Source organism: Geobacillus jurassicus NBRC 107829, from assembly GCF_001544315.1.
In the GTDB taxonomy this organism is placed as follows: Bacteria; Bacillota; Bacilli; order Bacillales; family Anoxybacillaceae; genus Geobacillus; species Geobacillus jurassicus.
Genome location: NZ_BCQG01000032.1, coordinates 1 through 41,869, shown reverse-complemented (window position 1 = coordinate 41,869; position 41,869 = coordinate 1). Strand labels below are relative to the sequence as shown.

The window sequence follows — 41,869 nt, the reverse complement described above, 5'->3', positions numbered from 1 at the left end:
CGTTCACAATTTTTTCAAACCGGAATCATGGACGGTTGTGATATAATAGCAGAAGGGATTCGGTCAATAAGGGGGATGGATCGTGCAAATCGTAGTCGTTGGCGTCAACTATAAAACCGCCCCTGTAGAAATCCGCGAAAAGCTCGCATTTGCGGAAGCGGAGCTCGGTGCGGCGATGAAACAGCTCGCCAAGCAAAAAAGCGTGCTTGAAAACGTGATCGTCTCGACGTGCAACCGGACGGAAATTTATGCGGTTGTCGATCAACTGCATACCGGCCGTTACTATATTAAAGCGTTTTTAGCTGAATGGTTTGGCGTTGAAGTAGAAGCGATCTCCCCATATTTGCGCGTGATGGAAGGAGAGGCAGCCATCCGGCATTTGTTCCGTGTGGCAGCCGGCCTTGACTCGATGGTGCTCGGGGAAACGCAAATTTTAGGGCAAGTGAAAGACAGCTATTTGCTTGCTCAAGAGGTCGGGACGAGCGGCACCATTTTCAACCATCTGTTCAAACAGGCGGTGACTTTTGCGAAGCGCGCCCATTCAGAAACGGGCATCGGGGCGCACGCCGTATCGGTCAGCTATGCGGCGGTTGAGCTGGCGAAGAAAATTTTCGGCCGCCTGACCGGCAAGCACGTCTTGATCATCGGCGCCGGCAAAATGGGGGCGCTGGCGGCGCAAAACTTGTACGGCAGCGGCGTCGGCAAAGTGACGGTCGTCAATCGGACGCTTGAAAAAGCACAGCAGCTCGCAGCACAATTCGCCGGTGAGGCGAAGCCGCTCAGCGAGTTGTCATGCGCCTTGCTTGAGGCGGATATCGTCATCAGCTCGACGGGGGCAAAAGGCTATATTTTGACGAAAGAGATGGTGGCGCCGCTTGAGAAAATGCGCAAAGGACGCCCGCTCTTTATGGTCGACATCGCTGTGCCGCGCGATTTGGACCCGGCGCTGGCCGAACTGGAAACCGTCTTTTTGTACGACATCGACGATTTGCAAGATGTCGTGGCGGCCAACTTGGCGGAACGGCAAAAGGCAGCCGCCCGTATTGAAACGATGATCGAAGCGGAGCTTGTGGCGTTCAGCCAATGGCTGCAAACGCTCGGCGTTGTGCCGGTCATCGCCGCACTGCGTGAAAAGGCTCTTGCCATCCAGGCGGAAACGATGAAAAGTTTGGAACGGAAACTGCCGCATTTGTCAGAGCGCGACTGGAAAGTGTTGAACAAACATACAAAAAGCATCATTAACCAGCTGCTCCGCGACCCGATTTTGCAGGCGAAGGAACTTGCCTCCGGTCCGAACGCCGACGAGGCGCTTCGGCTGTTTATGAAAATCTTCAATATCGAAGATGCGGTGAAATCCGAGCGGCGCATGCAACAGGCGAAAGCGGAGCAGTGCGGCGAGCAGGGGGCGGAAGCAGCCCGCGCCGCCCGTCCATCATGGCAGCTGTAAGGTGGGATGGACGGTGGCGCTGTTGTATGAGCTGTCCATTTTGCTTTACATCGCTTCGATTCTTTTATACTTCATCGATTTTTTGCAGCAAAACCGGAAGGCGAACGAAACCGCCTTCTGGTTGCTTTCTATTGTATGGGTTTTGCAGACGGCGACGTTTGCCTTCCGCGTCCTCGAGACGAAGCGCTTCCCGATTTTAACGATGTCGGAAGGGCTTTATTTTTACGCCTGGCTGCTCATTACGCTGTCGCTCGTCATCAACCGGCTGCTGCGCGTCGACTTCATCGTCTTTTTTACGAACGTTCTTGCGTTTTTTATTTTGGCCATTCATACGTTTGCACCATCCTCGCAGTCGCCGGCTGTTGCGGAGCGGCTCGTTTCGGAGCTGCTTATCATCCACATTACCCTTGCGCTCGGGGCGTACGCGGCGTTTACGCTGTCATTTCTGTTTTCTGTGCTGTACATGCTGCAATACAGCTTGCTGAAAAAGAAAAAGTGGGGGGCGCGTCTTTGGCGCATGGCCGATTTGTCGCGGCTTGATTTTTTGTCGTATGTTTTAAATTTGCTCGGCTTGCCTATGTTGTTATTAGGGCTCATTCTTGGCGTGATTTGGGCGTACATTCAAATTGACCATTTCCATTGGTATGATGCGAAAGTGCTTGGGTCGTTTGTCGTTCTTCTCGTCTATGGCATCTATTTTTATAAGCGAGCCGTTCAGCAGATGCAAGGGAAGACGATCGCGCTATGGAACATCGGTTCGTTTTTGTTTTTGCTTGTCAACTTTTTCTTGTTTGGCAGTTTGTCAAAATTTCATTTTTGGTATTCGTAATCGAGGTGGAACGAGATGCGGAACATTGTCGTTGGCTCGCGGCGCAGCAAGCTCGCCTTGACCCAGACGAATTGGGTGATCAACGAATTGAAACAGCTCGGGGCGCCGTTTACGTTTGAAGTGAAAGAAATCGTCACGAAAGGAGACCGAGTGCTTGATGTCACACTCTCGAAAGTGGGGGGCAAAGGGCTGTTTGTGAAAGAGATCGAGCACGAATTGCTCGCCGGAGGCATCGATATGGCGGTCCATAGCATGAAAGATATGCCAGCCGTGTTGCCCGAAGGCTTGGCGATCGGGGCGGTGCCGCGCCGTGAAGATGCGCGCGATGTGCTCGTCAGCAAAGGCAACCGGGCGTTGCATGATTTGCCGGCGGGATCGGTCATTGGCACGAGCAGCCTGCGCCGCTCGGCGCAGCTGCTCGCTTATCGCCCGGATTTGACGATCAAATGGATTCGCGGCAATATTGATACGAGACTGGCGAAGCTCAACAATGAAGATTATGATGCGATCGTGCTGGCGGCGGCAGGTCTTGCGCGCATGGGTTGGGGAGATGACGTCATCAGCGACTATCTGCCTCTTGATGTCTGCGTTCCGGCGGTCGGCCAAGGGGCGCTTGCGGTTGAATGCCGGGAGGATGATGACGAATTGCGCGAATGGCTCAGTCGGTTGAACGACGAGCAAACCGAGCAGGCCGTTCGGGCGGAGCGCGCTTTTTTGCAGCAAATGGAGGGCGGCTGTCAAGTGCCGATCGCTGGCTACGCTGAAGCGGACGGCGGCATCGTGCGCCTTACCGCCCTTGTCGCCTCGCCGGATGGCAAAGAAGTGTATAAAGAAATCGTCACGGGCGCCGATCCGGAGGCCGTCGGCCGGCAGGCGGCAGCTGTCTTAATCGAACAAGGGGCGAAAGCGCTCATCGAGCGGGTGAAAAAGGAGTTGAGCTCCTAATGGCGGGGCGTCCGCTAGATGGCAAAACCGTGCTTGTGACGCGCGGCAAGGAGCAGGCGGCGCCGTTTTCTGCCCAGTTGCGCGCTGCCGGCGCTGTGCCGGTGGAAATCCCGCTCATTGCCATCCAGCCGGCGGCGCCGGAGGAAATCGCCGCTATAGCTGAGCGGATCAATGAATATCACTGGCTCATCTTCACGAGCGCCAACGCGGTCCGCTTCTTTTTCCCGCACGTTTTGTTGCCGCAGCCGCTGCCGAAGATGGCCGTTGTCGGGCGGAAAACAGCGGCGGCGCTCGCCGAGCGCGGTCTTTCCCCGGCGCTCGTGCCGGATGATTACACTGCTGAACGGCTGGCGGCCGCGCTCGTTCCGCATATCAAACGAGGCGATCGTGTACTGTTTGTGAAAGGCAATTTGGCCCGTCCGACGCTGCCCGAGTCGTTGCGAAACGCGGGGGCCGTCGTCGATGAGCTCACGGTGTACGAAACCGCACCGGATGAAAGCGGCCGGGAGCGGCTGTTGTCGCTGTTGCGCCGGCGGGAGCTTGACGCGGTCACTTTGATGAGCCCGTCGGCGGTCGACAGCTTTGTCCGCCTTCTCGGCAAAGAAGCAGTTTCTCTTCTTTTCGGTGTTGCGGTCGCCTGCATCGGGCCGGTGACGAAAGAAGCGGCCGAGCGGGCGGGCATTCCGGTGCATATTTGTGCGGCCGATTACACCGCTGATGGTATCATTAAAGCGATGGAACAATACTTTTCCATGGAGGGACAATGAATGGCACTGTCATTTGACCGCCATCGCCGCTTGCGGCAAACGGCTGCGATTCGGGCGATGGTGCGCGAGACGCATCTTCGCGTCGAGGATCTCATTTACCCGCTGTTTGTGGTCGAGGGCAGCGGCATTAAGCGGGAAGTGCCGTCGATGCCGGGAGTGTATCATTTGTCGCTTGACCGTTTGTCCGAGGAAATGGACGACATCGCCAACCTTGGCATTCCTGCCGTGATGGTGTTCGGCGTGCCGAATGAAAAAGATGAAGTCGGTTCGCAGGCGTATTGCGAAACGGGGATCGTCCAGCGGGCGATCCGGCAAATGAAGGCGGAGCACCCGGAGATCGTCGTCATCGCCGATACATGTTTATGTGAATATACGAGCCATGGCCATTGCGGCGTCGTCGAAAACGAGCGCGTGCTGAACGACCCGTCGCTTGATTTGCTCGTCAAAACAGCCGTCAGCCAGGCGCAAGCGGGCGCTGACATCATCGCGCCGTCAAACATGATGGACGGCTTTGTCGCCGCCATTCGCCAGGGGCTTGATGAAGCGGGATTCGAGTACGTGCCGATCATGTCGTATGCGGTCAAATACGCCTCGGCGTTTTACGGCCCGTTCCGTGACGCCGCCGACAGCGCGCCGCAGTTTGGCGACCGGAAGACGTACCAAATGGATCCGGCCAACCGCCTTGAGGCGTTCCGAGAAGCGGAGTCGGATGTCAAAGAAGGCGCTGATTTCTTGATGGTGAAGCCAGCGCTTGCGTACATGGACATTATCCGCGACATCAAAAACCGCTTTCCGCTGCCGCTTGTCGCCTATAATGTGAGCGGCGAGTATGCGATGATCAAGGCGGCGGCGCAAAACGGTTGGATCGATGAGAAGCCGGTCGTCATGGAAATGTTGACAGGGATGAAACGGGCCGGCGCGGATTTGATCATTACGTATTTTGCGAAAGATGTCGCCCGGTGGCTGACTGAATGAGGGGGAGAGCGAAATCATGCGAAGCTATGAACGATCGAAAGCGGCCTATGAAGAAGCGGTGAAGTTGATGCCGGGCGGGGTGAACAGCCCGGTGCGCGCCTTCAAGTCGGTCGGGATGACGCCGATTTTCATGGCGCGCGGCCAAGGGTCGAAAATTTACGATATTGACGGCAATGAATACATCGATTATGTGCTGTCATGGGGGCCGCTCATTTTAGGCCATGCCAACCCGCAAGTCGTTGAAGCGTTGAAGCGGGTGGCCGAACAAGGGACGAGCTTCGGGGCTCCGACATTGCTTGAAAACGAGCTCGCCAAGCTTGTGATCGAGCGGGTGCCGTCGGTCGAGATCGTGCGCATGGTCAACTCTGGCACCGAGGCGACGATGAGCGCCCTCCGCTTGGCGCGCGGCTACACGAAGCGCAACAAAATCATCAAGTTTGAAGGCAGTTACCACGGCCACGGCGATTCGTTGCTTATTAAAGCCGGCTCCGGCGTGGCGACGCTCGGCTTGCCGGACAGCCCGGGCGTGCCGGAATCGGTGGCGCAGCATACGATCACCGTTCCGTACAATGATCTGGACAGCGTCCGCTATGCGTTTGAGCGGTTTGGCGAAGATATCGCCGCAGTAATCGTCGAGCCGGTCGCCGGCAACATGGGCGTCGTTCCACCTGCTCCCGGATTTTTGGAAGGACTGCGCGAGGTGACAAAACAATATGGCGCCTTATTAATTTTTGACGAGGTGATGACGGGGTTTCGCGTCGATTATCATTGCGCCCAAGGGCATTACGGCATTGAGCCGGACTTGACGTGCCTTGGCAAAGTGATCGGCGGCGGTTTGCCGGTCGGGGCGTACGGCGGCAAAGCGGAGATCATGGAGCTTGTCGCGCCGAGCGGACCGGTGTACCAAGCCGGCACGCTCTCCGGCAATCCGCTCGCCATGACGGCTGGTTACGAAACGCTCCGCCAGCTGACGCCGGAAACGTATGAAGAGCTTGGCCGCAAAGCGGCGCGCCTGGCGGAGGGTCTTCACCAGGCGGCGGAGAAATACGGCATCCCGCATACGATCAACCGTGTCGGGTCGATGATCGGCTTTTTCTTCACGAACGAGCCAGTCATCAACTACGAGACCGCGAAGACGTCCGATTTGGAGCTGTTTGCCGCCTATTATCGGGAAATGGCGAATGAAGGCATTTTCCTGCCGCCGTCGCAATTTGAAGGGCTGTTCTTGTCGACGGCCCACAGTGATGACGATATTGAATATACGATTGCTGCTGCCGAGCGGGTGTTTGCCCGCCTGCGCGGATAGAGAGAACGGGCTGCCGACGACCGGCAGCCTCATTTTTTTATCATACCGCCTCTTTTCCGTTCATACAATGGATAATGTCATAGAAAATTTGGCGAAGGGACGGAAGGAGGAGGCCCGGTTGGAGCAATCGTATTTGCGTTTTTCGCTTGAAGAATCGGTCTGGTTTAAAAGAGGACAGGAAGTCGCCGAGTTTTTGTCCATTTCCCTTGACCCGGTCATTTCCGTCGATGAGTACGACCAATATATTACGATCCGCGGCGCGCTCAAGTTAAGCGGCGAATTTCGCCAAGCAGGCGAAGGGCAGGCGGAGGCGGATGACGACGTGTTTGAGATGGCCAGCTATCGGTATATTCAACACATTTCGCTGCGCGAAGACGGCACCAGCGAACTGTCGCACCGGTTTCCGATCGATATTACGATTCCGAAAAGCCGCATCCGTTCCCTTGAGGATGTGTACGTGACGGTCGAATCGTTTGATTATGAATTGGATGAAAACGGAAGATTGCTGATCACTGCCGACATTTCGATCAGCGGCATCAGCGAAGCGCCGCTTGACAATGAGTTGCTGGTCGATGAGGAAGATGATGGGGAGCCATTGTTCGCACCGTTTGAGTCGATCGCCCGCAAGGAAGTGGACGATGAGGAAGCAGAAACATTGGCATCCGGTTCGTTCGATGCGGCTGAAGAAAAACAGCTTGTCGCTCAGGAAAGCGGATTTTTCGCGCCGATTGGGGAAGCGGCGGCCGTTCGCCATGAAGAAACACCGTCATCTAGCGAAAAAGAGGAGGCGAAAGAGCCATTTTTGCCGCTTGAGACGGAAACGAAGGCTGTCAGCGCACAGGCGGAGGAAGACATCGCATCGCTGCTGCCGCCAACTGAGGCGAAAGTGTCGATCGGGGCGGCGAAAAAGGCGGCGGAAGAAGAAGAGGAAGAAGAAACGAAGGCGAAAAGCGAAAATGCGCTTTACTTAACGAAGCTGTTTGCGAAAAGCGGGGCGGAAGAGTTTACGAAAGTGAAAATTTGCATCGTCCAGCAAGGAGATTCATTGGACAAGATTGCTGAGCGGTATGACGTGACCGTTTCGCAGCTGTTGCGCGCCAACGATTTGGAAAGCCCGGACGACGTGCACGAAGGGCAATTGCTATATATTCCGGCCATGGCGGGAAGCCGTCCTTTCTCATGAAAGGAACGCTTTCCATTTCTTTTGCCGATAAGGGGGCGTCACGATGGCCGCACAGTTTGACCGGTATGATGCCGTGCTCGCCCAGTACGGGCTTCGGCCGGAGCGCATTGAAGAGCACGGCAAAGCCGCCAAAGTGTATACGAACCGCGGCGTTTTCGCTTTAAAGCCGCTTGAAAGCGAGCAAGAAGCCGCCGCTGTTTGGCAGTCGCTCCAGCACGATGGCCGCCGCTGCCTTCCGCTTTGCTTGACGCGTCAGCGGTCGTTGTTTGCGGCGGAAGGCAGCCGTCTTTATTATTTGCAAGCATGGCATGACGGCGAAGCGAAGGCGGAAGGGGACCCGGTCCGCGCCTTTTTTCGCGATCTCGCACGCCTCCATCGCTCTACGGTTCGCTCCATAAAAGTGAACGAAGAAGAGATCGAGGATTATCGAAAGCAAAAAAAAGACGAATGGCAGCGGGCCCGCGCCGTTTGGGAAGAGCGTGTCGAGCGGTATGAAGCGGCGTGGTACATGTCGCCGTTTCAGCTCCAGTGTTGCACATATTTTCACGAGGTGATGCGCGCGTACTCGTTTGCTGAGGAGCGGCTCGATGCTTGGGAAGAGATATTGAAGGAAACGAAGCAATGGCGGATCGCCTGGGTGCACGGCAAAGCACGCCTTCCCCACTATATCCCGCCGTATTGGATCAGCTGGGAGCGGGCGCATTGGAATTCGCTGCTCTTTGATGTGATCGCCGCGCTCCGTTTTCATGTGCGGACGATGCCGCCGCTCGGGCGCGAGTGGCTGGAAGGGGTCGAGGAGTACGAGAAGGAGCTGCCGTTATCCGACGGGGAGCGAGCGTTTTTGTACAGCCATTTGGCGGAGCCGCGCGGGTTTATCCGCTGTTTGGAGCGATATGAGGCCGCTTCGCGGAAGGAGCGGAACGAACGGGAACATGTCGCCGCGCTGCAGCGCTGTTATTTGGCGTTTAAAAACATGGAGGCGGTTGTCATGCACCTTGTCCAACGCGACGCCGCGCAGCAGCAGGAAGAAGCGGTGGACAATGAACCGCCGGCGGATGAAGAGGATAATGGGTAAGCCGATGACAAACAAAACGGCGTCTTCCTAAAAAAGATGGTGATGGAACAGAGAACGCGGTCCAACGGAAGTGTTTCTCCATTTAAAACAAGAAAAGCCGCTTTTCCTTTCATGTGAGAACCAGCGATTCCGCGAAAATGATTGTTTTTTCATCAGACCCTCTGAGAGGGCGGAGATTCATGGCTTTTCTCAAATTGATAAACCTCATAAACCTTGTTCTTTTCAACACTTGAGAACCGCCGTTTTAAGTAAAGAAAACGATCGTTTTTCCGGACTTCTAAATCCATTCCAAATGGAGCGCCACGGCAATGAGAACAAAGATCGCCAATAAAATGACATCAAACGTCGTCGGCAAAAAAATGGTGCGGATCGCTTGAAAGATCGTGAGCGGAATGATTACTTGGGCGCAGACGGCGCGCACTTGCCTGAGCCACGGGGGCCACGAATACGGGTTGAATCGCCGCATTGATATTCCCTCCTTCTCCGGTTTACTATACAATATGAATAGAAAAACCGTTTGTCACCAAACGGGTGGCAGTAGAATAAATAAATAAAAACTTGGCAAAGATGATGGACAATGGTAGTATAATAATCGAACAATGACGACAAAAGCGAAGACGGGGAGGAGTACAGCGGTCCGAGCCTGCAGAGAGGGAAATCAGAAGCTGCGAGATTTCCTAGGATGACGGCTGCTGGAAGGTCGCCCTTGAGCTGCTTCTTTGAACGGCGCTGTTGCCGAGTAGAGGAAGCCGGCCGTGTGCCGTTATGCCAATGAAGCGCTTAAGCCTCCAGGCTTAAGAAAAAAGGTGGTACCGCGAAAGCAGCTCCTTTCGTCCTTTTGGGATGAAAGGGGCTTTTTTGCTTGCCGGCTGCGCGGCTTTGCGCTGTCGGCCGCATTGTCCATCACGTTGTTAAGGAGGGAAATGACATGGCACAGCACGAAGTGTCGATGCCGCCGAAATACGACCACCGCGCGGTTGAAGCGGGGCGCTACGAATGGTGGCTGAAAGGGAAATTTTTTGAGGCGACCGGCGATCCGGCGAAAAAACCGTTTACGATCGTCATTCCACCGCCGAACGTCACTGGCAAACTGCATTTAGGGCATGCGTGGGATACGACGCTGCAAGACATCATTACGCGCATGAAACGGATGCAAGGGTATGACGTCCTGTGGCTTCCGGGAATGGATCACGCCGGCATCGCCACCCAGGCGAAAGTGGAAGAGAAGCTGCGCCAGCAAGGGCTGTCGCGCTACGATTTAGGACGGGAAAAGTTTTTAGAAGAAACATGGAAGTGGAAGGAAGAATACGCCGGCCATATTCGCAGCCAATGGGCGAAGTTAGGGCTTGGCCTCGATTACACGCGCGAGCGGTTCACGCTCGATGAAGGGCTCTCAAAAGCGGTGCGCGAAGTGTTCGTGTCGCTTTACCGAAAAGGGCTCATTTACCGCGGGGAGTACATCATCAACTGGGATCCGGTGACCAAAACCGCTTTGTCGGACATTGAGGTCGTTTATAAAGAAGTGAAAGGCGCACTTTACCATTTGCGCTATCCGCTCGCCGACGGCTCCGGCTATATTGAAGTGGCGACGACCCGTCCGGAAACGATGCTCGGCGATACGGCCGTTGCCGTGCACCCGGATGACGAGCGGTATAAGCATTTGATCGGCAAAATGGTGAAGCTGCCGATCGTCGGCCGCGAAATTCCGATCATCGCCGACGAGTATGTCGATATGGAGTTCGGCTCCGGGGCGGTGAAAATTACGCCGGCGCACGACCCGAACGACTTTGAAATCGGCAACCGCCATAACTTGCCGCGAATTCTTGTCATGAACGAAGACGGCACGATGAATGAAAACGCCTTGCAATACCAAGGGCTTGACCGGTTCGAGTGCCGGAAGCAAATCGTCCGCGATTTGCAAGAACAAGGCGTCCTCTTTAAAATCGAGGAGCACGTCCACTCGGTCGGCCATAGCGAACGGAGCGGCGCGGTCGTTGAACCGTATTTGTCGACGCAATGGTTTGTGAAAATGAAGCCGCTCGCCGAAGCGGCGATCAAGCTGCAGCAAACCGACGGGAAAGTGCAGTTTGTGCCGGAGCGGTTTGAAAAAACGTATTTGCATTGGCTTGAAAACATCCGCGACTGGTGCATTTCGCGCCAGCTTTGGTGGGGACATCGCATCCCGGCGTGGTATCATAAAGAAACGGGCGAAGTGTACGTCGACCATGAGCCGCCCAAAGACATCGAAAACTGGGAGCAAGACCCCGACGTGCTTGATACGTGGTTCAGCTCGGCGCTCTGGCCGTTCTCGACAATGGGATGGCCGGATACGAACTCGCCGGATTACAAGCGCTACTACCCGACCGATGTGCTTGTCACCGGCTATGACATCATTTTCTTCTGGGTGTCGCGCATGATTTTCCAAGGGCTCGAATTCACCGGGAAGCGCCCGTTCAAAGACGTGCTCATCCACGGTCTTGTCCGCGACGCCCAAGGGCGGAAAATGAGCAAATCGCTCGGCAACGGCGTCGATCCGATGGATGTGATCGACCAATACGGCGCTGACGCGCTCCGTTACTTCTTGGCGACCGGCAGCTCGCCGGGGCAAGACTTGCGCTTCAGCACCGAAAAAGTCGAAGCGACGTGGAATTTCGCCAACAAAATTTGGAACGCCTCGCGCTTTGCCTTGATGAACATGGGCGGCATGACGTATGAGGAGCTTGATTTGAGCGGCGAAAAAACGGTCGCCGACCATTGGATTTTAACGCGTCTCAACGAAACGATCGACACGGTGACGAAGCTTGCCGAGAAATATGAATTCGGCGAAGCGGGGCGCACGCTGTACAACTTTATTTGGGACGATTTGTGCGACTGGTACATTGAAATGGCGAAATTGCCGCTTTACGGTGACGACGAAGCGGTGAAAAAGACGACGCGCTCCGTATTGGCGTATGTGCTCGACAACACGATGCGCCTGCTTCACCCGTTCATGCCGTTCATTACCGAGGAAATTTGGCAAAACTTGCCGCATGAAGGCGAATCGATCACCGTTGCTCCGTGGCCGCAAGTGCGCCCTGAGCTGTCGAACGAAGAAGCGGCGGAAGAAATGCGGATGCTCGTCGACATCATCCGCGCCGTCCGCAACGTCCGCGCCGAAGTGAACACGCCGCCGAGCAAGCCGATTGCGCTCTATATTAAGGTGAAAGATGAACAAGTGCGGGCGGCGCTCATGAAAAACCGCGCCTATCTTGAGCGGTTCTGCAACCCGAGCGAGCTCTTGATCGATACAAACGTTCCCGCGCCGGACAAAGCGATGACGGCGGTCGTCACCGGCGCCGAGCTCATCATGCCGCTTGAAGGGTTGATCAATATCGAAGAAGAAATCAAGCGGCTCGAAAAAGAGCTCGACAAATGGAACAAAGAAGTCGAACGCGTCGAAAAGAAATTGGCGAACGAAGGCTTTTTGGCGAAAGCGCCGGCCCATGTCGTCGAAGAAGAGCGGCGCAAGCGGCAAGACTATATCGAAAAGCGCGAAGCCGTCAAGGCGCGCCTCGCCGAGCTGAAACGGTAGACAAACGATCTCGCCGTTGATTATGATGAAGACGAATCCGCATGGGCTGGATTCGTCTTTTTCTTATGAAACAAGGCGGAGTAGTCGGACGAACCGCCGGGTTTCGCCGGCGCGGACAAGCCGCCAGCTTATACAGTTTTTCGAAGGAGGGGTCAACCGTGGTGCGAACATATGATGAAGCGGTCGCTTGGATTCACGGGCGGCTGCGGCTTGGCATGAAACCGGGATTGAAACGGATGGAATGGATGATGGAGAAACTCGGGCATCCGGAACGCCGCGTCCGTGCCGTCCATATCGGGGGAACGAACGGCAAAGGGTCGACGGTCGCCTATTTGCGTTCGATCTTGCAGGCGGCAGGGTATTCGGTCGGGACGTTCACCTCGCCGTATGTTGAGCAGTTTAACGAACGGATCAGCATCAACGGCGAACCGATCAGCGATGAAGAGATTGTAGAGCTCGTGCAGACGATCAAACCGCTGGCGGATGAATTGGAACGAACAGAGCTCGGCGGGCCGACCGAATTTGAAGTGATCACAGCGATGATGCTTTATTATTTCGGCAAAAAACACATTCAAGACATCGTGCTCATTGAAGTCGGCCTCGGCGGACGCTTGGACTCGACGAACGTCATTTATCCGCTCGTTTCCGTCATTACGAACGTCAGCTACGACCATATGAACATCTTAGGCGATACACTCGCGCAAATCGCCGCGGAAAAAGCGGGGATCATTAAATCAGGGGTTCCGCTTGTGACAGCAGTGAACGAGCCTGAGGCGTGGGACGTGATCGCCAAGACGGCGGCGGAGCGGAAGGCGAAAACGTATCGGCTCGGCGTTGATTTTACCGTTTCTGACCGGCAGGCGACGGCCGAAGGGGAACAGTTTTCCGTCACGACTCCATTTGCCGAATATCGCGGTTTGCGCATTTCCATGCCGGGCGCCCATCAAGTCGAAAATGCCGCTGTGGCGGTGATGACGGCAGAACTATTGCGGCTTGGCTATTCATTTTTGATCGATCCGGAACATATTGGCGACGGGCTCGCAACGGCCACTTGGCCCGGCCGGTTTGAGCGGATGAGCGACAATCCTCTCATCATCCTTGATGGCGCCCATAACGAGGCCGGCATCCACGCGCTTGTGGAGACGGTGCGCACCCATTATCCCGACAAACGCGTCCATGTTTTGTTTGCCGCATTGGCGGACAAGCCGCTCGAGCGGATGATTCGGCTGCTTGATGATCTGGCGACAACGATGACGTTTACAACGTTCGATTTTCCGCGCGCGGCGTTGGCGGAAGCGCTTGCTGCCCTTTCGTCTCATCTGCATAAGGCGGCGACAGATGATTGGACAGGCTGGCTCATCGAGAAGAAAAAACGAATGGGAAACGACGAGCTGTTGCTTGTCACTGGATCGCTTTACTTTATATCTGAAGTGCGAAAACTTCTAAAAAAATAATGCCAAGTGATGAAAAGGATTGATATAATGGAAGAAAGATAGTCCTTTTGGCTCGGGAGGGGAGGCATATGCAACGGCGGCGCGGCTGGTTGTTATGGGGGATGTTGCTATGGCTGATGGTGAGTGTATGGCCGGTGAAGGCGGGTGTCGCTTACGCAGGCCAGCCGGAAGGGGCTATCACGTTTGTTTCCGATGAGAAAATTGAAGGATGGGCGACCGCACCAGGGGGCGGCAACGGGCAAGGGAACAGCATTCGCTACTTTATGATTCGCATTCAGCTGAAGGAACAAAACGGCACGGCAGTCAGCTACCGAGCCGAAGCGGTGGGAGCGCCGGCGGACAGAAACGGGGAGAAAAAGTATACGTTTTCACTCGACATGCGCGGCAAGTGGCCACCAGCTTCGGGAACGACGGCGACTTACCAAATCACCGTCGATGCTTATCGCGTGTTGGGAAATGGAAAAGAGGATGTGTATTTTTCATTCCCGGAACCGCCTTATCAATATGCGAAACGAAATGAGGCAAGCACCGCCAAATTGGATTTTTCCATCGCGTTCTCACAGCCGGAATACGCTAAGCCGCCTAACGGCGATGCCGAAGGACGGCTCGATGTGACGCTCATTCCCCAAGGGGCGGTTTCGTCGCTCATCCGTCCACCGATCGACGTCGTGTTTGTGTTTGATGTCTCCGGCTCGATGACATGGGCGAAGCTTGAAAGCGCCAAGGCAGCGCTTCGCTCGGCTGTCGATTACTTTAAAGCCCATTTGCATCCGAACGACCGATTTGCCCTCATTCCATTTTCCGACTCGGTGAGAAACATCGTTCCGTTTGGGGATCAGCCGAATGTCGCCGCCCAACTCGAGAAAATTCGGACGGTTGGCGACAGTTTGACGGCCGGAGGCGGCACGAACTATTCGGCGGCGCTGTCGCTTGCACAGTCGTATTTTAACGACCCGGCGCGCAAAAAGTACGTGATTTTCTTGACAGACGGGATGCCGACCACCCTTAACGCAACGGAAACGATCACTTACCGGGAAGTCCAGCGGATTCTTTGGTTCTACTACTACACAGGAGAAAAAGTCACGGCGTCGCTGCCGCTGACGTATGAACTGTATACAAACGGAACGGCCGGCATTCGTTTTACCGACAAGCGTGGCTTTTCCCGCCTGTTTACAAGCGACGGATGGGATTATGTAAACGACGCTGATGTCCCCTTAGGCCGGAGCGACTATCCATTTAGTTACGGCAGCATAGAGAAGAAAATTCGCGATCATGCCATCAACGTGGCTAAGACGCTCGGAATGAACAATATCACGCTTTATTCGATCGGTTTTGGCACAAACAGCGAGATTGATATGAACTATTTGCAAATGTTGTCAGCAACAGCTGGAGGCGAGGCGAAACAAGGAACGGCGCAAAACTTGACCGACCTGTTCCAACGTTTTTCCGCGCTGGCGACCACTCCGGCATTGACCGGGACGGTGAAAATCCCGCTCTCTTCCTTTGCCGGCAATGTGGAGATTAAGGAAAGCGGAAACGTATGGCTGGATGAAAATAAACAAAACGCCTATATTTCCTTTTCGATTCCATACGAGGTCGGGCAGTCGACGCCGTCCCGTATTACGATTCCGGTTTCCATCTCCTTTAAGCAAAAAGGGACGTATACGTTGACCGCAGAGTTGACATACCGCGATGTATATGGGCAACTGCAGCCGCCGATCGCAAAATCAGCCACGATCTCGATCACTGTTAAGGTTCATAGCTTGATGCTTGGTGATTACAAATCGACGATGAACGTCGGCGAAACGCAGACCATTCCTGTGACCATTTTTCCGAGCGACGCGACGAACCAAACGCTTGCGTGGACATCAAGTGACCCGAATGTCGCATCCGTAGACCAAAACGGCACGGTGACGGCCCACAAACCGGGCAGGGTGACAATCACCGTCCGAGCGGCCGATGGCAGCAATGCGCAGGCAACGGCGACGATTACGGTCATCGACCCGTACGTGGCGCTTGAACGGATGGAGTTTCGTCGCCCGATATTGTACATCAAAGTTGGCGAACGTCTTGAAGTGGCGCCGCAGCTTCGCTTTATACCGGACAATGCGACAGACCAAACCCTTCGTTCCGTTGAATCGTCTGCGCCAGAGTATGTCAATGTTGTCAATGAAAATGGTACATGGTATTTGGTCGCCGACGATGTCGGCTATGCAACGGTGACGGCGACTGCCAATGCGAAAACGCCGGATGGCAGGCCGGTTCAAGCCACGGTGTGGGTCTTTGTCCAACCGCGTGAAGATGAGGGGGGGAGCGGTAGCAGCGGCGGTCGTTGGTAAACCCACGAAAAAAAGCGGCTCTTCGATTCAGGAGGCCGCTTTTTTTGCTGAAAGGGATCAGCATCGCGGATGAGGCGATGCAAGCGGTCTTCGTTCACTTCACTTCCAGCCGATCGGCAACAAGCGAGATTCGATTGACAAACGGCAGTCCTGTTCCTTGTTCGACTAAAACCCGCGGATTGTATTTGATGATCAGACGGGATTTCTGCATGTCGGAACTTGGAATGAAGTTCCCAGGTTCACCGTCTTTCGGCTCGATCCGACCGCGAAAGGCGTTGATGACGAGGCCGCTTCGGTCGGCATCCGGCGCGAGCGTGCCGTTGCCGCGGGCGAACAACCCGCCTTCAATGTACAAATACGACCCGACCGCGTAAATCGTCGCGCTGCTGTCCGTATAAAAATACCCTTTTAAGTTCGGGCTTTCACTTGGGTTTTGAAATTCATTGATGCGGGCGATATCGAGCGTGCCTTTGGACAACAATACGAGTCCTTTACCATCCGTCCCGTCGATATGGCTGTTGTAAATGGCCGTCTTGCCGGTGACGTAAATGCTCGCATTCAATGCCAAGTTCCCAGTGAGCATCAAATCGCCGAACACAATCAAATTGCCGCGCACGGTTGCTGTCGACTTCATAGGGCCCTCAATGTGAAGATCGCCATTGACAATGAGCCATTGGTTTTGGCCGTTTTGCTGCACGTCAATGTCTCGATAAAGGGTGATCTCCTCCCCTTCTGCGTCCAACCAAAGCGGCTTGTCTTTTGGCATCTGATTGATGGATTGCTCATACGGCGTTTCGGCGTTCGTCTCGACCCGGGCCAATTTCCCTTCTTGATAAAGTTCACGCGCTAAATCGAGCGGCGGCTGGCGATCGTTTTCAATGCGCTCGATATACGATTGTTGGGTTTCAGGCGACAGCGGCGAAAGGCCGGCCGCCTGAAGCAATTTGTCTTTCAAAGTGCGGTCGAAATCGATGTCGATGAAATCGTCTGTCTCTTGTTGAATGAGCGGCCTGACGGCATTTGCCGGCCATCCTTCGTCGAAAAGACCGTCTTCCATTTGGAAGGCTCCGTTGCCAGCTTTCCAGCAGCTGCTCGTTTGCGTGCATGAAAACAGCAGCTTGTCATGGATGTGCCAAATCGAATCGTTTGTTGATGCAGGCAGTCCGGCATCGATGGGACCAACTGTTAATTCCCCGCCTTTTTTCACGTAGTTTGCCGCGTTGCTTATGTAAGCGCTTCGTCCAGCATATACGTTTCCTTGCTCCACGTAGACGCCGCCGTTTAAGACGAGCGTTTCTTTCGACCCCAGCGCATATTTAAGGAAGCTTGGCGCATTCGTCAAAAAGATGCGCCGCTTGACTGTCCGCTCGTGATGGCCATCGGTAAACGGTTTCGACAAATCGAGCGCGCGGAGAAACACGCTGTTCGTCGGGATGTTGTACAAACGATACGACACGTCTTCCATGTTCACGCCGTAGCGCGCTTTCAGCTTGCCGGCCATCGTATCCGGGCCGGGCGCGTCTTCGTTAATGCCGAGAAATGCATCCCATTGGCTTGGAGTGAAAATGCCATGGCTGACCAAAAACTGTTCGTCTGAAAGCTCGGCTTTGAGTTCGGCGGACGCCTCGTTGAGGGCGGTTTTCGCTTCATGGAACGATTCGACATTCTCGACGCGCACTGTAGTCAAGCGCGCTTGTTGAATGGCGACTGTTAAAGTGGTCAAGCCGAGCAAAAAAAAGATGGTGATGACGAGCATGGTCGTCACCAAGCTGTAGCCAGCAACGTTCAAGCGCAGGCGGTTCATCGCTCTCCCCCTTCGCAGATAAAGTTTCGAAACGCAATGCTTAAAAACCAAATTCCGTTGTTAATGTAAACGGCGGCACGTACAGCCAACCACTCGGGTCGGCGTGTCGACGGTCGGAGACAATGAGACGGATTGTCATGACGCCGCTGCGGCAAAGGTTGCCTTCTTTTCGCGCGCAGCGGAATGAAAACGATGAAGAGTCGCCCAGCAAAAAGCGGGAAGAGGTGATCGTTTCGCCATTGATCGCGAGCGCGCCGTCTTGGATGGACAGCGTCATCCGCTCGATGCTTTCCAGCTTTTTCTCTTCACGGGAGACAAGCCCGGTGTCCACATCGGCTTTGAATTCTTGGTTTTTCACAAAGGTGATGGTCGTTAACGGCTTGTTTTCTTCTTGACTTTCCATTCCATCCGGAGAGAGCGTGTACAGCTCGTTCATTATTCGGGCCATGGCGTAGTCCGCTTCGCTGCGCAAGTCGTTTTCGATGCCGATGCGCTCGTAGGCGCGAATGCCGGTTAAAAACACCGTGTAGATAGCGCCGATGATGAGCAAAGAAATGGAAACGGCGGCCAACAGCTCGATCATCGTCATGCCGGCTTCGCTTCTAGCGGATCGTTTCATCGGTGATCACCCCTTCGACCCACGCTGTTTCGTTCGCGCGCTCGCCCCAACGGACGGTGGTGTATAATTTGATCATGTAGCCGCCGGCGTTTGATTCGGCTGCTTTTTCCGTTTCAGCACGGATGCGCGCCTGCAGCGGCGCAGGCAAGGAAGTGAATTCCGACGATGAAGTGAATGCATCCCATGCCTCCTTGTCGTATCGGACAAGGTAAACGGAGGCTTCGTAGCGGACATCGTTGATTTTCGGGGCGAACTGCGCTTCGCATACCGTATGCAGTTGGCCAGACTCACCGGCAAAAAACAGCGCCGCCAACGATTCGTTGCCGCAATCGTCTTTTGTTAGCTCAAGAAACGGCGTTTGATGGTCTTCCATATACTCTTTTAGCCGGGAGAAATCCGCGTTTTTTTCAAAATAGACAGCGACGCCGCGGGCGACGTTGACGGCCACCGTCCGCCCTTGGTTGTAAGACGTATGCATCATCGCATTCGTGAAAAAGTAAAACAGCCCGATCACTGCGCTCGATAAAAGAGTGATGGCGAGCAACGTTTCTATCAACGTAAATCCTGCCTGACGACTAGGAAGAGAAAAATTGCTTCCCGCCATTTGTCATAACCTTCTTTCAAAATATGTAACTTTATTATACAATATTTTCGAGTCGAACTATGTAGAATTTTAGGATAAGAGAACCATCAATGGCACATTTGTCGCTTTATTGCAAATGATACGCCGGGAAGGAACGGGTAGGCATGTGGAAAGAGGCGGTTGTTTACGTTGTTGCATTCATAGTGGCGCTGTTGGCCGTTTGGCTGCTGCCGCTTGGCTTCAGCCGAGCCGGGGGCGCGGCAGTTGTTGCGGCTGCCTTTTTGGTTGCAGGGCTGGCGCAGTTGGCCGAATCGGTGATTCCGTTTTGGCAAATCGTCCTGCTCGTCGGGCTTTTGCTGTTGGCGGGCTCGTATTTGCTTGACCGTTGGTTCGGCCCGCTTCTTTACCGAGCGGCGGAGACGGAGGAAGCTGGGGAACGGAGAAAGGAATTATGGAAAGGAAGCGGTGCCCGCACGACGGCGAGTGATAGGGATGGGATGATGGTCCGGAATGAAACGGAAAATCTAGTCGATTCGGCCTGGTCGGTAGCTTTTGAACCAAACAGCGCCTCTAGGGGATTTCAAGGCGTCGATTCGAGGGAGGAACCGTTGCGATCTCACGTACAGGAGATCGATAAAACCATTTTCGGCGCGGCGCCTGTGGAGCATGAAGCAACTTCAGAGGAGATGGAACGGGGGATGGAATCCAACGAGGAGCGCGGGGAAGAACAGGCGATTTTCTTTCCTCCACAAACGGATGACATAGGGCGGGAGGTTTCCCGTCCAGAGGCGGACCAAGCCGGGGAGGTGGAGCGCTTTTGGCTCGATCCGACCGATGCGGAGCAAAAAGTGCGCTCCGCGGATCGAGATGATGCCGAGCGAGAGGAGTTTTTCCCGTTGGATTCGGATCGTGTGGAACCCGAACGATTGTCCGCTTTGGATTTGAATGGAGTAGAGCTGGCGGCGCATTTTCCGTTCGAGCCGGCCGCTGTGGCGGATGACGGTGGCGGGCCGGATGTCGAGCCGACGCGCCACCCGCGCGATTGGCTCGATGAGCTGCCTGTCTCGATGACGCCGGACATCGAAGCGGCGGTGTTGCAGGCGGGGGCGGCTGATGACGGCAACGGTCTGTTGCAGGCGCTTGATCTCAGCCATGAAGAAGAGGATGGGCAACTTTCCGCGTTCATGTCTTCTAGCTCGGCGGGCGTTTCGGCTGTAGAAAACGGACTGCCTTCTGTCCAGGCAATGCCGCGTGAAGGGGCGCTTTTGGAAGAAGCAATGCCGGGTATTGTCGACCGTTCGCTGCCGGAAACGGACGAGGCTGCTGAACCGCTCCGTCAAGAGGGTGCGGTGAACCTAGGGGGGAATGAGCGGGAAGGACAGCAAACGGAGCACGGCTCAATGGAAGGAGCGCGGTCGGCCGAACTCTTTGGATCGGAAGAGGACGGGCAAACAGCGGGTCGGCCGCGGGAAGGTGAGCCGCAAACAGCCGAGAAGAGCTCGACAGAAGATAAGCTGCCGGAGCAGAAAGCGGTTCGCACGGAAGTCGTGCAGGCGGTCGCTCTTGAATTGCGCCTCAACCGCCATCGTTTGGGCGCCGCCGATTACGAGCGCTGCCTCCGCCGCTGTTTGGACGCTCCGCTTTCTGACCGCGACTATTACGTATTGGCCCGTTTGTTAATGGAACATTATGTAGTAGAACAACAGTACGGCAAGCTCGCAGCGTGGCTTGAGGAGCTCGCTGACCGTTTTCGCGCCTATCCGGCTGTGGTCGAAGAGTTGGCGCTTTGGCGGCAGCTTGCCGCAACATTAGCAAACAGTTGGGGTGAAAAGAATGAAAGCTAGCGCACAAATCATTGGACTGCCGATCATCAGCATTGCTGATGGGGCACAAATCGGCACGGTGAAAAGTTTGGTGATCAACCCGGACAAAGGATCGATTGATTTTTTGACCGTGGAACAAGACGATGTGCAGCTCAGTTTAAAGGCGATTCCGTTTAAAAAAGTCGTCGGCATCGGTGAGTTTGCCGTGACGGTCGAGAACAGGCACGATGTGATCGATCTCTCAGAAATTCCGATCGCCAATCAGCTCGTCAATAAGCAAATCCGGATTAAAAATACGAAAGCCATCACGCGTAAAGGACAGCTGCTTGGCGAAGCTCATGAGTTTTTCGTCGATGAAGAGTCAGGGGATATTGTCGGCATCGCTCTTCAACTCGAGAAAGGGGAAGCGGTGCTGCCGGCCTCGGAAGTATTGACGTACGGTAAAGACATTTTGATCGTCAATGACGGATCCAATGAATCACTTCTTGACGATCCGGTGCAGTTGTTGAAATCCAAAGGCATCGAGCCAACCGACAGCAGGGCGGAAGAAGACGTTTCTGCACAAATGGAGGCGATGGCTGAAAGCGCGGAAAATGTTGAAGCGCTGCAGTCGTTGCGGGAAAAACAAGTTGCGCTGTTGGCCGGAAAGCGGCTGACAAAAGACATTTATGATGCGGATGGCCGCCTGATGTTTAAAGCGGGCACTCTGCTTGGCGAAGAGGATGTGCGCAAGGCGCAAGAGGCGGGGCCAAGCGTCATCGTCGATGTCTCGATGAACGTGGAGGCGTAATGGAGGAGGGTCGGCGGTGAAAAAGGCTGCCGCGTGGAAATTGTTTGTTGTTATGGCTGTTTGCACTGTCTATTTTATCACTTTTTCGCATCTGGGCACCTTCGCCTATGATGCTTTGGCCTCGGATGACGGCCGCCTTGGCCCGGGCACGGCGGTCGGTCCGGTGTCACTCTCCGGCATGACGCCGGAAAGAGCCCGACAGGCGGTCGCCGAGCGGGTGAATGAATGGCGGGCGACCGTTTCCATCCCCTTGCAATACCAAGAAAAACGCATCGACCTGCCGGCTGACGCGTTTGCGTTCCGTCTTGCCGAGAGCACGAAGCGGTTTGTCGACGGGAGGCGCACGCCGCTGTTTGTGGCCGCTGATTTAGAAAAATGCCTCCAAGCAGCGGCGGCCGTCGTCCCGCCGTCAGCGCTTGAGGCGTTGGATGTAAAGCGGCTTGGGGCGGACTTAGAAGAGCTGGCGGCTCAGCTGCAAACCCCATCGTCTTCGATCGACTTGGCTCGTTACATATCGTTTACAAACGGCCGGCAGCCGGTCGTCAGCGAAGCGGCTGCATCGGTGCCCGATTCTTCGGCCGTTCGCTGGCTTTCCAGAGAGCGGCGTGCGGTGATCAAAGCGAAACAAATGTTTTCGTTTGGCGATTATATGAAAAAAGCGGGGGCCAAGCTGTCTGATGAGGCGGTTGATGCGATTGCTTCCGCGGTGTACCAGGCGGTGCTGACGACCAATTTCGCCGTTGTGGAGCGCTATACGAGCCGTACGCTGCCTCAAGGGATTACGCCCGGCTTTGAAGCGGCCATCAGCAGCGGCCGCGATTTGGAATGGCTCAACCCGAACACGACCGACTACACGCTTCTTCTCCGGTATGATGGACGAAAGGTGCGTGTTGCCATTATTGGGTTGCCGTTTGCCTATCAATATATCATTCGCCTAGGCGAGGCGGAGTCCATCGAACCGCGTGTCATCGTCCGCTATGACGCGCGCCTGGCGCCGGGCGAGAAGAGGACGGAACAAATCGGGCGGCCGGGGCTGGTTGTGACGGTGGAACGCGAAGTGCGCGACGGCGCTCGGCTCGTGCGCAAAGAAACGGTGAGCGAAGATTTTTATCCGCCAACGTATACGATTAACGTGCGCGGCCTTGAGGTGCCGGATGGGCAAAGAGGCGACGGGGAAGGCGGAGCGATGGAGCCGACAAATGGGGTGACGGAAAACAACGGAGCGGCGAACGAGTTGGATTCGACTGCAGAAAACAGCGGCGGAAAAGAGAGCGAAACGGCGCCAAAGAAAGGCGATGAAGCGGGCAAAGGAGAATCGGCCCCCGCCGCTAGCAGCAAAGAAGAGACCGAAACGGGCGGAGGAGAGGAAAAATGAGCAAAAAGCAGGAGCGGAAACGGCTCGGCGACTTGCTTGTCGAAGCGGGATTGATCACCGAAAGCCAGCTGGCTGAGGCGTTGCGCGAAAAGGCCCCTGGGCAAAAGCTCGGCGACGCTTTGCTGCAGCGCGGCTACATCACGGAGCAGCAACTGATTGAGGCGCTTGAATTTCAGCTTGGCATTCCTCATGTCAGCTTGTATCGCTACCCGATCGATCCGAAAGCAACCAGCCTCGTGCCGAAAGAGTTTGCCCGCCGCCATATGCTCATGCCGCTCAAGGTGGAAGGAGACCGGCTGCTCGTTGCCATGGCCGACCCAATGGACTTTTTCGCCATCGATGATCTGCGCCTGTCGACCGGGTTTCAAATTGAAACAGCGATCGCGTCGAAAGACGATATTTTGCGGGCGATCAATAAATATTACGATATCGACGAAGCGTTTGAAGACTTTTTGCAAACGCCGCCGCCCGAGGTGCGCGAAGACGAACGGGCTGCTGAGGACGACTCCCCCATCGTTCGTTTGGTGAACCAAATTTTGCAGCTCGCTGTTGAACAGCGGGCGAGCGATATCCATATCGATCCGCAGGAGACGAAAGTGCTCATCCGTTACCGGATCGATGGCCTGCTTCGCACCGAACGCGCGCTGCCAAAGCATATGCAAAGCATGTTGACAGCGAGAATCAAAATTTTGGCCAATATGGACATCACCGAACACCGCGTGCCGCAAGATGGACGGATCAAAATGAACATCGATTTTCACCCGGTCGATTTGCGCGTTTCGACGCTGCCGACGGTGTACGGCGAAAAAATCGTCATGCGCGTCCTCGACTTGGGCGCCGCTTTAAACGATATTCATAAACTCGGCTTCAATCCGGTTAACTTAGATCGGTTCATTCGCTTGATCGAGCGGCCGAACGGCATCGTCTTGATCACCGGACCGACCGGTTCGGGGAAATCGTCGACGCTTTATGCGGCGCTCAATCATTTAAACAGCGAGCACGTGAACATTATTACGATTGAAGATCCAGTCGAATATCAGATCGAAGGCATCAACCAAATTCAAGTCAACCCGAATGTCGGCTTGACGTTCGCCCAAGGGCTCCGCTCGATTTTGCGTCAAGACCCGAACATCATCATGGTTGGGGAGATTCGCGACCGCGAGACGGCGGAAGTGGCGATTCGCGCTTCGCTCACCGGCCATTTAGTGTTGAGCACGCTTCATACGAACGATGCGTTAAGCACGATCACCCGTTTGATCGATATGGGGATTGAGCCGTTTCTAGTAGCGACGTCGCTTGCCGGCGTCGTTGCGCAGCGGCTTGTGCGCCGCGTCTGCCGCGACTGCCAAGAGGTGTATGAGCCGACAAAGCGGGAGCGGGACATTTTCGCCCGCCGCGGCATTGAAATTCATCAGCTCATCCGCGGCCGCGGCTGTCCGACGTGCAACATGACCGGCTACCGCGGACGGCTGGCCATTCACGAACTGCTTGTCGTCACCGATGAGATGCGGCGCGTCATTTTAAACAATGAGCCGTTTTCGAAATTGCGCGAGCTCGCCATCCAAAATAAAATGATTTTTTTGCTTGATGATGGTCTGTTGAAAGTGAAGCAAGGGTTGACCACTCTTGAAGAAGTGCTGAAAGTGGCCATTTTGCATTGATGGGTGAGACGGATGAAGGAAAAGCTTGAGGCGTTGTTGCGCGCTGCCTTTGAATGCCGCGCTTCTGACGTGCATTTGACCGTCGGCGCGCCGCCGATTTTTCGCGTGAACGGGGAGTTGAGAGCATACGGCCATGAGCGCCTGCGCCCGGAGGAAACGGAGCAAATGGCGCGAGCCATCATTCCGCCGCCGCTTTGGCAGCAGTTTCAAGAAACCGGAGAGCTTGATTTTTCGTACAGCATTGCCGGCGTTTCCCGCTTTCGCATCAACGTCTTTAAACAGCGGTCATGCGTGTCGCTCGCCGTGCGTCTCATCCCGATGCGCATCCCGACGCTGGAGGAGCTCGGCCTGCCGAATGTCTTAAAGCGCATCGCGGAAAAACCGCACGGGCTCGTGCTTGTCACCGGACCGACCGGCAGCGGCAAGTCGACGACATTGGCGGCGATGATCGACTATATGAACAAAACGATGTCGAAACATATCATCACGCTCGAAGATCCGATTGAGTATTTGCACAAGCATGGAAAATCGATCATCGACCAGCGTGAGGTCGGGTTTGACACCGGAAGCTTTGCCGCTGGGCTGCGCGCTGCGCTTCGCCAAGACCCAGACGTCATTTTAGTCGGGGAAATGCGAGATTTGGAGACGATTCAAACGGCGATCACCGCTGCAGAAACGGGCCATTTAGTGCTCGGCACGCTTCATACGGCGAGCGCACCAGCGGCGATCGAGCGGATGATTGATGTTTTCCCGTCCGCCCAGCAGGCGCAAATCCGGCTGCAGCTCGCTTCCGTGCTCGTTGCCATCATCGCTCAGCGCTTGTTTCCAAACAGACGCAAAACCGGGCGGACGGCAGCGATGGAAATTTTAGTGAACAATGCGGCCGTCGCCAACTTAATCCGCAACGAAAAAGAGCATCAAATCATCAACATTATGCAAACGAGCCGCAACATCGGCATGCAGACGATGGAAATGAGCGTTAAGGAGCTTGCAGCCGATGGGCGCATCGATCCGCTGGCGGCTGAAGTGTATTTGGCGGGGGAGCGTGGGGATGATGGCGCAGTTTAAGTACGAGGGGCGCGACCGAAGCGGGCGAAAAAAAGCTGGAGTGATCGTTGCCGTTTCGCGGCGCGAGGCAGCTGCCAAGTTGCGTGAGAAAGGCATTCGTCCTATTGCGCTCGCTGAAGTTCCTCCGTCAGTCTGGAACAAAGAAATCTCAATTGGACGAGTGGTGAAGTTACAGCACTTCGTTGTGTTTTTGCGCCAGTTCGCAACGCTTGTGCGCGCCGGGGTGACGATCGTCGATTCGATCCGCATTTTGGCAGAACAGACGGAAAGCAAGGCGCTGGCTCGCTCGCAGATATTGAACAAATGTTGCGTGAGGGAAACCCGCTTTCCGCGGCCGCGGCAAAGCATCCGCGCATCTTTCCGCCCTTGTTTGTCAACATGGTGCGCGCCGGCGAAGCGAGCGGGACGCTCGATGAAACGCTCGACCGGCTTGCCGACCATTTTGAAAAAATGCATCGAACGCGGCAAAAAATCGCCTCAGCGCTCGCCTATCCAATTGCTGTTGCCATCATTGCCACCGCGGTTGTCATTTTTTTGCTTGTCGCTGTTGTGCCAACGTTCGTCGAGATGTTCGCCGAGTTCCACGCCGAACTGCCGGCGATTACGAAGTTTGTGCTCAAGGCAAGCGGCGTGATGCAGCGGTATTGGTGGGCGGTCGTCCTGCTTTTTGCCGGCGTGTACGCATCGTTTGTGGTCCTGCGGCGGCAAAAGACAACGAAGTACTATTTGGATTATGCCGCCATGCGGCTGCCGATATTCGGCAAGCTCGTGCAAAAGGCGGCGCTCGCCCGCCTGACGCGGACGCTCAGTTCGCTTGTCTCAAGCTCGGTGCCGATTTTAGAGGCGCTGTCGATCGCCGGCCGCGTCGTCGACAACGAAGTGATCGCATCGGTGCTCGTTGAAGCGCGCGCTGCCCTTGAGCGCGGCCAGTCGCTCGCCAAGCCGCTCCGCCGCCATTGGGCGTTTCCGCCGCTTGTTGCACAAATGATCACGATCGGCGAACAGACCGGTGCGCTTGACGCCATGCTTGGCAAAGTCGCCGATTTTTACGAAGCGGAAGTCGATGCGGCCACCGACCGGTTGAAATCGCTCATCGAACCGCTCATGATCGTGCTTCTCGCCGGCGTCGTCGGGACGATCGTCACCTCGATCATCGTGCCGATGTACGATATTTTTAATCATATTCAACAGTAGGCAATAAGAATATATTCCTATTTATGCCGTTTTGTTGTAAAATGATAGGGAAAACGTTCTAATTTTGTCTGAAAGGGAGAGGGAACTATGTTGAAGCGAATCATCAAAAACGAGCGCGGCTTGACGCTCATCGAACTGCTCGCCGTCATCGTCATTTTGGGGATCGTCGCGGCGATTGCCATTCCGGCGATTGGGGGATTGATTGACAATTCGAAAAAAGATGCCCATGTTTCGAATGCACAGCAAATGATCAACGCAGCGAAAATCGCCGTGACGGCGGATAAGGATTTGATACCGGCGAATGGGAAGGCGAAGGCGATTTCACTTAAGTATTTAGAAGATAATGGGTATTTAGAGACTGTAAAAGATCCTGACAAAACTCAAAATGGCTATACAGAGGCCATTCCTGAGACGAATCAAATTACTGCTGATCTTAATGTGAGCGGAAGTCCAATTAAAGATGGTTCTGTGAATGAACCGAGTTCCGGGTCTTATGTCATTATCATAAATGATAATAATAAACTTTATTATCGCGTAAAACTAGTAAATGCGCAACGCGGGGTGCAAGATCAAAACAATAAAGCTGTTGCGGAAGATAATTTGAAACGTTCTGAAGTTCGTCCATAAAACGTGTTTTACTAGGTTAATTTAGAATATGGTACATTTAAGTATTTTTCTCTACTCCCTCCTCCTCGCCTCGTTCTTTAACGTCGTCGGGCTGCGGGTGCCGGCCGGGGAGTCGATCATCAGGCCGCGGTCGCATTGCCCGGCGTGCGGGCGGACGCTATCGGCGAGGGAGTTGATCCCAGTCGTGTCGTATGTCGTGCAGCGCGGGCGGTGCAAAGGGTGCGGGGGGCGCATCTCCCCCCTTTACTCGGCAATGGAACTTGCGACCGCCGCTTTGTTTACCGCGGCTCCCGTTTGGATCGGCTGGGGCGGGAGGCTGATTGTGGCGTGGACGCTTATCAGCTTGTTTGCCATCATTGTCGTCTCGGATCTTCGCTACATGCTCATCCCCGACCGGGTGCTCCTCGTCTTTGCCGGTTTGTTTTTGGTTGAGCGGCTGGTGATTCCGTTTTTGCCATGGGCCGATATGTTCATTGGCGCGGCGGTTGGATTTTCGCTTTTATGGCTGATCGCCGTGCTGTCCAACGGCGGGATGGGGGGCGGCGATGTGAAGCTGTTTGCCGTGCTTGGGTTTGTGCTCGGTTGGAAAATGGTGTTGCTCGCGTTTTTCTTGGCGACGTTGTACGGAACGGTGATCGGGATTGTCGGCATGGCATTGGGCCGCGTACGGCGCGGCAAGCCGATGCCGTTTGCGCCCGCGATTGCGCTCGGGGCGCTGACCGCGTTTTTCTTCGGAGAAGCGATCGTGCGCGCGTATATCTCATTCATTGTGTAAAGACGGCAGAAAGGAAGCAGGCGACTATGGCGTTATGGCGGCGAAAGGCGAAACAGGCGAACATTGTCATCAAAGATCATGTCCTCCGCTATGTGGAAGCGAAGCCGGGGCATCCGCCGGAGGCGAGGCGGTGGGGAGAACGGGCCTTGCCGCCCGGCATCATCCGCGATGGAAAAATCGCTGATCGGGAAACGTTGGCGATGATTTTGGACGAGTGCATCGACGAGTGGAAGCTCGACGGGCGGCGCGTCCGCTTTGTCGTTCCTGACCCGTTTGTGATGATCCGCCATTTGCCGCTTCCGGTCCATTTGTCGGACGAGGACATCCGCGGCTATTTGTTTATGGAGCTTGGCGAATCGATCCCGCTTCCGTTCGCCGATCCGGTGTTTGACTACGTCGTGGCCGAGAGGACAGAGGAGGCGCTGAATGTCCTGTTGTTTGCCGCGCCGGAAGAGGCGGTGGCCGACTATACGGCGCTCTTGGAAGACGCCGGCCTGCGCCCGGTGGCGGCCGACGTGTCCCCGCTTTGCGCCTATCGCCCGTTTTTTGTTGCCGGACAAGCCGCGGTGGACGACCACATTTTGCTTGTCCAGTTTGACGAGTCGGCTGTCAATTTGAGCGTCTTCCACCGCCATTTGCCGCAGTTTATGCGCCATGTGCCGCTTGAGGCGTCTGGGGATCGGACGGCGGCGATCGTCGACCCGTTTATTGACGTGTATAAAGAAATCGAGCGGATGATGAGCTTTTATTCGTTTTCCCTCCAGCAAGGAAAACAGCAAATTACGCGTCTCTTCCTCACCGGCGATCATCCGGAGCTGAGCAATGTGTTCGGCGCATTGGCGGAGCGGCTTGACGTCCCTGTCGAACGGCTCAGCGCGCCTCTCGATCCGTTGCCGGACCGCTATCATCTCGCCTGGGGATTGGCGTTGAAAGAAGGAAGGGCCGACTATGATCGCTGACATCAACTTACTGCCGCGAAAAGAACCGCGCCGCGCGGCGGGCGCCGTGCTGGTAGCCTTCGCCGTTTTTCTCCTGCTGCTTGGCGCTGGGGGAGGCTACTGGCTGATGGAGAGTGCGAATCAACGGCTCGCGGCGCTTGAAGGGGAGCTTCGGCAAATGCGCGCCGAGCAGGCGGCGATGGAGGCGAAGGGAAAAACGACGGAGGAGCAACAAGCTGAGCAAGAGCTTGCTAAAGCGGTCCAATGGGCGAACCGTTATCCGTTCAAAACGGTGCCGCTGTTGCGCGCGTTGACCAAACAACTGCCAGAGCGCGGCTTTATCATGAGTTTTTCGTATGCTGGTCAAAAGACGGTGACGATGACAGTGCAGTTTGATGCGGCGGAAGAAGCGGCCTATTATTTAGATCGGCTTGAGGAAGTTCGTTTGGTCAAAGCCGTCAAATTGACCGGTGTCTCAGCCAGCGGGGAAAGCGGCGGGACAGAGGAGGAAGCGATCGTGCCGCGGTATATCGCGCAATATGAGCTGGAACTTCAGCTGACAGGAAAAGAGGGGGACAATGAATGATGGGCCGCTTTGGCAAATGGCCGCTCGTGTTTACCGGGGTGTTTCTTCTTGCCGCTCTTTTGTTTGCCGCTGTCTATGTTTTCGTGCTCCTGCCGCGCTACGAACAAATTGATCGGCTTGAGGCGGTCGTACAAAGCGAGAAAAACGTGTTGGCTGCAATGAAAAAGCAGGCGGCGGTGAATCGAGAAGGAACGGCAGAGAGTCTAGCGGCTTTGCAGAGGAAAGTGCCGGTGCGCCCGTTTGCCGACCAACTGTTGCTTGCGTTTCAAAAAGCGGAATATATTTCTGACAGCCGCCTATTGAGCGTGAGCTTTGCTGAAGGGCAAGGCGCCGGGGAAGCCGCCTCACAAGGGAACGGGAATGAAACGGAAAACAAGGCGTCCGGAAATGGGGCGCCGGCGTTGCCAAGCGGCATCCAGTCCATTACTGCCCAATTGACGGTGCAATCGCCGTCCTATTATCAGCTTGAACGGTTTTTAGAGGTGTTGGAACAGTCTGAGCGTATTGTTGCGATTGAAGGGTTGACCGTCACCGGTCCTCCGGAGCTGACGTCCACAGCCGATGAAGTGCAGCCGTTGACGTATTCTGTTACTGTGCGGGCGTTTTACGCGCCAAAGCTTGAGAAATGGAAGCAGCTAGCTCCCGTTCGCGACGTCCCTCCGCCGAGCGGCAAGGATAATCCGTTTGCGGAAATGGCGCCAGCCTCATAGCCGCGAGGAGGAAAAACGATGATCATTCGCATGAAACGGGGGATGACGCTCATCGAGCTCTTGGCTGTGCTTGTGATCATCGGCATCGTGGCAACGATCGTCGGCCTGGCTATGTGGACGGTGATTGATCGGGCGCGCGAGCGGGCGTTTGTTTCCGATGCGTATGGACTATATGAAGCGGCGCGGCTGTATGTCGGCGCGGAAAAAGTGGAGTTTTTGCCAGCCCGTTCTTCTGCCGTATTGTCGTATGGAGAGTTGGTGGAAAACGGCCTGCTTGATCCGATCAGTGATCCGTTTACCGGGAATGTGCTGCCGCCGGAAACGAATTCGTCGTACGTGCTTGTGACGAAGCGGGAAGACGGCGGGATCGATTATGCCGTTTGCTTGAAAGGCGAGACGAAACAGCTTTGCACTTATGATGGGCGCGAGCAGCCGATTCCTGTCGAGGCGTTGGGGACGGAGGCGATTCGTGACCGGTGATGTCAGAAAATGAAGAGCAGAAGCAAGAACAAGACGACAAATGTCTTGTTCTTTTTTTTTTCGTTTATGGTAAGATAGGCGAAAGAAATCGAAGTGCGAAGAAGGACGGTGGCAAAATGGACAAGCAGCGCATGGGGATTACGGTGAACGTCAACGGCAAGCCCCATCCATTTACAGTGGAGCGTTCGTTGGAAGGACGGCTGTCCGAGGAAGAGGCGGATGGATATCCGTCCGACAGCCGTCTGGGGAAAGGACAGCGAACAGGAGGCGGCCGCCAAGCGAGCGTGATTCAAGAGGATGGGCCGCCAGCCAGCGGGTCATCAACCAGCCTGTCATTTACGGAGGATGGACAAGCTTGCCAATATGTAGAAACGACAAGTTGGGAAGAGGCTGCCGCCCTGGAGGCGGACGAGAGAATCATCTCTGTTTCCGAGGTGATCGAAAACAAGAAAAGCGGCAAACCACGGCGGTCATGGCGGATGCCGCCGCACGCCAAGTCACTGTTCGCCGCGGCGGTGATCGCTGCTTTGGTCGGTGTGGCGTTTGGCATGACGGTGCTGCGCATTATTCCAAAGGAAAAAGTTACACCGTCGCCAGCAGTCGAAGCGATGACGGAATTGGTGAAACCCGAAACGGTGGGCGAGGAAAGTGGAGAAAGCGAGGTGACAGCACCGTTTTCCGTCGCTGTCATTCAAGCCGGCGTCTATTCTGATGCGGCGGCGGCCAAGCGGGCGGCGGAGCCGATCAAAACGGCAGGCGTCCCGGTCGTTGTGGCAGGGCAAAAACCAGCGGCACTCTATATCGCCGTCGGCGTTGATAAGGAAACACTGCGGACGGTCAATGACAAATATCGCGGGGTGGTGCCAAGCACGTACGTCAAAGAGCTGTCATTTCCTGTCGAAGCGGCCGCGCGCCGGTTGGAGGTCGTCCAAAAAGGGGAGGCTTTGTATAAAAACATGGCGGCAGTCTCCGCAGCCTTGCTTAGCGGCGGGAACGTGGGCGAAGATGATTGGCAGGCGCTAAACAAAGCGTATGAGGCGCTGGAAAAAAGCAAAGCGGCCAGCGACAAAACGGCCGGGCAGTATGTCGAGGCGCTGAAGCAGGCGTATTTAGCGCTTGTTGCGTACAAAGAGGGCGAAGAAGAAGAGTTGCTGAACAAAGCCCAGCAACAGCTGCTTGAGGCGCTCGCCGCTTATATCGAATTGGTGCCGCTAGGGAGCTAGAAGCTCCGTTTTTTTCTTTTTGTTCGTCTATCTGCAGAAAATTGCCTTTCGCTGAAAAATTTGCTACGATACAAATGAATCTTCCGAACCGAAACGAGTGAAAGGAGAATGAGTGATGCCCTCACGGTTCGTGCTTGCTTCCCGCTCCCCGCGCCGCAGGCAGATCCTCGAGCTGACCGGCTGGCCGTTTGACGTGCAGGAAAGCCAAGCCGATGAGACGATCGCTCCCGGAACGCCCCCCGATGAAGCTGTTCAACTGCTTGCCCGCCGGAAAGTTGAGGCGGTGGCTCCATCTGTCCCCGATGCATACGTTCTTGGCGCTGATACGATCGTTGTGTGCGACGGACGCTTGTTAGGAAAGCCGCGCACGGAAGAGGAAGCGTTCGCCATGTTGCGCCTCTTGTCCGGGCGGACTCATGACGTGTGGACAGGCGTCGCTATCGCAACGCCCCATCAGCCCATCACATCCTTTGCGGAAAAAACGGCGGTGACGTTTTGGGAGTTGACTGATGAAGAAATCGCCGCCTATATTGCCACCGGGGAACCGATGGACAAGGCGGGGGCGTACGGCATTCAAGGACGGGCCGCCCTGTTTGTCAAATGGATCGAAGGCGACTATTTGACGGTCGTCGGCCTGCCGCTGTCGCGGACGGTAAGGGAGCTGCGCCGGCTCGGGTGGCCGCCGGCGGAAAGCTAGAAAAGCGGGAGCGGCCCACCGGCCGGGCTCGCTGGACAAAAGAAAGCGTCTGCAAACGAATTCTGTTCCCATGCGGGGCGGTTCAAACCGCTCCATCTCCTAGAAGATTGGCGAAAAACCGCGTTTTTGTCAAAAAGATTGGTTCACGAACGCGCGGAAGAGCTGTTGATCCATTGGCGAAAGTTCCTTGCTCGAACGTTTTTTCATTAAATCACCGGTCTCCTATTGATGAAGCGAAACGGACAAAAGGGGGAGTATGATGGCGTGGATGATCCGCGATGTACCGAAAGACAGTCGGCCGCGCGAACGGCTGCTGTCGTCAGGGCCGGAAAGTTTATCCGACCATGAACTAATTGCCATTTTGTTGCGCACGGGCACGAAGGAGGAGTCGGTCGTGCAGCTCGCCCAGCGCCTTCTCCGTCATTTTGAGGGGCTCAGGCTGCTCAAGGACGCAACGGTCGAAGAAATGACGAACATCAAAGGGATTGGACCGACGAAAGCCGTGCAAATTTTGGCGGCGATTGAACTCGGCCGGCGCATTCACCAGTCCGGCTACGCCGACCGCTATGTCATCCGTTGCCCGGAAGACGGTGCGAAATATGTCATGGAAGACATGCGCTTTTTATCGCAAGAACATTTTGTCGCCCTTTATTTAAATACGAAAAACCAAGTCATTCACCGCAAAACGGTGTTCATCGGCAGTTTAAACGCCTCGATTGTCCATCCGCGCGAAGTGTTTAAAGAGGCGATCAAGCGTTCCGCCGCCTCAGTCATTTGTGTGCATAACCACCCTTCTGGCGATCCAACCCCAAGCCGAGAAGACATCGATGTGACGAAACGGCTCGCGGAATGCGGCCGCATCATCGGCATCGAGCTGCTCGATCACCTCATCATCGGTGATCAAAAATTCGTCAGTTTGAAAGAAAAAGGCTATGTCTAACGGTTCTCATTTTTTGTCGAATCAGTTATAATATCAATTATGAGTTTTTCCGAATCCGTTCGGGCGGTGTTGTACAACTTATAAATGACTGACATCGGACCAATGTTGCCAATATAAAATAGTATGCATTTCGTTTCGGAAAGGAAGATCGATCATATGTTTGGAATTGGGACGAAAGATCTCGGGATTGATTTAGGAACAGCGAACACGCTCGTTTATGTGAAAGGAAAAGGCATTGTTTTGCGCGAACCGTCGGTCGTCGCGATTCAGCGCGACACGAAGCAAATCGTCGCCGTCGGCAATGAGGCGAAAAACATGATCGGGCGCACGCCGGGCAACATCGTGGCGCTTCGTCCGATGAAAGACGGCGTCATCGCCGATTATGAAACGACGGCGACGATGATGAAATATTTCATTCGCAAGGCGGTCAAAACGAAAGGGCTGTTTGCCAGCAAGCCGTATGTGATGGTATGTGTGCCGTACGGCATCACGGCGGTTGAGGAGCGCGCGGTCATTGACGCGACGCGCCAGGCTGGAGCGCGCGACGCGTATACGATTGAAGAGCCGTTTGCGGCCGCGATTGGCGCCAACTTGCCGGTATGGGAGCCGACCGGCAGCATGGTCGTCGACATCGGCGGCGGCACGACTGAAGTGGCGGTCATTTCGCTCGGCGGCATCGTGACGAGCCAGTCGATTCGAATCGCTGGCGATGAAATGGATGAGGCGATCATTCAATACATCCGTAAAACGTACAATTTGATGATCGGCGAGCGGACGGCGGAGGCGATTAAAGTCGAGATCGGCTCAGCTGGAAATCCGGAAGGGATCGGAAACATGGAAATTCGCGGCCGCGACTTGCTGACCGGGTTGCCAAAAACGATCGAAATCAGCGCTGAAGAAGTGGCCGAGGCGTTGCACGATACGGTTTATGCGATCGTCGAGTCGGTGAAAAACACGCTCGAAAAAACACCGCCGGAGCTGGCGGCTGACATTATGGACCGCGGCATCGTGCTGACAGGCGGCGGAGCGTTGCTGCGCAATTTGGACAAGGTCATCAGCAAAGAGACGGACATGCCGGTCATTGTCGCGGAAAATCCGCTTGATTGTGTGGCCATCGGCACCGGGAAAGCGCTCGACCACATCGACTTGTTTAAAAACAAGGCGAGAGACCATCGCTGACGGTAAGAAGGTGTGACGCATGCCACAGCTTTTTGGGAATAAGCGTCTCATTTTTTTGCTCGTCAGCATCGTCATCCTTGTCATGTTGATCGGCTTTTCGCTGCGCAGCCGCGACGAGTTGACGTGGCCTGAGCAGTTCGTAAAAGACACGGCCGGTTTTGTTCAGCTTCTGTTCGGAAAGCCCGCACAGGAGATCGCGGGCTTCTTTGAAAATGTGAATGATCTTCGCCGTACATATAAGGAAAACGAGCTGCTGAAGGCGCGTCTTGAGGAGTATGCGGCGCTTGAGACTGAAGTCGAGGCGCTGCGGCAGGAAAACGAACGGCTGCGCGCATTGCTCGATAAAAAAGAGAGCTTGCGCGATTTTGTTCCAATTCAGGCGACGGTGATCGGGCGGAACCCGGACCGTTGGCGGGAAACGATCATCGTCAACAAAGGCGCGCAGCACGGGGTGAAAAAAGATATGGCGGTTATTACTCCAGCGGGCCTTGTCGGCAAGGTGCAGCACGCCTCCCAGTTTACGTCCACCGTGCAACTGTTAAGCGCGCTTGACCAAAACAACCGCATTTCCGCTTACGTCCAAGGGAAGGAAAATGTGTTTGGGCTGATCGAAGGCTACGATGAGAAGCGGCGCGAGCTGTTGCTTGGCGAAATTCCGATTGACGCCAAAGTGGAAAAAAAGCAAAAAGTGTTGACTTCCGGTCTTGGCGGCGTATTTCCAAAAGGATTGCCGATTGGCGAGGTGACCGAAGTCAAGCCGGACCAATACGGATTGACAAAAGTCGTCTATGTCAAGCCGTTTGCCAACTTATATGACATCGATGACGTTATGATTGTCAAACGAACGATTGATGCAGCACTGCAGGAAGAGGGGAAGGCAAAGTGAACAAGTGGCGTCTCCCATTCCTTGCGGTGTTATGTTTTGTCAGTGAGAGCATTTTTGTTGATGTATGGCCAAAAGGCGACTTGTATGTCTACTATTTTTTTGTTCCTCGGTTTTTTCTTGTTTTTCTCGTGCTCACAGCGATGCATTTCGGTGGGACGCGGGCGATGGGGTACGGGTTCATCTTCGGGTTTCTGTATGACTGCGTCTACACAGAGCTGCTCGGCGTTTATGCGTTTGCCTATACGCTCATTGCCTACTTGGCGGGCAAAGCGGTGAAATGGTTCCACCAAAACTGGTTCGTTGCGTCGCTCTTGTCGCTGTCAGCCATTGTGCTGCTTGACAGTTATGTCTACGGCATTCAGCTGTTGATCGGACGGACCGATTGGTCGTTTTCCGTTTTTTGGGAGCGACGCTTATGGCCGACGCTGCTTCTGAACCTCGCGTTTTTGCTCGCTTTTTCATATCCGCTCGAACGGCGGTTGGCAAAAATTCGCCGGTCCGAGCAGGAAGAATAAAAGAGGAAAAACGGCCCGTTTTGTAGAATTATTCGTTGGGGTGAACGTTGTGGCGAAACAAAAGCAGCAGTATGTGACGATTAAAGGGACGAAAGATGGGCTGACACTGCATCTCGACGACCGCTGCTCGTATGACGATTTATTGAAAGAAATCGAGGAGCGGCTCGTCAAACAAGCTGGCGTCGCGCCAGACAGCCCGCTTGTCTCCGTTCATCTAAACATTGGGAACCGCTATTTGACGCCTGCCCAAGAGGAAGAGGTGCGTGCGCTCATCCGCCGTTCAAAAAATTTGGTCGTCGATTCGATCGAAAGCAATGTCATGTCGAAAGCGGAAGCGAGGGAATGGATGCGAAAAACGGAAATTGTGCCCGTTTCGCGCATTGTCCGTTCGGGACAAGTGCTTCATGTCGAAGGGGATTTGCTGCTGATCGGCGACGTGAACCCCGGCGGAACGGTCATTGCCGGAGGCAACATTTTCATTCTCGGCGCCTTGCGCGGCATCGCCCATGCCGGATATGCCGGCAATAAACAGGCGATCATCGCCGCGTCGGTGATGAAACCGATGCAGCTGCGCATCGGCGACGTCATGAATCGGGCGCCTGATTCGAAAACGGATGAAGGAAATGAAATGGAATGCGCCTATATTGATGAACATAACCAAATTGTTGTCGACCGCCTTCAGCTGCTGATGCATTTGCGGCCGAATTTGACGCGCTTAGAAAGGAGAATGTGACCGTGGGAGAAGCGATCGTCATCACTTCCGGAAAAGGCGGCGTCGGCAAAACGACGACGACCGCGAACCTTGGGACGGCCCTTGCCATTCTCGGGAAGCGGGTGTGCCTTGTCGACACCGACATCGGGCTGCGCAACCTCGATGTCGTGCTCGGGCTTGAGAACCGAATTATTTATGATTTGGTCGATGTCGTCGAAGGGCGTTGCACGGTGCAAAAAGCGCTTATCAAAGACAAGCGGTTTGATAACCATTTGTATTTGCTGCCGGCAGCGCAAACGAGCGATAAATCGGCGGTCAACCCGGCGCAAATGAAACAGCTCATTGAGGAGCTGAAGCAGGAATACGATTATGTGCTCATCGACTGCCCGGCCGGCATCGAACAAGGCTATCGCAACGCCGTCGCCGGCGCGGACGAAGCGATCGTCGTCACGACGCCGGAAGTGTCGGCGGTCCGCGACGCCGACCGCATCATCGGTCTGCTTGAGGCTGAGGAGCACGTCAAACCGCCGCGCCTCATCATCAACCGCATTCGCAGCCATATGGTGAAAAACGGCGATATGTTGGATGTCGACGAAATCGTCACCCATTTATCGATCGAGCTGCTCGGCATTATCGCCGACGATGAAAACGTGATCAAAGCGTCGAACCGCGGCGAGCCGATCGTGCTTGACCCAAACAGCAAAGCGTCGATCGCCTTCCGCAACATCGCCCGCCGCATCCTCGGCGAGTCGGTGCCGCTGCCGCCGCTTGAGGAAGAAGAGAAAGGGCTGTTTTCAAAGATTCGGAAAATATTTAGTTTGAAATAATTGAGTTGGCGTAAGAAGGCCGTTGATGGGCCTTCTTTTTTTATTCATGTTGCCGCTTGGAATTCCTGATTTGTATACAACGGAAGCAGATGGTATAGATCGGTCGAAGCGCTCGGCAGAAATTTTGTTGCGAAAACGTTTGAACGGTACGGTGATCATTTGCTCGCGGACGTGTTCAGCGGGGCGGCGGTGAAAAACGCTCGTTCATATTCCGTAAGGTTGTCTCATAAATTAGTACAAATGTTGTTGGAAAGGTGGAGGGGGGACGTATGGACCGACGCGTTCGGGAGATCAAAAAACGGATTGAACAGCGGCGGAAAGAACGCCAATATGAGGCGAAGCGGCGAAAGGAGCAGGATTGGGGTACAGCAGACGAGGAGCGGTACGGGCTGCCTGTCATCACGTATGACCGCTATTCGTTTGAATCAGAGTCCCACCCGCTGTTTCGCAAAGAGTGGTTTCTGTTGAAAACGCTCATCGCCGCCTGCCTCGTGCTTGCCACCGCCATTTTGTTCAAGCATCCATCCGCTTCGCTCGAGCGGGCGCGGCAGTTTGTCGCGCGGACAATGGAAACCGAATTTCAATTTGCGGCTGTTTCGGCTTGGTATGAGAAAACATTTGGCGAGCCGCTCGCTTTTTTTGCGCCGCAAAAAGAAAAGGAGACGAAAAGGGCGCCTTCCTACGCCGTGCCTGCGTCCGGCCGGGTGCTTGAGAGCTTTGAGAAAAACGGTCAGGGAGTGATGATTGAAACCGAGGCGAAAGCGAAAGTGGAAGCGATGAAAGAAGGGATTGTGACATTTGCCGGGACGAAAGAGAACCTCGGCAAAACGGTCATCATCCAACATGCGGATGGCACGGAGACGTGGTATGGCCATTTAGGTGCGATTTCGGTAAAACTGTATGACTTTGTGGAAATGGGGCAGGAAGTGGGCACAGCCGAGGCGAGTGGAACGAATGCACAGAAGGGGATGTTTTATTTTGCCATTAAGCAAGGGGATGAATTTATCGATCCGATTCAGGTGATTTCCTTTGAATAAATATATGGCGCTGCTCGGGAAGCTGCATGTCCACCCGCTGTTATGGCTGATCGGCGGCATGGCCGTGTTGACCGCCCATTTCAAGCAGTTTTGCCTGTTGTTTTTCATCGTCCTTGTACATGAGCTCGGCCATGCGGCGGCGGCGGCGTTTTTCTCCTGGCGGGTGAAGCGGATTTTGCTGCTGCCGTTTGGCGGAGTGGCGGAAGTGGAAGAGCACGGCAACCGGCCGTTCCGGGAAGAATGGATTGTGGTGCTCGCCGGACCGGCCCAACATGTTTGGTTGACGGCGGCGGCGTTTTTTTTGTGGAAGGCCGGCATGATGGACGACGGGAGCTGGGAGCTGTTTTTTCGCTACAATGCAGCCATTTTCGCTTTGAACTTGCTGCCGATCTGGCCGCTTGACGGCGGCAAATGGTTGTTTTTGCTGTTGTCGTACCGCCGCCCGTTCAGCGCGGCGCACCGGCAGATGGTCGTCATCTCAACGGCGGTGCTCGCCTCCGGCATCGCCATGCTGCTTGTATTTGCGCCGCGCCAGCTCGATTTATGGGTGATCGCCTCCTTTTTGGCGCATGCTCTTTGGCAGGAGAAAAAGCAGCATCCGTATGTCGTCATGCGTTTTTTGCTTGAGCGGTATTATGGGAAAAAAGGAGATTATACGAAGCTGCGGACGATCACGGTGCCGGCGGATGAGCGCGTCTTGGCTGTGCTGCAGCGATTTTACCGCGGGCAAAAGCATGCGATCATCGTCGTCCGCGACGGGCGCGAACGGGCGACGCTCGATGAAAACGAGCTGTTGCATGCGTTTTTTGCCGAAAAACAAGCCGATGCGCCGCTTGGCGCTCTTATTTATTGACATGGCCAGCTGTCTGAACCGTTTCATGGCCGCCGGAGGGTGAAGATGACGGTTGACGGCCGGCCGTTTCTATGTTACGATAAACAATGTTGTAGACTTTTTGTCCTGCAGGCAAGGACAAAAGAGGGCGGCTGTCGCAAAAGACGCACCCGCACTACAACCGCTCAGCGCGGGCGATGAAGCGTCCGTCTGGGGCCGCCTTGACGCTGGCGAGTCTGAGTCGATGAAGGAGGTGCGAAGCATGTACGCAATTATCGAAACTGGCGGCAAACAATTGAAAGTCGAAGAAGGTCAAGAAATTTACATCGAAAGATTGGATGCGAATGAAGGCGATACGGTCACGTTTGACAGAGTGCTGTTCGTCGGCGGGGAAACGGTGAAAATCGGCAACCCGACGGTCGAAGGCGCAACCGTGACGGCGAAAGTGCAAAAACACGGCCGACAAAAGAAAATTATCGTCTTCAAATATAAAGCGAAAAAGAACTATCGCCGCAAACAAGGCCACCGTCAGCCGTACACAAAAGTCGTCATCGAAAAAATCAACGCGTAAGATGATCCACGTCACGATTGAACGGGAAGCGGACGGCCGCATCCGCGCGTTTACGATGGAAGGACACGCCCATTTTGCGAAACGCGGGCAAGACATCGTATGCGCCGGCGCTTCGGCGGTTTCGTTCGGTACGATCAACGCCATCGAGGCGCTTGTGGGCGTAAGCCCGCGCGTTTCGCTCGGCGAAGACGGCGGCTACCTTCGCTGTGAGCTTCCGAAGCTGGAAGAAGCAGCGGCGGCAGAGAAAGTGCAGTTGTTGTTGGAAGCGATGATCGTCTCGTTGCAGACGATCGAACGCGATTACGGGAAATTTATCCGCGTGACATCCATCTAGCGGGAGGTGACTGCGATGCTGAGACTTGACCTGCAATTTTTTGCTTCGAAAAAAGGGGTCGGTTCGACGAAAAACGGCCGCGACTCGATCGCGAAACGTCTTGGCGCAAAACGGGCTGACGGCCAATTCGTCACCAGTGGTTCGATTTTATACCGTCAACGCGGAACGAAAGTCCATCCGGGCTTGAACGTCGGCCGCGGCGGCGACGATACGCTGTATGCGAAAATCGACGGCATCGTCCGCTTCGAGCGGCTCGGCCGCGACCGCAAACGCGTCAGCGTCTACCCGGTCAGCCAAGAAGCGTAATGGATGAGGAAAAACTCTAACCGTTCGGTTAGGGTTTTTTCTTTTTGAGGCAGAAAAATCGTTCCTGTTCAATGTAAAAAAATGTTATAGTAAAAGTATGTGCCTCCCATAGCAGGGAGGCGGAAGTCCAAGCGGGGCGGGGAGCCTGCGCTTAGTGGATAGGGGAGCGTCGGATGGAGAAGCGGTGGACTATCGTTGAAGTGATGCGCCATGCCCGCCATGACTGGCTGAACAAAATCCAGCTGATCAAAGGGCATTTGGCGCTCAATAAAATCGAACGGGTAAAGGAAATCATTGACAGCATCATCGGCGAGATGCATCAGGAAACGCGGTTGACGAACTTGAAGGCCGAGCGGTTCGCCGAACTCATCATGACCTACAACTGGGAGCCGCGCCCGCTTTTTCTTGAATACGAAATCATGGACGGCGAAGCCGATTGGTCGCCGTACGATGCGCAGTTGGCTGAATGGTGCCGCGGGTTTCTTCGTCTGCTCGAAGCGCAGGCTGACGGGTGGACGGAAAACCATTTATGTTTGTCCATTGAGTTGTCCGGCGGACGAGCGGCGCTGTTTTTTGACTACCGCGGCGCATGGCGGGACGGTGAGGCCATTCGCGGTTGGCTGGAGCGCTGCGAGCCGGCGCCGCCGCTTCGGCTCGCGTCGTTTGCCATCGGTGAGAATGAATTGACGGTAGAGCTTGAGCTTTTGACGGCCGGGGCTTGATCATCGATCAGGAGAGGCTGAGCTTGTAAAGATTCCATCTGGGCTGCTGAGGCTTAGGTGACGGATCGGCGGGGAAAAGGACGTCGGACCGCGCGCCCTTGACCGTGTCAGGGCTGTGAGCGTAGCTTGATTGCCTTCAGCCCTTCACGCTTGCAGCGCTGCTG

At 55.0% G+C, this 41,869-nt stretch carries 40 protein-coding genes, 1 pseudogene and 2 other annotated features; of the genes and pseudogenes, 37 read left to right on the top strand and 4 right to left on the bottom strand.

Going from position 1 to position 41,869, the window contains the following annotated elements:
- Positions 1-82: 82 nt before the first annotated feature.
- The 8 genes from hemA to ysxE all read left to right on the top strand — a co-directional run bounded on the left by hemA (position 83) and on the right by ysxE (position 8,527).
- Positions 83-1,447 (top strand): glutamyl-tRNA reductase, encoded by a 1,365-nt coding sequence (hemA, locus tag GJ1_RS10670; protein ID WP_066232097.1) that lies wholly within the window; start codon positions 83-85, stop codon positions 1,445-1,447.
- A gap of 13 nt (positions 1,448-1,460) precedes the next feature.
- Positions 1,461-2,276 carry a cytochrome c biogenesis protein gene (gene ccsA / locus GJ1_RS10665; protein WP_157068379.1) on the top strand — a complete coding sequence of 272 codons (816 nt, stop codon included), beginning with the start codon at positions 1,461-1,463 and terminating at the stop codon, positions 2,274-2,276.
- Between the two features lie 15 nt (positions 2,277-2,291).
- Complete coding sequence (hemC, locus tag GJ1_RS10660; RefSeq protein WP_066232092.1) at positions 2,292-3,221, top strand: hydroxymethylbilane synthase; 930 nt, start codon at positions 2,292-2,294, stop codon at positions 3,219-3,221.
- Positions 3,221-3,988, top strand: coding sequence for a uroporphyrinogen-III synthase (locus GJ1_RS10655; RefSeq protein ID WP_066232089.1), 768 nt, complete (start codon positions 3,221-3,223; stop codon positions 3,986-3,988). The genes hemC and GJ1_RS10655 overlap by 1 nt, the downstream gene beginning before the upstream one ends.
- A complete protein-coding gene (hemB, locus tag GJ1_RS10650; RefSeq protein ID WP_066232087.1) occupies positions 3,989-4,963 on the top strand; it encodes a porphobilinogen synthase in 975 nt (324 codons plus the stop codon).
- A 16-nt stretch (positions 4,964-4,979) separates the two neighbouring features.
- Entirely contained in the window at positions 4,980-6,269 is a 1,290-nt protein-coding gene (gene hemL, locus GJ1_RS10645) for a glutamate-1-semialdehyde 2,1-aminomutase (protein WP_066232084.1), read from the top strand.
- Between the two features lie 118 nt (positions 6,270-6,387).
- Positions 6,388-7,452 (top strand): stage VI sporulation protein D, encoded by a 1,065-nt coding sequence (gene spoVID / locus GJ1_RS10640; protein ID WP_066232081.1) that lies wholly within the window; start codon positions 6,388-6,390, stop codon positions 7,450-7,452.
- A gap of 43 nt (positions 7,453-7,495) precedes the next feature.
- Entirely contained in the window at positions 7,496-8,527 is a 1,032-nt protein-coding gene (ysxE, locus tag GJ1_RS10635) for a spore coat protein YsxE (RefSeq protein ID WP_066232078.1), read from the top strand.
- A 277-nt stretch (positions 8,528-8,804) separates the two neighbouring features.
- On the opposite strand, the gene GJ1_RS10630 is transcribed toward ysxE, so the two are convergent.
- Positions 8,805-8,993, bottom strand: coding sequence for a YszA family small membrane protein (locus GJ1_RS10630; RefSeq protein WP_008881097.1), 189 nt, complete (start codon positions 8,991-8,993; stop codon positions 8,805-8,807).
- A gap of 139 nt (positions 8,994-9,132) precedes the next feature.
- Positions 9,133-9,368 (top strand) — a binding site (T-box leader).
- A gap of 87 nt (positions 9,369-9,455) precedes the next feature.
- Between GJ1_RS10630 and GJ1_RS10625 the strand changes: the two genes are divergently transcribed.
- The 3 genes from GJ1_RS10625 (at position 9,456) to GJ1_RS10615 (ending at position 15,891) form a co-directional block, all read left to right on the top strand.
- Positions 9,456-12,098: a valine--tRNA ligase gene (locus GJ1_RS10625; protein ID WP_066232103.1), complete on the top strand. Its 2,643-nt coding sequence runs from the start codon at positions 9,456-9,458 to the stop codon at positions 12,096-12,098.
- 158 nt (positions 12,099-12,256) lie between these two features.
- Entirely contained in the window at positions 12,257-13,552 is a 1,296-nt protein-coding gene (locus GJ1_RS10620) for a bifunctional folylpolyglutamate synthase/dihydrofolate synthase (protein WP_066232075.1), read from the top strand.
- A 68-nt stretch (positions 13,553-13,620) separates the two neighbouring features.
- On the top strand, positions 13,621-15,891 hold the full coding sequence (locus tag GJ1_RS10615; protein ID WP_066232073.1) for a VWA domain-containing protein: 2,271 nt from the start codon (positions 13,621-13,623) through the stop codon (positions 15,889-15,891).
- Between the two features lie 94 nt (positions 15,892-15,985).
- Here the strand turns inward: GJ1_RS10615 and GJ1_RS10610 are convergent, their stop codons facing one another.
- From GJ1_RS10610 to GJ1_RS10600, 3 genes are read right to left on the bottom strand one after another with little or no spacing between them, the layout of a single operon-like run.
- The gene (locus GJ1_RS10610; RefSeq protein WP_066232070.1) at positions 15,986-17,695 is read right to left on the bottom strand and encodes a hypothetical protein; all 1,710 of its coding nucleotides are present in this window, start codon (positions 17,693-17,695) and stop codon (positions 15,986-15,988) included.
- Positions 17,696-17,735: 40 nt separating this feature from the next.
- Positions 17,736-18,314 carry a PilW family protein gene (locus tag GJ1_RS10605; protein WP_066232067.1) on the bottom strand — a complete coding sequence of 193 codons (579 nt, stop codon included), beginning with the start codon at positions 18,312-18,314 and terminating at the stop codon, positions 17,736-17,738.
- Positions 18,298-18,918 (bottom strand): type IV pilus modification PilV family protein, encoded by a 621-nt coding sequence (locus GJ1_RS10600; RefSeq protein WP_066232065.1) that lies wholly within the window; start codon positions 18,916-18,918, stop codon positions 18,298-18,300. Before GJ1_RS10600 ends, GJ1_RS10605 begins: the two co-directional genes overlap by 17 nt.
- Before the next feature lie 143 nt (positions 18,919-19,061).
- On the opposite strand from GJ1_RS10600, the gene GJ1_RS10595 reads away from it, so the two are divergent.
- The 26 genes and pseudogenes from GJ1_RS10595 (at position 19,062) to GJ1_RS10470 (ending at position 41,705) form a co-directional block, all read left to right on the top strand.
- Positions 19,062-20,741 (top strand): hypothetical protein, encoded by a 1,680-nt coding sequence (locus GJ1_RS10595; protein ID WP_066232063.1) that lies wholly within the window; start codon positions 19,062-19,064, stop codon positions 20,739-20,741.
- A complete protein-coding gene (locus tag GJ1_RS10590) occupies positions 20,731-21,510 on the top strand; it encodes a PRC-barrel domain-containing protein (protein ID WP_066232060.1) in 780 nt (259 codons plus the stop codon). Before GJ1_RS10595 ends, GJ1_RS10590 begins: the two co-directional genes overlap by 11 nt.
- Positions 21,511-21,526: 16 nt before the next feature.
- On the top strand, positions 21,527-22,885 hold the full coding sequence (locus GJ1_RS10585) for a G5 domain-containing protein (protein ID WP_066232057.1): 1,359 nt from the start codon (positions 21,527-21,529) through the stop codon (positions 22,883-22,885).
- A complete protein-coding gene (locus GJ1_RS10580; protein ID WP_066232055.1) occupies positions 22,882-24,546 on the top strand; it encodes a GspE/PulE family protein in 1,665 nt (554 codons plus the stop codon). The genes GJ1_RS10585 and GJ1_RS10580 overlap by 4 nt, the downstream gene beginning before the upstream one ends.
- A 12-nt stretch (positions 24,547-24,558) precedes the next feature.
- The gene (locus tag GJ1_RS10575) at positions 24,559-25,614 is read left to right on the top strand and encodes a type IV pilus twitching motility protein PilT (protein WP_066232053.1); all 1,056 of its coding nucleotides are present in this window, start codon (positions 24,559-24,561) and stop codon (positions 25,612-25,614) included.
- Positions 25,601-26,808, top strand: a pseudogene (locus GJ1_RS10570) (type II secretion system F family protein). The gene GJ1_RS10575 and the pseudogene GJ1_RS10570 overlap by 14 nt, the downstream one beginning before the upstream one ends.
- An 87-nt stretch (positions 26,809-26,895) precedes the next feature.
- The gene (locus GJ1_RS10565) at positions 26,896-27,435 is read left to right on the top strand and encodes a type II secretion system protein (protein ID WP_066232051.1); all 540 of its coding nucleotides are present in this window, start codon (positions 26,896-26,898) and stop codon (positions 27,433-27,435) included.
- 28 nt (positions 27,436-27,463) lie between these two features.
- Positions 27,464-28,210 carry a prepilin peptidase gene (locus GJ1_RS10560; RefSeq protein ID WP_066232047.1) on the top strand — a complete coding sequence of 249 codons (747 nt, stop codon included), beginning with the start codon at positions 27,464-27,466 and terminating at the stop codon, positions 28,208-28,210.
- A gap of 26 nt (positions 28,211-28,236) precedes the next feature.
- Entirely contained in the window at positions 28,237-29,169 is a 933-nt protein-coding gene (gene pilM / locus GJ1_RS10555; protein ID WP_066232045.1) for a type IV pilus biogenesis protein PilM, read from the top strand.
- A complete protein-coding gene (locus GJ1_RS10550; RefSeq protein ID WP_066232042.1) occupies positions 29,159-29,734 on the top strand; it encodes a PilN domain-containing protein in 576 nt (191 codons plus the stop codon). Before pilM ends, GJ1_RS10550 begins: the two co-directional genes overlap by 11 nt.
- The gene (locus GJ1_RS10545; protein WP_066232040.1) at positions 29,731-30,444 is read left to right on the top strand and encodes a pilus assembly protein PilO; all 714 of its coding nucleotides are present in this window, start codon (positions 29,731-29,733) and stop codon (positions 30,442-30,444) included. Before GJ1_RS10550 ends, GJ1_RS10545 begins: the two co-directional genes overlap by 4 nt.
- Positions 30,445-30,462: 18 nt before the next feature.
- Entirely contained in the window at positions 30,463-30,924 is a 462-nt protein-coding gene (locus GJ1_RS10540) for a type II secretion system protein (RefSeq protein ID WP_066232038.1), read from the top strand.
- Between the two features lie 116 nt (positions 30,925-31,040).
- On the top strand, positions 31,041-32,147 hold the full coding sequence (locus tag GJ1_RS10535; RefSeq protein WP_066232100.1) for a stage II sporulation protein D: 1,107 nt from the start codon (positions 31,041-31,043) through the stop codon (positions 32,145-32,147).
- A gap of 115 nt (positions 32,148-32,262) precedes the next feature.
- Complete coding sequence (locus GJ1_RS10530) at positions 32,263-32,844, top strand: Maf family protein (protein WP_066232036.1); 582 nt, start codon at positions 32,263-32,265, stop codon at positions 32,842-32,844.
- Positions 32,845-33,103: 259 nt separating this feature from the next.
- Positions 33,104-33,784 carry a RadC family protein gene (gene radC, locus GJ1_RS10525; protein WP_066232034.1) on the top strand — a complete coding sequence of 227 codons (681 nt, stop codon included), beginning with the start codon at positions 33,104-33,106 and terminating at the stop codon, positions 33,782-33,784.
- Positions 33,785-33,940: 156 nt separating this feature from the next.
- Complete coding sequence (locus GJ1_RS10520) at positions 33,941-34,963, top strand: rod shape-determining protein (RefSeq protein WP_011232093.1); 1,023 nt, start codon at positions 33,941-33,943, stop codon at positions 34,961-34,963.
- Between the two features lie 19 nt (positions 34,964-34,982).
- A complete protein-coding gene (gene mreC / locus GJ1_RS10515) occupies positions 34,983-35,849 on the top strand; it encodes a rod shape-determining protein MreC (RefSeq protein ID WP_066232031.1) in 867 nt (288 codons plus the stop codon).
- Positions 35,846-36,364, top strand: a complete 519-nt coding sequence (gene mreD, locus GJ1_RS10510) for a rod shape-determining protein MreD (protein WP_066232029.1) — start codon at positions 35,846-35,848, stop codon at positions 36,362-36,364. Before mreC ends, mreD begins: the two co-directional genes overlap by 4 nt.
- Positions 36,365-36,413: 49 nt before the next feature.
- The gene (minC, locus tag GJ1_RS10505; RefSeq protein ID WP_167346110.1) at positions 36,414-37,097 is read left to right on the top strand and encodes a septum site-determining protein MinC; all 684 of its coding nucleotides are present in this window, start codon (positions 36,414-36,416) and stop codon (positions 37,095-37,097) included.
- A 2-nt stretch (positions 37,098-37,099) separates the two neighbouring features.
- Positions 37,100-37,903 (top strand): septum site-determining protein MinD, encoded by an 804-nt coding sequence (minD, locus tag GJ1_RS10500; protein ID WP_066232023.1) that lies wholly within the window; start codon positions 37,100-37,102, stop codon positions 37,901-37,903.
- Positions 37,904-38,172: 269 nt separating this feature from the next.
- On the top strand, positions 38,173-38,940 hold the full coding sequence (locus GJ1_RS10495; RefSeq protein WP_066232021.1) for a M23 family metallopeptidase: 768 nt from the start codon (positions 38,173-38,175) through the stop codon (positions 38,938-38,940).
- Complete coding sequence (locus tag GJ1_RS10490) at positions 38,933-39,793, top strand: site-2 protease family protein (RefSeq protein WP_066232019.1); 861 nt, start codon at positions 38,933-38,935, stop codon at positions 39,791-39,793. Before GJ1_RS10495 ends, GJ1_RS10490 begins: the two co-directional genes overlap by 8 nt.
- A gap of 148 nt (positions 39,794-39,941) precedes the next feature.
- Positions 39,942-40,020 (top strand) — a sequence feature (ribosomal protein L21 leader region).
- 14 nt (positions 40,021-40,034) lie between these two features.
- Complete coding sequence (rplU, locus tag GJ1_RS10485; RefSeq protein WP_066232016.1) at positions 40,035-40,343, top strand: 50S ribosomal protein L21; 309 nt, start codon at positions 40,035-40,037, stop codon at positions 40,341-40,343.
- A gap of 1 nt (position 40,344) precedes the next feature.
- Positions 40,345-40,677, top strand: coding sequence for a ribosomal-processing cysteine protease Prp (locus GJ1_RS10480; RefSeq protein WP_066232013.1), 333 nt, complete (start codon positions 40,345-40,347; stop codon positions 40,675-40,677).
- A 15-nt stretch (positions 40,678-40,692) separates the two neighbouring features.
- A complete protein-coding gene (gene rpmA, locus GJ1_RS10475) occupies positions 40,693-40,983 on the top strand; it encodes a 50S ribosomal protein L27 (RefSeq protein WP_011232084.1) in 291 nt (96 codons plus the stop codon).
- Between the two features lie 173 nt (positions 40,984-41,156).
- The gene (locus GJ1_RS10470) at positions 41,157-41,705 is read left to right on the top strand and encodes a sporulation initiation phosphotransferase B (protein WP_066232010.1); all 549 of its coding nucleotides are present in this window, start codon (positions 41,157-41,159) and stop codon (positions 41,703-41,705) included.
- Positions 41,706-41,869 lie beyond the last annotated feature (164 nt).

Bases quoted from the DNA above. Each gene is read 5' to 3' on its own strand.
- hemC (WP_066232092.1), top strand. From the start codon at position 2,292: ATGCGGAACATTGTCGTTGGCTCGCGGCGCAGCAAGCTCGCCTTGACC.
- GJ1_RS10655 (WP_066232089.1), top strand. From the start codon at position 3,221: ATGGCGGGGCGTCCGCTAGATGGCAAAACCGTGCTTGTGACGCGCGGC.
- hemB (WP_066232087.1), top strand. From the start codon at position 3,989: ATGGCACTGTCATTTGACCGCCATCGCCGCTTGCGGCAAACGGCTGCG.
- hemL (WP_066232084.1), top strand. From the start codon at position 4,980: ATGCGAAGCTATGAACGATCGAAAGCGGCCTATGAAGAAGCGGTGAAG.
- ysxE (WP_066232078.1), top strand. From the start codon at position 7,496: ATGGCCGCACAGTTTGACCGGTATGATGCCGTGCTCGCCCAGTACGGG.
- GJ1_RS10630 (WP_008881097.1), bottom strand. From the start codon at position 8,993: ATGCGGCGATTCAACCCGTATTCGTGGCCCCCGTGGCTCAGGCAAGTG.
- GJ1_RS10625 (WP_066232103.1), top strand. From the start codon at position 9,456: ATGGCACAGCACGAAGTGTCGATGCCGCCGAAATACGACCACCGCGCG.
- GJ1_RS10615 (WP_066232073.1), top strand. From the start codon at position 13,621: ATGCAACGGCGGCGCGGCTGGTTGTTATGGGGGATGTTGCTATGGCTG.
- GJ1_RS10610 (WP_066232070.1), bottom strand. From the start codon at position 17,695: ATGAACCGCCTGCGCTTGAACGTTGCTGGCTACAGCTTGGTGACGACC.
- GJ1_RS10605 (WP_066232067.1), bottom strand. From the start codon at position 18,314: ATGAAACGATCCGCTAGAAGCGAAGCCGGCATGACGATGATCGAGCTG.
- GJ1_RS10600 (WP_066232065.1), bottom strand. From the start codon at position 18,918: ATGGCGGGAAGCAATTTTTCTCTTCCTAGTCGTCAGGCAGGATTTACG.
- GJ1_RS10595 (WP_066232063.1), top strand. From the start codon at position 19,062: ATGTGGAAAGAGGCGGTTGTTTACGTTGTTGCATTCATAGTGGCGCTG.
- GJ1_RS10590 (WP_066232060.1), top strand. From the start codon at position 20,731: ATGAAAGCTAGCGCACAAATCATTGGACTGCCGATCATCAGCATTGCT.
- GJ1_RS10580 (WP_066232055.1), top strand. From the start codon at position 22,882: ATGAGCAAAAAGCAGGAGCGGAAACGGCTCGGCGACTTGCTTGTCGAA.
- GJ1_RS10575 (WP_066232053.1), top strand. From the start codon at position 24,559: ATGAAGGAAAAGCTTGAGGCGTTGTTGCGCGCTGCCTTTGAATGCCGC.
- GJ1_RS10565 (WP_066232051.1), top strand. From the start codon at position 26,896: ATGTTGAAGCGAATCATCAAAAACGAGCGCGGCTTGACGCTCATCGAA.
- GJ1_RS10560 (WP_066232047.1), top strand. From the start codon at position 27,464: ATGGTACATTTAAGTATTTTTCTCTACTCCCTCCTCCTCGCCTCGTTC.
- pilM (WP_066232045.1), top strand. From the start codon at position 28,237: ATGGCGTTATGGCGGCGAAAGGCGAAACAGGCGAACATTGTCATCAAA.
- GJ1_RS10550 (WP_066232042.1), top strand. From the start codon at position 29,159: ATGATCGCTGACATCAACTTACTGCCGCGAAAAGAACCGCGCCGCGCG.
- GJ1_RS10545 (WP_066232040.1), top strand. From the start codon at position 29,731: ATGATGGGCCGCTTTGGCAAATGGCCGCTCGTGTTTACCGGGGTGTTT.
- GJ1_RS10540 (WP_066232038.1), top strand. From the start codon at position 30,463: ATGATCATTCGCATGAAACGGGGGATGACGCTCATCGAGCTCTTGGCT.
- GJ1_RS10535 (WP_066232100.1), top strand. From the start codon at position 31,041: ATGGACAAGCAGCGCATGGGGATTACGGTGAACGTCAACGGCAAGCCC.
- GJ1_RS10530 (WP_066232036.1), top strand. From the start codon at position 32,263: ATGCCCTCACGGTTCGTGCTTGCTTCCCGCTCCCCGCGCCGCAGGCAG.
- radC (WP_066232034.1), top strand. From the start codon at position 33,104: ATGGCGTGGATGATCCGCGATGTACCGAAAGACAGTCGGCCGCGCGAA.
- GJ1_RS10520 (WP_011232093.1), top strand. From the start codon at position 33,941: ATGTTTGGAATTGGGACGAAAGATCTCGGGATTGATTTAGGAACAGCG.
- mreC (WP_066232031.1), top strand. From the start codon at position 34,983: ATGCCACAGCTTTTTGGGAATAAGCGTCTCATTTTTTTGCTCGTCAGC.
- GJ1_RS10495 (WP_066232021.1), top strand. From the start codon at position 38,173: ATGGACCGACGCGTTCGGGAGATCAAAAAACGGATTGAACAGCGGCGG.
- rplU (WP_066232016.1), top strand. From the start codon at position 40,035: ATGTACGCAATTATCGAAACTGGCGGCAAACAATTGAAAGTCGAAGAA.
- GJ1_RS10480 (WP_066232013.1), top strand. From the start codon at position 40,345: ATGATCCACGTCACGATTGAACGGGAAGCGGACGGCCGCATCCGCGCG.
- rpmA (WP_011232084.1), top strand. From the start codon at position 40,693: ATGCTGAGACTTGACCTGCAATTTTTTGCTTCGAAAAAAGGGGTCGGT.
- GJ1_RS10470 (WP_066232010.1), top strand. From the start codon at position 41,157: ATGGAGAAGCGGTGGACTATCGTTGAAGTGATGCGCCATGCCCGCCAT.